Below are 57671 nucleotides of genomic sequence, written 5' to 3' on the forward strand. Positions count from 1 at the left end.
GAGTGAGCCGCACATCTTACAGCAGATTTCGTGGCCGTCAACACCTTCCCGACCACTTTTTTCATCCCGCTGCCCCCGCCGCTTCCAGTGCTTCGGTCGTTGCGGGCCGCGCATTATGCACACCCGTTAACGTTACGGGAAGAGGCAATGTGAAATTTTTTTCGGGGCGGCTGTCGGGACTTGACGCGGTCGGGTGCCTGGTCGACCTTCCTGCCTTACCCAGTCTGGATGGAGAAGGCCGATGCGTTGGTTCCCGGGCGTCATGCGAGGCACGTTGGTCGGCTGCACCCTGCTTGCAGCCGGTTGCGCCTCGGGCAGCGATCTATGGGTCGAGCTGGGCGGCTCGCGCTACACGGTCGAGATCGCCGACGACAACGCGGAGCGGGCCCGAGGCCTGATGTTCCGCGACGAGATGGCGGCGGACCACGGCATGCTGTTCATCCATGATCGCGAGGAACCGCAGGCCTACTGGATGAAGAACACCCGGATCCCGCTGGACATCCTGTACTTCGACGATGCGCGCGTACTGGTGTCGCAGCAGCGCGACGTGCCGCCGTGTTCGGCCGGCAACGCCTGCCCCTCCTATCCCAGCGACGAACCCGCCCGCTATGTACTGGAACTCAACGCCGGCGTGGCGGAGAAGCTGGGGCTGCAGGACGGGAGCGAGCTGACGCTGGGGCCCGGCATTCCTGCTCCGGCAGGCCCTTGAGGGCGCTGCGGCCTACAGCTCCATCATCTCGAAGTCGTCCTTGGTCACGCCGCAATCGGGACACGTCCACGTGTCTGGAATGTCGTCCCAACGCGTACCGGGCTCGATCCCCTCTTCCGGCAACCCCTTGGCCTCGTCATAGATGAAGCCGCAGACGACGCACATCCAGGTGCGGAACGCGGTGGTCGTGGCGGCTTCGGACATGGTCGGATAATGGGTGGCTGCGGGAACGATCCCGCATTGTCCCATCCCACCCGCATCGACGAAAGCTCCGTTATGAACCAGCCCCGCACCGCGCTGTCGCGGAAATCCTCCGGCCTGTATGCCATCACGCCCGACGAGGCCGACAGCGATCGCCTGCTCGAACGCGTGGAAGTGGTGCTGACGGCGGGTGCAACATGGTTGCAGTACCGCAACAAGTCCGCGGATGCGAGCCTGCGCGCGCGACAGGCGCGGCTGCTGCAGGCGGCTTGCGCGCGCCACGATGTGCCGCTGATCGTCAACGACGACTGGCGGCTGGCCGCGGCGGTCGGCGCCGACGGCGTGCACCTCGGCGAAGACGACGGGGAGATCGTCACGGCGCGCGCGGCGCTCGGCCCGGATGCGATCATCGGCGCCTCCTGCTACGACAGCCTGGAGTTGGCCCGCAACGCGGTCGCCGCCGGCGCCGACTATGTCGCGTTCGGCGCGCTTTTTCCTTCCCCGACCAAACCGAACGCGCGCGTCGCGAAACCCGGGCTGCTGTCCGCTGCCGCGCCGCTGGGCGTGCCGCTGGTGGCGATCGGAGGCATCACGCCGGACAATGGGGCTTCCCTCGTCGACGCTGGCGCGGACCTGCTTGCGGTGATCAGTGGCGTATTCGACGCACCCGATCCCGGCGCCGCCACCCGCGCCTATCTGTCCTGCTTCACCCCATCCCACTGACCGAGTCCCGCATGAACCACGATCGCTCCCACGCCCTGTTCGCCCGCGCTTCCGAGTTGCTTCCCGGCGGCGTCAACTCACCGGTGCGCGCGTTCAAGTCGGTCGGCGGCGAACCGTTTTTCGCCGCCCGGGCGGAGGGCGCGTTCCTGTTCGATGTCGACGGCAACCGCTACATCGACTATGTCGGCTCGTGGGGTCCGATGATCGCCGGCCACGCCCATCCGCAGGTGCTCGATGCGGTCGCCGCGACGATGCGCGACGGCCTCAGCTTCGGCGTGCCGAACGCGCTGGAAGTGACGATGGCCGAGGCGATCACCGCGATCGTACCGAGCTGCGAGATGGTGCGGATGGTCAACTCCGGCACCGAGGCGACGCTGTCGGCGATCCGGGTGGCGCGCGGCGCGACCGAGCGCTCGCGGATCGTCAAGTTCGAAGGCTGCTACCACGGCCACGGCGACAGCTTCCTGGTCAAGGCCGGCAGCGGCGCGCTGACCCTGGGCCTGCCGAATTCGCCGGGCGTGCCGGGCGCGCTGGCCGACCTGACCATGACGATCCCGTACAACGATTTCGATGCGGCCACGAAGCTGTTCGACGAGATCGGCAGCGAGATCGCCGGGCTGATCATCGAGCCGATCGTCGGCAACGCGAACTGCATCCTGCCGCGCGACGGCTACCTGCAGCACCTGCGCGATCTGTGCACGAAGCATGGCGCACTGCTGATCTTCGACGAGGTGATGACCGGCTTCCGGGTCGCGCTCGGCGGCGCGCAGCAGCGTTACGGCATCACCCCGGACCTCAGCACGTTCGGCAAGATCATCGGCGGCGGCATGCCGGTCGGTGCTTATGGCGGCCGCCGCGAGCTGATGTCGCAGGTTGCTCCGAGCGGACCGATCTACCAGGCCGGTACGCTGAGCGGCAACCCGGTGGCGATGGCGGCCGGGCTGGCGACGCTGGAACTGATCCAGGCACCGGGTTTCCACGACGCGCTGGAGGCCAGCACCCATGCGCTGTGCGACGGCCTCGAAGCCGCCGCGCGTGAGGCCGGGGTGGCGTTCCACACCACCCGCGCGCCGGGCATGTTCGGGCTGTATTTCCGCGAAGGGCCGGTCGAAAGTTTTGCCGATTCGATGGGCTCGGACGCGGCGAAGTTCGGCCGGTTCTTCCACGCGATGCTCGAGCGCGGCGTGTACCTGGCGCCGTCGGCGTTCGAAGCGGGCTTCATGTCGAGTGCGCATGGCGAGGCCGAGATCGCGCAGACCCTCGAGGCCGCTCGGGCGGCGTTCCGCGAACTGGCCTGATCGCGGCCTCGGTAGCCGTCAGCCGTCGGCAAATCCGGCGAGCGTCGCGCGCAGCCGTGCCAGGCCTTCAGCGATATCCGCATCGGTGATGTTGAGCGCCGGCACGAAGCGCAGCACGTCCGGGCCGGCCTGCAGCATCAGCAGGCCGTTCTCGATTGCACGATCGACCATCGCACCCGCTTGTCCGGCATGTTCCGGGCGCAACTGGGCACCGAGCATCAGGCCGCGGCCGCGGATTTCGCTGAACAGACGGAACTCCGCTTCGAGCGCCGCCAATCCATTGCGCAAGGCTTGCGACTGTTGCTCGACATTCGCCAGCAGCGCCGGCGACGACAGTTCACGCAGCGCCGCGCCGGCAACCGCGGTGGCGAGCGGGTTGCCGCCGAAGGTGGTGCCGTGCTGGCCGAACTGCAGCGCGTCGGCGGCGCGTGCGCCGACCAGCATCGCGCCGATCGGAAAACCACCGCCGAGCGCCTTGGCCAGCGTCACCACGTCCGGCCGCACGCCGTAGCCGTCGCAGGCGAACAACTGGCCGGTACGACCCATTCCGCACTGGATCTCGTCGAATACCAGCAGTGCATCGTGGCGATCGCACAGCGCACGCAGGCCGTGCAGGAACGCGTCATTGGCCGGCGTCACCCCGCCCTCGCCCTGCACCGGCTCGACCAGCACCGCGCAGACATCGCCCGCGGCCATCGCCGCTTCGGCGCCCGCGAGGTCGTTGAAGTCGCTGTAGCGGAAGCCCGGCGGCAGCGGCTCGAAACCGGCGTGGTACTTCGGTTGCGCCGTCGCGGTGACCGCGGCGAGGGTGCGGCCATGGAAGCTGCCGCGGAAACTCAGGATCACCCGGCGTTCCGGCTCGCGGCCGCATGAGGTCGCCCACTGCCGCGCGAGCTTGATCGCGGCCTCGTTGGCTTCGGCGCCGGAATTGCAGAAGAACGCCCGCTCGGCGAAGCCGGCCGCTTCGACCAGTGCCCGCGCCAGTTCCAACGGCGGCTCGCTGACGAACACGTTGCTGGTGTGCCACAGCTTGCCGGCCTGCGCGGTCAGTGCTTCGACCAGCGCGGGGTGGGCGTGGCCGAGTGCGTTGACCGCGATACCGGCGCCGAAATCAATATATTCCCGACCGTCGCGATCCCATAGCCGTGAACCGCGTCCGTGATCAAGCACGATCCCGCGTGGCCGGTAGACGGGCAGATAGTAGCGCTCGAGGAGGTTCTGCAAATCGCTGGCAGGCATGGGTCGCGTAACGGCGGGGGAAAGCTCTATTGTCGTCGATTCGACGCCGCTGCGATCCATCCGGATGGCCGCGGCACAATGACCGCGGAGGTCCGCAATGCGCCTGTTGTCCAGCCCGCAGCTAAATCCCGCGACCGAAACCGGCTGGCGCCGGCGCTGGTTCGAGATCATCTATCGCCACGACACTCCACCGTCGCGCAATTTCGACCTGTTGCTGATCGTGGCGATCCTCGCCAGCGTCATCGTGATCATGCTCGACAGCGATCCGTGGCTGCATGTCGACCACGCGCGGATCCTCTATGCGATCGAGTGGGGCTTCACCGCACTGTTCACCGCCGAGTACGTGATGCGCCTGCTGGTGGTACGTCGGCCACTACGCTACGCGCTGAGCCTGTGGGGCATCATCGACCTGCTGTCGATCCTGCCGACCTACCTGTCGCTGCTTTTCCCCGGCAGCCAGGCGCTGCTGGTGGTGCGGATCCTGCGCGTACTGCGGCTGTTCCGGATCCTCAAGCTGACCCAGTATGTCGAGGAAGGCGGACTGCTGATGACCGCGTTGTGGCGCAGCCGGCGCAAGATCTTCCTGTTCGTGAGCGCGCTGCTGACGATCGCGGTGATCTTTGGCGCGATCATGTTCGTGATCGAGGGCCCCGAGCATGGGTTCAGCACGATCCCGACCGGCATGTACTGGGCAATCGTGACGATGGCGACGGTCGGCTATGGCGACCTGTCGCCGGCAACGCCGCTAGGGCGGCTCATCGCCTCGGTGCTGATCCTGATCGGCTACAGCATCATCGCGGTACCGACCGGCATCTACACTGCGGAGTTGGCCAGCAGCCTGCGCGAGGCTACGCATGGCGATGGACACCACGACCACCGCGGCTGCCCCGAATGCGGGCTGGAAGGCCATGACCCCGACGCCATGCATTGCCGTGGCTGCGGCCACCAGTTGCCCAAGCGGATGGGCTAGGCGCCGTTACCAGTTCCCGCTGTTGGGCATCGACAGCCACGGCTCGGCCGGTGGCCACGCCTCGCCCTTCTGCAGCAACTCGATTGAGATCAGGTCGGGCGATCGCACGAACGCCATGCGGCCATCACGCGGCGGCCGGTTGATGGTGATGCCCTGCGCCTGCAGGTGCGCGCAGGTGGCGTAGATGTCGTCGACCTCGAACGCGAGGTGGCCGAAGTTGCGCGCCGAACCGTAGTCCTCGTCGTCGTAGTTGAAGGTCAGTTCGACCTCGGCCTCCGGGTTTTTCGGGGCGCCGAGATAGACCAGGGTGAAGCGGCTTTCGGGGTAGTCACGTCGCCGGGTTTCGACCAGGCCGAGGCCGTCGCGGAAGAACTCCAGCGAGGCGTCGAGGTCACGGACCCGGACCATGGCGTGCAGGTAGCGCATCGTTGTCTCCGTGGAAGGTGTGCGGGAGGGCGATCAGTCGAGGAACAGGTCCGGCAGCAATGGCCGGGTGGGATCGACCGCGTACTGGCTGAAGTCGACGACGCCGGCTTCGCGCAGGACCTCTTCGTCGATCAGGAATTCGCCCGTGCGCGTGGAAGCTGGCGCCACGAGGATCGCGTGGGCCGCATCGGCGACGATCCGCGGGGTCCGGCAACGCGCCGCATCGACACCGGGGATCATGTTGATCGCATCGGTGGCGATCACCGTGCGCGGCCACAGCGCGTTGATCGCGACGCCCTGCCCAGCGAACTCCGCCGCCAGCCCGAGGGTGACGAAGCTCATGCCCATCTTGGCCAGGGTGTAGCCGGTATGCGGCGCCCACCATTTCGGGTCGAGGCTGGGCGGCGGCGCGAGGGTGAGGATGTGCGGATTCGGCGCCTGCAGCAGCCACGGCAGGCAGGCCTGCGCGCAGACGAAGCTGCCGCGGGCATTGACCTGCTGCATCAGGTCGAAGCGCTTCATCGGGGTATCGAGCGCGCCGCGCAGCCAGATCGCGCTGGCGTTGTTGACCAGGATGTCGATGCCGCCGAAGGCGTCGGCGGTCGCGGCCACCGCGGCGCCGACCGCATCCTCGTCGCGGATGTCGCATTTGAGCGCCAGCGCCTGGCCGCCGGCCGCCTCGACCTCGGCGGCGACCGAATGGATGGTGCCGGGCAGCTTCGGGTTGGCGACCGAGGACTTGGAAGCGATCGCGACATTGGCACCGTCGCGGGCTGCGCGCAGGGCGATCGCGCGGCCGATGCCGCGGGACGCGCCGGTGATGAAGAGAGTCTTGCCGGAGAGGGTCGTCATCGAGGGTTCCCGACCGTGAGGGGTAGACCGCCATTGTAGGAGCGACGTGAGTCGCGAACGCGGGGAGAGTGGGCGGTCGATGCGAGTGTTGCCTCGGCGCCCTCGTTCGCGAGCCGTCGGTTGATCCGGCGGGGATCGGCGTGGATCGATTGGCTCGACTACCGGATCACTGCGCGTTCGCGACTTACGTCGCTCCTACAGTCAAGGGGAGCGGGTATGGGTGCCGCGTCAGGGTTTTGGGCCTTGGCCCTCGTTGTCTTCCCACTTCAGAAGTTTGCGGGTGACGAAGCGATAGACCGGCTTGCCGGTCGCGAACCAGGCGTCGCGCAGCCAGGAATGGCGCTTCAGTACGCGTCGCTCGACCGGAGTCAGGTGCTCGCGGCAGTACGTCCGCTTGTGCTTGAGCAGGTGGCGCAGGTCCTCGCGGGCGAGCAGGCGCATCCAGCGCGCGCGCGGGTTGCCGCGGGTGGCGAGCTGGAAGTCGATGATCGCCGGGGCGCCATCATCGAGCACCAGCCAGTTGGCTTCCTTGGCCAGGTCATTGTGCGCAAGGCCGCGCCGGTGCAGTTGCTGCAGCAGCCGGCGGGCCCGCCGGAAGTACGCGAGGTCGCCATGCGGCGGGCGCTGGTACATCGCCGCGCCTGCCATGTAGCTGCGATCGAGCCAGCGGCCGTCCCAGCGCAACAACTGCGGCGTCGCCGGCAGGCCATCGACCTGCCGCAGTGCGGCGGCTTCGCGGCGGGCCAGCCACCAGGCCGGCAGGCGCAGCCACAGCGGCACGTGGGCGAGGTCGCGGCGCACGAACAGGCCATCGACATCACGCATCAGCGCGATCCGGCCGAAGCTGTCGGACTTGAGTGCGGCGACTTCGTTCGCGGAATCGGGGATTGCGTCGGCGGACATCGGCACAGTCTACGTAACGCCGGGACGCCGAAGCGCGGATTCCGGCACGCAGAGCCAACGGAAATTCAGTCCGCGCTGCCATAATTACCCGATGAACCCGGCCTGGATCGAAAGCGCGACCTCCTGGATCAGCGCAAACCCCGTCGCGGCCGGCGCGCTGATCTTCATGGTCGCGTTCTGCGATGCGCTGGTTGTGGCCGGGATCGTGGTTCCCGCGCTGCCGTTGCTGTTCGCGGTGGGCGCGCTGGTCGGGCTGGGCCATATCGACGGCCCCTACGCGCTGGCCTGCGCCGCCCTGGGTGCGTTCGCCGGCGATTCGCTGAGTTACTGGATCGGCTACCGCTGGGGTCCGCAACTGCGCCAGCGCTGGCCGTTCGCGCGCTATCCGCAATGGCTCGACCGCGGCGAATCGCTTTTCCGCCGGCACGGCATCAAGAGCATTTTCATCGCACGCTTCGTCGGCGCGGTGCGGCCGTTCGTGCCGGCGATCGCGGGCATGTTGCGGATGCCGTTGCGGCGCTATGCGGTGCCCAGCCTGGTCGCCTGCGTGGCATGGGCGGCGCTGTTCCTGGCACCGGGCTGGGTACTCGGCGCCTCCTACGAGGCGGTGGCCTCGGTCGCCGACCGGCTGGCGCTGGCGCTGGGTGCAATGGCGGTGGCGGTGGCACTGGTCTGGGCCGGCGTGCTCTACACCTGGCGCTGGTTCGCCGAACATGCCGACGCCCTGCTCGCCCGGGCGCTGCGCTGGACGCGCATGCATCCAAGGCTGGGTCGCTACGCAGGCGCGTTGATCGACCCCAATCGGCCGGAGTCGGCCTCGCTGGCGATGCTCGCCGCCTGCCTGCTGGCGATCAGCTGGATCTGGTTCACCCTGCTGGCGATGCTGCTGGCCAGCGGCGGCCCGCTCGCGCTCGACCACCAGTTGCACGAGCTGATGTGGACGCTGCGCAACCCGCTGGCGGACCGCCTGATGGCCGGCCTGGCCAGCCTCGGCGATGCCCAGGTGCTGGGCGCGGCGGCGGCGGTGGCACTGGCCTACCTGCTGTGGCGACGGCGCTGGATGGCCGCGGCGCACTGGCTGGCGGCGCTGGTGTTCGGACTGGTGCTGACGGCGTTGCTGGAGGCGGTGATCGTGATGCCGCGGCCGCCGACCGCGCCCGCCGGCTTCGGTTTCCCGTCGGTCGCGGTGACGATGACCACGATCGTGTTCGGCTTCTTCGCGGTACTAATCGCCCGCGAACTGCCCGGGCGCAAGCGGGTCTGGCCGTACCTGCTGGCCGGCGTGGTCACCACCGTGATCGCGTTCGCGCGGCTTTACCTGGGCGCGCACTGGACCAGCGACCTGGTCGGCGGCACGCTGTTCGGACTGGCCTGGGTGCTCGTGCTCGGCATCGCCTATCGCAGCCACGTGGCCCGCTCGTTCTGGATGCGGCCGCTGGCGATCCTGTTCTATGGCACGTTCGCGCTGGCGGCGGCGTGGCATGCGCCGCGGGCCGCCGACACCCTGCTGGCGAAGTTCAGCGTGGCGCCGCCGACGGACGTGATCGCGACGGTCGACTGGTGGCAGCAGGACTGGTCGACCCTGCCGGCGCGGCGCAATGAAGGCGACGAGCGCCTGCGCTGGCCCCTGGATGTGCAGGTCGCAGGGCCGCTGGAACCGTTGCGGCAGGCGCTGCAGTCAGCCGGATGGCGCGTGCAGCCGCAAGCCGACTGGGTGGCGACCCTTGCCCTGCTCGACGACGACACCCCCGAGTACGCCCAGGTGGTCCTGCCGGCCACACTGGATGCGCACGCCGAGGCGTTGCTGATGCTCCGCGACGGCGCCCGGCCCGGTGAGCAGTACGCCCTGCGGCTATGGCCGGCCCCGGTGGCGCTGGCCGACGGCACCGCACTGTGGCTCGGCACGACCCAGACTCTGCAGGTCAGCAAGCCGTTGGGAGCCGCGGTGCTGTGGCGGCCGGTGCCGCACGACGGCGAAGCCCACGATGCCGTGCAATCGGCGACCACCGGATTCGACACGATCGAGATGCCGCATCCCCACGGCGGCGTGAGGGTCCTGCGCCTGCGCACCGCCGACTGGCGGTAGCCGCGCACGCCCGGCGGCTTCAGGCGTCCGGCAGCAACGACAGCAGCCGGTCCATCCGCTCGTGCGGATCGTCGACCTGCAGCAGCTGCTGGCGCTGCGCATCCTCCAGCGGCAGCATTTCGGCCAGGCGCCAGCCGACCCACGCGGCGTCATCGATGTGCGCGTCCATGGCCTTGGCATGTTCGCCACCGACCTGCTCGAGCACGGTCTGCAGCAGGTTCGCGAGCAGTCCGTGCTCGGGTCGCAGCGGCTCCACCGGATCGGGCTCGCACCAATCGACATCGGCCATCTGCAACCCGTTGTCGCGCACCCGCACCTGGCGCGCGTGGAAACGGCGCGCGCCGCGCACGCGCAGGGTCAGCAGGCCATCGTCGCCGGTGTCGAAATCCTCGATCAGCGCCTCGGTCCCGTAGGCCGCCGCCGCGCCGGCCTCGCCGCCGGCTTCGCCATCGATCACGAGGCAGATGCCGAAGCCGGACTGGTGGCGGCCGCATTCGCGGACCAGGTCGAGATAGCGCGGCTCGAAGATGCGCAGGCCGAGCGATGCCCCGGGCACGAGCACGGTAGGCAGCGGGAACAGCGGCAGGGGGCGGGACCGGGACGGGTTCGTCATCGACGACAGCCTAACGCAGCCCGCGCGATCGCCGGTGACGTCCTCGTCGAGGTGCACGGATCCGGCCGGGCTCAGTCCGCCTGCAACGCTGCGAGGAACCGTCGCGGCGCGCCGTCAAAGCCACCGTTGGACATGAACACCACGTGGTCGCCTTCGCCCACGCGCTCACGCAGGATCCCGATCAGCGCGTCGACATCGGTCGCTGCCACGCCTTCTCCGCGCAGGTCGGCGACGACCTTGCCGGCGTCCCACGCCAGTTCCGGGCGATGCAGGAACACCACCGTGTCGGCGCCATCCAGCGACGGCGCCAGCGCGTCGGCGTGCGCGCCCAGTCGCATCGAATTGCTGCGCGGTTCCATCGCCACCACGATTCGCGCGCCGGCAACCTTCGCGCGCAATCCGGCCAGCGTGGTCGCGATCGCGGTCGGGTGGTGGGCGAAGTCGTCGTAGACGGTGATGCCGCGAGCGCGGCCGATCACTTCCATGCGCCGCTTGACGCTGCGGAACTGCGCCAGCGACGGCAGGACAGCCGCGACGTCGCCACCAACCGCGTTGACCGCTGCCAAAGCGGCCAGCGCGTTCATGACGTTGTGGCGGCCGAGCAGCGGCCAGTGGAGTTCGCCCAGTTCCGCGCCGTCGTGGATGACGACGAACGCGCTGCCGTCCTCGGCGAGCAGCCGCGCGCTCCAGTTGAATGCCGCCGCGGGTTCACCGTCGCGCGGCTGCGCCAGCAGGCTGGCATCGAGGCCGAAGGTCTCCACCGGCGTCCAGCAACCCATCTGCAGCACTTCGGCCAGGCGCGCGTCCTCGCCGTTGACGATCAACCGCCCGCGACGGGGCACCGTGCGCACCAGGTGATGGAACTGGCGCTGGATCGCGGCGACATCCGGAAAGATGTCGGCGTGGTCGAACTCGAGGTTGTTGAGGATCGCCACCAGCGGCCGGTAGTGCACGAACTTGCTGCGCTTGTCGAAGAACGCGGTGTCGTATTCGTCGGCTTCGACTACGAACCCGCGGCCGCTGCCGATGCGCGCCGACACCCCGAAATCCTCCGCCACCCCGCCGATCAAAAACCCCGGCTCGCGCCCGGCCGCCTGCAGCAGGTAGGTCAGGATGGTGCTGGTGGTGGTCTTGCCGTGGGTGCCGGCGACCGCAAGCGTGTCGCGACCGGGCAGCACGTTCTCCGCCAGCCATTGCGCACCGGAGATGTACTTGCGGCCGTCGTCCAGCACCTGCTCGACCGCCGGGTTGCCACGCGACAGCGCGTTGCCGACCACGATCTGGTCGCAATCCGGCGAAATGTTGCCGGGCACGTAGCCCTGCTTCAGGTCGATACCCAGCGTTTCCAGCTGGGTCGACATCGGCGGATAGACCGCCTGGTCGCTGCCCTCGACTTCGTGACCGAGTTCACGCGCGAGCGCGGCAACGCCGCCCATGAAGGTGCCGGCGATGCCGAGGATGTGCAGTTTCATTCGTGCAGGTGGATTCTTTCAGCCGACCGCGGGAACCAGTGCCAGCGCCCCGACGATCCGGTTGAACACCTCGTCCAGCGAACCCACGCCATCGACCACGCTGAGCTTGCCGTGCTGGCGGAAGAAATCGACCACCGGCGCGGTCTGGTCGTTGTAGACCTGCAGGCGGGTGCGGACGGATTCCGGGCTGTCGTCGGCGCGGCCTTCGGCGGCGGCGCGGCCGGCGATGCGCTCGACCAGCAGCTCGGTCGGCACCTCGAGTTGCACCGCGGCGTCCATCGGCTGGCCGATCCGCTCCAGCAGCGCGTTGAGCGCGTCGGCCTGGGCGAGGTTGCGCGGGTAGCCGTCGAGGATGAAGCCGCCCTTCGTGTCGTCGCGCGAGAAGCGGTCCTCGAGCATGCCCAGCAGGATCGCGTCGCTGACCAGCTCGCCGCGGGCCATGATTTCCTTCGCCTCCAGTCCGAGCTTGCTGCCGGCGGCGACTTCCGCGCGCAGCAGGTCGCCGGTGGAGATGTGCGGCACCTGCAGATGCTCCTTCAGCCGCGCTGCCTGCGTGCCCTTGCCCGAGCCGGGTGCGCCAAGAAGTACCAATCGCATCGTGTCGCTCCTGGGAATGCGTTGTTGAATGCTGGAACCCGCGGCGCAACGGGCCGGCGCTACACTGCAGCGACCTGACCCCCTGCCGGGGCAAACGGGACCCAGTTTAGCGCATCCCGCCCCCCGCTCCGGCCCCCACACTGGAAAACACATGGCATCGGGAACCCTGCTCTACGCCCAGTCCGGTGGCGTCACCGCCGTCATCAACGCCACCGCATCGGCGGTGATCCAGGCCGCGCGCACCAAAAAGGTGAAAGTGCTGGCCGCCCGCAACGGCATCCTGGGCGCCTTGCGCGAGGACCTGATCGATACTTCGAAGGAGTCGATCGCGGCGATCCGGGCGCTCGCCCATACGCCCGGCGGCGCGTTCGGCTCGTGCCGGGTCAAGCTCAAGTCGCTGGACGAGGACCGGGCGAAATACGAGCGCCTGCTCGATGTGTTCAGGGCCCACGACGTGCGCTGGTTCCTCTACAACGGCGGCAACGACTCGGCCGACACCGCGTTGAAGGTCTCGAAGCTGGCCGCCGAGTTCGATTACCCGCTGACCTGCGTGGGCGTACCCAAGACGGTCGACAACGACCTCGCGGTGACCGACTGCTGCCCCGGCTTCGGCTCGGCCGCCAAGTACACCGCGGTGTCGGTACGCGAGGCGGCGCTGGACGTGGCGGCGATGGCGGACACCTCGACCAAGGTGTTCGTGTACGAGGCGATGGGCCGGCACGCCGGCTGGCTGGCGGCGTCGGCGGGACTGGCGGGCAACGGGCCGGACCAGGCGCCGCACCTGATCCTGTTCCCGGAACGGCCGTATGACGAGGCTGATTTCTTCAAGCGGGTGAAGGCGACGGTCGAACGCGTCGGCTACTGCGTGGTGGTCGCCAGCGAGGGTATCCAGACCGCCGACGGCCGCTTCGTCGCCGATGCCGGCGGCGGCAAGGATTCGTTCGGGCACACGCAGCTCGGCGGCGTCGCCTCGCACCTGGCCGGACGGGTCAAGGACGCACTTGGCTACAAGGTCCACTGGACCCTGCCCGACTACCTGCAGCGATCGGCGCGGCACATCGCCTCGAAGACCGACCTGGAACAGGCGCAGGCGGTCGGCAAGGCCGCGGTCGAGTTCGCGTTGAAGGGGATGAATTCGGTGATGCCGGTGATCGTGCGCACGTCCGACGCGCCGTATCGCTGGAAGATCGAGGCAGCAAAGCTGTCGAAGGTGGCCAACCACGAGAAGAAGATGCCCGCGGGGTTCATCCGTCGCGACGGGTATGGCATCACCGACAAGGCGCGGCGTTACCTGGAGCCGTTGATCCGTGGTGAGGCGCCGCCGCCGTATGGGCGGGATGGGTTGCCGAAGTACGTGGAGCTGGGGAACGTGGGGGTGGAGCGCAAGCTGGAGGGTTGGGAGGGGTGACCGGCTCTCCGTCGCGACTTACGTCGCTCCTACAGGAACCCCGGCCGCGGGCTGTTGTAGGAGCGACGTAAGTCGCGATGGGAAATCGGCTCAATCGCAGGACTCGCCCTCGACCGCCATCGACGCGGCGAACATCGGGATCGCCGCGAGTTTGTCGCCTTCCGCCGCCTGCCTGGCATCGCCCAGGTAGATCCGTGCGCTGCCCTGCGCGTCGAGTTCCGGCGATGTCGAGGCACCGGGTTTGCGCCAGACCTTCACCACCGCTTTCTGCGACGGACAGGCCGCGTTCGGCACGCTGATCAGGTCGTTGAACACCCAGCCATCGGCGGTCGATGGCCTGACCTTGTCGACATCGACGAAGCGCGCGCGCGGCTGGCAGTTCGGGCTGGTGCGGACGACCGCGAACCGGTACGGCTCGGCGGCCTGTCCGGTGAAGACGCCCTCGATCCGGGCGCAGGCCTCGGGGATCGAGCGCAGGGTATGGGCCACGCCGACCGTCTGCGGGGTGGATTCGGGCCGGTCGATCTCCGGCCTGGGATCGGCGGCCAGGGCAGGCATCGCCGCGACAGCGAGCATCAGTGGCAACAGCGGCGTCTGGCGCATGGGGGCGCTCCGGCTGAGGATGTCGGCGCAGGCTGGCACGGGCCGCCTGAACCGCCGGTCGACACGGAACCGCGGTGCCGACCTATGCCATAGTCGGAACACTGCGGGCCGGGCCTGTCCCGCCCGCGGTCACAACTCGAAGGTGCGTAATCCGAAATTCCATGTTGTCCACTTTCTATGGGGAGGGGTCCATGCTGGAGCAGTACGGTTTGACCTTGGCGCTCGTGTGCGCCGTCATCGCGATCCTGTACGGGATCATCTCGGCGCGCTGGATCGGCGCGCAGCCCGCCGGCAACCAGCGCATGCAGGAGATCGCCGGCGCGATCCAGGAAGGTGCACGCGCCTACCTCAACCGGCAATACACCACGATCGCGATTGCCGGCGTGGTGCTGTTGGTGGTGATCGGGCTGTTCCTCAACTGGCCGACCGCGATCGGCTTCCTGCTCGGCGCGGTGCTCTCGGGCGCGGCCGGCTACATCGGCATGAACGTCTCGGTGCGCGCCAACGTGCGCACCGCGGAAGCGGCGCGCAAGGGCATGGGCCCGGCGATGGACGTGGCGTTCCGCGGCGGCGCGATCACCGGGATGCTGGTAGTCGGGCTCGGCCTGCTCGGCGTGGCCGGGTACTGGTGGGTGCTGGGCGCGATGGGCATCACCGGCGAGCCGGCACTGCATGCGCTGGTCGGGCTGGCATTCGGCGCCTCGCTGATCTCGATCTTCGCGCGACTTGGTGGCGGCATCTTCACCAAGGGCGCGGACGTCGGCGCCGACCTGGTCGGCAAGGTCGAGGCCGGGATTCCGGAGGACGATCCGCGCAACCCGGCGGTGATCGCCGACAACGTCGGTGACAACGTCGGCGACTGCGCCGGCATGGCGGCCGACCTGTTCGAAACCTACGCGGTCACGGTGATCGCCACCATGCTGTTGGGCGGGCTGATGGTCGCCGAGGCCGGCACCAATGCGGTGCTGTATCCGCTGGTGCTGGGCGGGGTGTCGATCATCGCCTCGATCATCGGCGCGATGTTCGTCAAGGTGAAGGCTGGCGGCTCGATCATGGGCGCGCTGTACAAGGGCGTGATCGTGTCGGCGGTGCTGGCGGCGATCGCGTTCTACCCGATCACCACCGCGCTGATGGGCGACAACAGCTTCGGCGCGCTCAACCTCTACGGCTGTGCGCTGATCGGGCTGGCCCTGACCGGCATCATCGTGTGGATCACCGAGTACTACACCGGCACCCAGTTCAAGCCGGTGCGGCACATCGCGCAGGCCTCGACCACTGGCCACGGCACCAACATCATCGCCGGCCTCGGGGTATCGATGAAGTCGACCGCACTGCCGGTGATCGCGGTGTGCGCGGCGATCTGGGGCGCGTTCGAACTCGGCGGCCTGTACGGCATCGCGATCGCGGCGACCTCGATGCTGTCGATGGCCGGCATGATCGTCGCGCTCGATGCCTACGGCCCGATCACCGACAACGCCGGCGGCATCGCCGAGATGGCCGAGCTGCCGTCGGAGATCCGCGACATCACCGACCCGCTGGACGCGGTCGGCAACACCACCAAGGCGGTGACCAAGGGTTACGCGATCGGTTCGGCCGCCCTCGCCGCGCTCGTCCTGTTCGCCGACTACACCCACAACCTGCAGGCCAACAACCCGGGCGAAGTCTTCACCTTCGACCTGTCCGACCACATGGTGATCATCGGCCTGCTGATCGGCGGCCTGATCCCGTACCTGTTCGGCGCGATGGCGATGGAAGCGGTCGGTCGCGCGGCCGGTGCGGTGGTCGAGGAAGTGCGCCGGCAGTTCCGCGAGATCGCCGGCATCATGGAAGGTACCGGCAAGCCCGACTATTCGCGCGCGGTCGACATGCTGACCAGATCGGCGATCAAGGAGATGGTGGTGCCCTCGCTGCTGCCGGTCGCGGTGCCGGTGGTGGTCGGCCTGCTGCTCGGGCCGAAGGCGCTCGGCGGCCTGCTGATCGGCACCATCGTCACCGGCCTGTTCGTGGCGATCTCGATGACCACCGGCGGTGGCGCCTGGGACAACGCCAAGAAGTACATCGAGGACGGCAACCACGGCGGCAAGGGCAGCGAGGCGCACAAGGCCGCGGTCACCGGCGATACCGTCGGCGATCCGTACAAGGACACCGCCGGCCCAGCGATCAATCCGCTGATCAAGATCATCAACATCGTCGCGCTGCTGATGGTGCCGTTGCTCTGAAGCAGGCGGTTTTCGATATGAACCAGGCGGCCTCCGGGCCGCCTTTTTCGTGGGCGACCCGTCGCGTGGCCGCCGGCATGAACGTCGAGCCAACGCCATGTTCACCCTGCGTTTGGCATGTTCGACGGGTCGCCGTTGCGGCATCCACACGCCGCGTGCATGCCACCGCGGGTGCGCGCATCCCAGGGAGGGAGATGAAAATGCAAGTTGTCACTTGGCAAGATTCCGTGCAGAACTCGTTCGGCGCCTACCTGCCCGGCATCCTCGGCGGACTGGCGATCCTGCTGGTCGGCTGGATCGTCGCGCTGATCGCCAGCGCCCTGACCCGCAAGGGACTGGCAGCCGTGAACGCCAACCAGCGCCTGTCGGCGCAGACCCGCTCCAACGTCGACATCGAGCGCATCGTCTCGCGCATCGTGTTCTGGACGATCCTGCTGGTGGCGCTGATCGGCGCGCTCAGTTTCATGCACGTCGATGGCGTATCGGGCCCGTTGTCGTCGTTCGCCTCGACGATCATTCCCGCCGCCGTGCTGGCGCTGGTCGCCTGGCTGGTGGCGACCCTCGCCCGGGTGGTGGTCAACAAGGCGCTGGCGGCGAGCCAGCTCGACGAGAAGTTGTCGGAGAAGGCCAACGCCCAGCCGATGTCGCAGACCCTCGGCAACGTCGCCTACTGGCTGGTCCTGCTGCTGTTCCTGCCGGCGATCGTCGGCGTGCTGCAGATCGAAGGGTTGATGGCGCCGCTGTCGAACATGATGACCGACCTGCTCGGCATGCTGCCCAACCTGCTGGCCGCGGCGATCATCGGCGTGATCGGCTGGGTCATCGCCAAGGTGGTCCGCGGCATCGTCAGCAACCTGCTGGCGGCGACCGGCGTCGACCGTTTCGTAGAGAGCAACGAGAACACCCGCGGCATCAAACTGTCGCAACTGGGCGGCACGCTGGCCTTCATCCTGGTGATCGTACCGACCCTGATCGCGGCGCTAGACGCATTGCGGATCGAGGCGATCTCGCGGCCGCTGACGCGCATGCTCGACGTGTTCCTGCAGGCGGTGCCGAACGTGCTCGCGGCCGCCGCGATCCTGATCCTGGCGTGGTTCATCGGCCGCTTCGTCGCCGGGCTGGTGGCGCGGTTGCTAGGCAACCTCGGTTTCGACCGGCTGCCCGAGCGTATCGGCCTGGGCCACGCGTTCGCCCAAGCCCCGGCGCCGACGACCACCGGCCCCGACGCCACCATCGCGCCCGATGGCACCGTCGTCCCGACCGGCGTCGGCACCTCGCCATCCGATGGCATGCCGCTGACGCTGTCGGACCTGGCCGGCAAGGTCGCGCTGTTCTTCATCATGCTGTTCGCCACCGTCGAAGCCGCCGCCCTGCTCGGCTTCGGCGGCGTACACAGCCTGCTGGAGCAGTTCATCGCCTTCGGTGCGGACATCCTGCTGGGGCTGGTGATCTTCGTGGTCGGCTACTGGCTGGCCGACGTGGCCGCCACGGCGATCGAGCGCGCGAACCCGGAAGGCCGCGGCATGGCCCGGATCGCGCGGCTGGCGATCCTCGGCTTGGTGGTCGCGATGGGCCTGCGCGCGATGGGCGTGGCCGATGACATCGTCAACCTCGCGTTTGGACTGGTATTGGGCGCGGTGGCCGTGGCCGTCGCACTCGCCTTCGGCCTCGGCGGGCGCGACGCCGCCGGGCAGGTGGCCCAGCGCTGGGCCAACCAGTACCTCGACCGGCGACCGCCCGGCGGACAGTAGGTGCGGGAGGGCTGGAACGGCGGCGAGGCATCGCCGCCGTTTCCTTTTGGGGCACGTCTCCATTCCGGGACGGTTGCTGCAGCGCAGCAGGATGCCGGCTAAAATGGCCAGCCAACCGCGCCACCAGGCGCGCCCCCTCAGCTTTACTGGAGTACTCCCGCATGGGCCTGGACCTCGTCCCCGCCGGCAAGAACCCGCCGGATGAGATCAACGTCATCATCGAAATCCCGAAGGACGCCGAGCCCGTCAAGTACGAGGTCGACAAGGCCTCCGGCGCGATCTTCGTCGACCGCATCCTGTCGACGCCGATGCGCTACCCGTGCAACTACGGCTACATCCCCCACACCCTGTGCGGCGACGGCGACCCGGCCGACGTGCTGGTGATCCTGCCGCTGCCGCTGATCCCCGGCTCGGTAATCCGCTGCCGCCCGGTCGGCGTGCTGCGCATGAGCGACGAGGCAGGCAGCGACGAGAAGATCCTCGCCGTGCCGGTCGAGAAGGTTTTCGCCGGCTACACCCACATCGACGACATCGCCAAGGTCAGCCCGCACTGGCTCGAGCGCATCGGCCACTTCTTCGAGCACTACAAGGACCTGGAAAAGGGCAAGTGGGTCAAGCTCGACGGCTGGGGCGACGCCGCGGAAGCCAAGCAGATCCTGCTCGACTCGATGAAGCGCTACGAGGAATCCTCGGACAAGCCGAACTTCTGATCGCGCCGCGCGGATCGCCGGGCATGAAAAAGGCCGCCTTCGGGCGGCCTTTTTCATGCCCGGCGTCGGCCGGTAGCAGCATCAAAAAAAGCGGCCCCGTTTCCGGGGCCGCCTCCTGCAACTTCGATCAATGGATCGATCAGAAGCGCTGCTGGTACTTCATGTACACGAAGCGACCGACGTCGAATCCGCCGTAGTACGAGTAGCCGGAGTTCGGAGCATCGTAGTTCGGCGAAGCATAGTGCTCGAACACGTTGTTCGCACCCACGGCGATCGTGGCATTCCACGGTGCGTTCCAGCGGAGCTGCAGGTCGTGGAACGTGGTGGAACCCAGTTCGTTCATCGGCGTGATGTTGCCCTGGGTGTCCGGCGCAGCGTAGTTCGGCAGGCTGCAACGGGCCAGTTCCGGACCATCATCCTCAAGGGTGAAGGTGCAGGTTTCCTTGACGCCCGAGTAGTAGCGGGTCGACCAGGTGGCACCGAAGTCACCCATGTCCCACGACAGGCTGGCATTGGAGCGGACGCGGAAGTTGCCGCCGAAGCCGTTCTGCTGCTGTGGTGCGCCATCCAGGTTGTCGGTCTTGAGCTCGTTCTTGCTGACGTAGGTGTTCAACCAGGCCAGACCGAAGTTGCCGTAAGCAGTCTCCATACGGTAGTTGAGATCGAAATCGAAACCCTCGATCTCCTGGAAGCCCGCATTGCGCCCACCAAACGACAGCGAGGTGATCTCGCCGGTGACCGGATCACGGACGAAGGCATCCGAACCCAGCGCATCGCAACGCGACTCGATGCCACGGACGTAGCAGTCGTCGAGGATCGCGGTCGGGGAGTCATCGACGATGGTGTTCTCGATGCGGATGTTGAACCAGTCCAGCGACAGGTTCAGGTTCTGCGCGAAGCCGGGGCTCCACACCACGCCGAAGGTCGTCGACTCCGAGGTTTCGGGGGTCAGATCCGCGTTGGAGCCCGACAGGAACGGAGTCGGGGTAGCGGTACCCGGGCCATCGGCGAGGCCATCGGGATCGCTGGCCGGCTGACGGTACCCGACCGGAACATCGGCCAGACACTGGGCGCTGCCGCCCACCGAGCCGAACTTGGTATCGCACGGATCGGTGTAGGTCTCGAAGCTCTGGCCCACGCCGCCATACAAGTCGGCAACGGTCGGCGCACGGAAGCCTTCCGACCAGGTACCACGGACCAGCAGCGAGTCGACCGGCTTCCAGGTGAAGCCGAACTTGCTGTTGGTGGTGTCACCGAAGGTGTCGTAGTCGGAGTAGCGGCTGGCGAGGCTGACGCTCAGTTCCTGCGCGAACGGCAGGTCGGCCAGCAGCGGCACCAGGAACTCGACATAGGCCTCGTCCAGCGAGTAGCCGCCACCGGTCGGACCGGAGGCCAGGTCCGTGGAGGTGCCAGTCTGGGCCAAGGCGTCAGGCGAGAAGTAGCCATCTTCGTCACGGTGCTCGATGCCGACCGCAACGCCGACGTCACCGGCCGGCAGGCTGAACAGCGAGCCGGCCAGGTTGGCGTAGTACGACTTGGTGGTGGTCTCCGACAACGCTTGGCCCGGCAGGTACAGATAGGCCTGCACGGCCGCATCGGCCAGGCCGCCCTGACCGGTCACGCCGTCCGGAACCAGCGGATTCCACGGGGTGCACGCGCCCGGACCGAACCCCAGCGGGATCGGGTTGTCCGCGGTACCGCACTGGACCACGCCCTGGCTGTTGAGGAACGACGGACCCACCGCGCCCTCAACCGCAGCCAGGCTGAAGTTGCCGGTGCTGATCTGGGTGCCCTTGTTCTGGTTGTACAGATAGCCGGCATCCCAGTCCCAGTACCTGTCGGCGATCTGGAACGCGCCGGCGAACTCGCCGGTGAAGCGGAAGGTGGTCAGGTTGTTCTGCACCTGGCGCGGCACTTCCCAGCCACGGCGCCAGAAGTTGATCGCCTGTTTCTCGCCCGCGTAGTCGCTCTGGTTGCCCAGCGGGTTGTAGTAGCTGTCGATCGACATCGGGGTGCCGAACACGTTGGAGCGGTACGGATAGCCGGCGTTCTGCGCAAACGACTCGCGATCGGTGTACAGCACATCGCTTTCGAAGCGGATGTCGTCGGAGATGTCGTAGACACCGTTGAAGAACACCGACTTGCGCTTGACACCGGAATAAACGGTCGAAGCGAGGGCCGGGTTGGTGACGTCGTCGCCGCTGGTCTCATGGAAATCCGAGAAGTCGGTGGCGTCACCGCCCGGACGGTTGAGGGTGTACGAGGTGTTGTAGATCGGCTCACCGGTGTTTTTGTCGTATCCCAGCAACGAACCCTGCGGACCATCAACGATGCTGCCCCACTGGCTGATGCTGGACAGGCCGCCGGGACGCGGGGCCGAGCCCTTGCCGGTCGGGAAGGCATCGCGGCTGAACCAGCGGTCCTTGGCCCACACCGGGTCTTCCTCGGTGAACTCGACGCCAACGGTGACCGACCCGCGGTCGCCGGTGTTGCCCATCACGAAGCTGTACTGCTCGCGGGTGCCGTCGCCCTGGCCGTACTGGCCGATGTAGGCATTTGCTTCGGCGCCGTCGAAGTTCTGGCGGGTGATGATGTTGATCACACCGGCGATCGCGTCGGAACCGTAGATGGTCGACGCGCCGTCCTTCAGCACTTCGATCCGCTCGACCATCGCGGCCGGGATCGAGGCGACGTCCTGCAGGCCGCCGTTGGTAATGCCCAGGCGCTTGCCGTTGACCAGGATCAGGGTGCGGTTGGCACCGAGGTTGCGCAGGTCGATGTAGGAACCGCCGACGGCCTCACCCGAGGACAGCGGCGAGGTGCGGCTGATCGCCGGGGAACCGGCGGCGCTGATGTTCTGCAGGATGTCGGCAACGGAGTTGAAGCCCTGCTGCTCGATGTCGTCACGGCTGATCTGCAGCACCGGGGCGGCGGTTTCCAGGTCGACCTGGCGGATGCGCGAACCGGTAACCTCGATGCGATCGAGGGTGGTGGGGTTCTGCGGGGCGGGGGCGGCTTCCTGCGCGCCGGCAAGGGCCGGCACAAGGGCCACCGCGATGCCGGCCGGCAGCAGGCCGAGCCTCATCGCGGGGCGCAAATTGCGGTTACTCATGTATCTCTCTCCAGATAACGTTATGGGCGCGTTAAGCGCGTCGCCCAAACTACGGCCCGCAGGGCTACGCCGCTTTGCGTCGGGGGCCGGCTGACTTTGCCGAACCGGTCCTTGCGGCCACGCTTGACAGCGCCGGTAAAGAGGCCATTTCCAGCTTCCTGGCGGCATTGCGGTAGCCGGTGGCGGAAACCCCGTAGCGCGCGCGGAATGCGCGGGCAAAGCTGCAGCAGTTGTCGAAGCCCGAGGCGGCGGCCACTTCGCCGATCATCATCTGGCTGTTGTCCAGCAGGTCCGCCGCGCGCTCCAGCCGCATTCGCGCGGACGCCGCCTGCGGGCTTTCGCCGTACAGGGCGTGGAAGGTCTTGGAGAAATACCAGCTGGAGAAGCTGGTCAGTTCGGCCAGTTCGCTGATCCGGACCACCCGGTCGCAGTTGCCTTCCAGGTACATGTAGGCGCGTTGCAGGCGTCCGAACACCTGGCGCTTGCGTACCCCCGAACGTCCGGGGCAGCGCGCTATGCGCCCGCGCAGGTCGCCCTGGACCGCCGCCAGTTGCAACAGCAGCGGCCTCAACACGGCGATCTCGGCGGCGCCGTCGGCACCCGGCTGGAGCGAGGCGAGGCGATGGCCGGCGGCGCGCCAGAGGCGTACCAGCATCCGCGCTTCGCGCTTCTGCAGCCCGCCCCGCCCGGCGTACAGCCCGAGATCCGGAACACGGCCCGCCGCCTTCAGCGCGTCCGCGCCAAGGCTGATGCCGATGCAGACGCCGTGGCGGTCGGTCTGCAGTTGCGGGCGGGAATCGCGCTCGAGCGCCATCCACTCGCCACGACGCAGCCGGAACCGGCCTTCGCGTGCCTCGACCCAGGAACTGCCACGCAGTTGCACCCAGATGGTGAACACCTGTGGCGACAACTGCGCGCTGCCGAGCCGGGAGATGCCGATACAGGTGGCCGGGACGTTGCCCGCAAGAGCCCCGCCATCCGCCGGGTCGAGTTGCAGCAGTTGGCCCCGATCGGCCCAGAGTGTCTTGTCCATCGCCTACCCATTTGCCAGGAGTGGCCCATGGGTTTGCCGCATCGGCTGGCCGGCTTCAGGAAAGTTCGCGGAGAGTTGGCCGAAATCGTGCCGAAGGACCAGACGAAAAAATCACGAAAGGACTTTTCCCAATCGGGTCAATTACTTGCCCACGCCCGGCCAGAGCGTTTCGGGCGGCGGGTCGTAGTCCGCAAAGCCAATGTCGCTGGCGTCGTACTCCACCAATGTGACGTACAGCCGGTTCGAGCGCGGGTCCAGGCTGAGTCCGTAGGTCGCTGCGCGGCGGTTGGCGTCCAGGCAGCGCGGCACCGTGCCGCCCGCTCCCCCGTGCACGTCGAGCAGGGCCGAACAGCCGGCGGTGCGCTCGATGCCGTAGACCCCGCCCGCGGTCGCCGCGGTCCACGACCGGTAACGCGCAGGGGTCGGCCAGATGGCGTCGACCTGGCGCACGCTGTCGGGCCGGAGTTGAAGGTCGGCCTGCCAGAGCCCGGATTCGGCCGGGCGCGCGAACAGGATCCGGCCGCTGGATGCGTCCAGCTCGACCCGGGACACGTCGTCGAGCCGGCCCACCCGTTTCCAGCCGTCGCGCAGGCGGTCCAGCAGGTCGGCGTGCAGCCGCCCGCGGCGGTCGGCCGACACCACCAGCACACGCTCCCCGGTGCCGGTCGGGTCCGGCATGTAGATCGCCTGCAACGGCTCCTCCACCGGCAGCGCGAGCCGGGTCATGCGACCGCTGGCGGGCTCCACCTCGTACACGCCGGGCGACGCCGTGCCGGCGGAATCGATTTCGCGGCCGACCACGAGCAGGTGGCGGCTGTCGGCCGACCAGCGCGGGAGGTAGCGGGACTCGGGCCGCAGGCCGTCCAGCAGGCGCAGCGAGTCCGGCTGGTCAACGTCGGCCCACCACAGCCGGTATTCACCGGAACGGTCGGAAACGAACGCCAGTTGCCGCCCATCCGGGGCGATGGCGGGCAGACGGTCGCGGCCCGATGAGCGGAACAGGCGCTCGCCGGGGCCGTCCTCGTCCAGGTCGAACCGGTAGATACCGAACCAGGTGGTGCGCTGCACGTAGGCCAGCGCGGGGGCGTCGGCGGCGATCACCGGATCCTCGCCGTCCCTGATCCCCAGCTCGACGTGGGCGCCGGTGTCGAGATCCAGCCGGTACAGCCGGCTCTCGCTGTCGTGGTGGCGGGAATACACCAGCGCCTTCCCGTTGCGGTCCCAGTCCCAGCCACGGACCTGGGCGTTCAGGTGGGTCAGCCGCTCCGCGGTCCCGCCGGTGGCGGGCAGGCGCCAGAAATCGCCCAGGGGGGTGTTGCGGACGAAGACGATCCAGCGCCCGTCGGGCGAGTAGCGCGGGGCGAAGTCATGGTTCAGCGGACTGGCGCCGTCCTCCAGCGTGGTCAGCCGGCCCGTGTCCAGGTCGAGCCGCTGCAGGCCGGGACGGTCGTGGGAGATGCCATGGCTGCCGAACACCAGCCCCTTGCCATCGGGGGTCCAGTCGAAACTCGGCATGTGGTGTTCATCGCACTGGCCCACGACGCGGGCGGCACCGCCGCTGGCGGACACCACGCGGATCTCGCAGCGTTCGCCCTGCACCACCCGCAGGAATGCGATCTCGCGGCCATCCGGGGACCAGGCCGGGCTGAGGTCGTCGGCCTGCCCGTCCGGCCGGGTCAGCTGGCGCGACGGCGTCGGGGTCGTGGTCTGGACCATGATCGCGATGTTGCGCTGGCCCTGCGGCACGGCCATATACGCGACCATCGACGCATCCGGACTGAGGCTGGGACTCCATTCGAAGCCCGGCGAAGACGTGATGAGCCGCGGCGCGGAAACATAGGTCACGGCCGCCGGTACCGGTACCGGCGTGGCGAGCGGCGGGGCCGGCGCGCCGTGCCACACCGACCACCCGTAAAGGAGTCCGGCCAGCACGAGCGCGACCAGCGTCGCCCCGAGCATCGCGCCCCAGCCGGCACGTTGCTGTCGCGCGACGGCCGGGCTGTCGATGTCGCGTCCGGGCGGAACCACCCCGGCCCCGGCAGGTCCATCGGACCCTGGCGACACCGCTATCGCGGGCTCCGCGGCGACTCCGACCGGCGACAGCCACTCGACCTCGGCAAGAAGCCGGTAGCCGCCCTTGGCGATGGTCTCTATATAAGGAGTCGCACTGTCCGCCGGCCCGAACGCCTTGCGCAGCTGGGTCACGGCCTGGGTGACGACGTCATTGGTCGGCAGGGTGTCGGGCCAGACCTCGGCCAGCAACGTATCGCGACTGACCACCTTCCCGGCGTTGCCGACCAGCACCCGCAACACGCCCATCGACTTGGGCGTGATCCGCACCGGCCGGCGTGCACCCGGCGCGTGGACTTCGCGCAGCGGCACGTCCACCTCGCATTGGCCCACGCGCAGGCGATCGGATGGCAGGAGTTCAAGGTAGCTCGACATCTATCCGTTCAATTCTGACGCACACCGAACGTGCGGTCATGTGCCTGAAGGACAAGCGAACCGCCCGATGTCGCAAAACGGGACTGTTCCAGACGCCCGCAACTAGTCTGCGTCGCGCGTCCGTCCCAGTGTCAGGCCGATCAGCCGCGACACCACCAGCGCGAGGTAGCCGACCCCCGCGAACTGCTCCAGCATCACCAGCACCCGCGCCATCGGCGTCACCGGCACCACGTCCCCCAGGCCGGTGGCCGACAGGTTGGTGGCACTGAGGAACAGCAGCTCGATCCACGGCCGGTTCGGCGCGGGGTCCAGCATGTTGACGAAGCTGCCCGGATCCACCATCTGGCACACCAGGTAGGCGAACGCGAACGCCCAGACCAGCAGGGTGAACGTCGCGCCGGCGGCGAACAGTTCGTCGGCGCTGACGACGTGGTCGCTCAACATGTAGCGGATCAGGCCGCTCGCGGCGTAGAAATACAGCGCCGATTCCAGCGTCGACGACACGATCATCAGGGTGTCGCTGGCCAGCAGGATCGAGAGTATCGACGCCAGGATGGCCGGCGCCGCGACCAGCCAGGCCACCCACTTGACCGCCGGGCTGCGCGAGACCACCCACACCGCCAGCAGCGGGAACAGGATGCCGAACGCGCCGAACAGCGCGCGGCCGCTGTGGCGGCCGTCGAACACCGGGTACAGCAGCAGGCTCAGCAACTGCGCCGCCAGCAGCACCGCCGAGGGATGCCGGCTGGCGAGGAAACGCCAGCGGCGGTAGAGGAAACCGTGGTTGCTCATGGGCATGGCCGCGAGTTTGCCGCAGAACCGCCGCCGGCGCGCGTGCTCAGACCTTGCGGTAGACCTCGGCCCCGGCGGCGCGGAACTCCGAGGCCTTCTCCGCCATGCCCTCGGCCAGCGCGGCCTGCTCGTCGACGCCGTGCTCGGCGGCGTAGTCGCGCACGTCCTGGGTGATCTTCATCGAGCAGAAGTGCGGGCCGCACATCGAGCAGAAATGCGCGCTCTTGTGGGCGTCCTTGGGCAGGGTCTCGTCGTGGTATTCGGCGGCGCGCTCGGGGTCGAGGCCGAGGTTGAACTGGTCCTCCCAGCGGAACTCGAAACGCGCCTTGGAAAGTGCGTTGTCGCGCGCTTGCGCGCCGGGGTGGCCCTTGGCGAGGTCGGCGGCGTGGGCGGCGATCTTGTAGGCCATCAGGCCTTCGCGCACGTCGTGCTTGTTGGGCAGGCCGAGGTGCTCCTTCGGAGTGACGTAGCAGAGCATCGCGCAGCCGTACCAGCCGATCATCGCCGCTCCTATTGCGGACGTGATGTGGTCGTAGCCGGGCGCGATGTCGGTGGTCAGCGGGCCGAGGGTGTAGAACGGCGCCTCGCCGCATTCGACCAGTTGCTTGTCCATGTTCTCCTTGATCAGCTGCATCGGCACGTGGCCCGGGCCTTCGATCATGGTCTGGACGTCGTGCTTCCAGGCGATCTTGGTCAGCTCGCCAAGCGTCTCGAGCTCGCCGAACTGGGCGGCGTCGTTGGCGTCGGCGATCGAGCCCGGGCGCAGGCCGTCGCCGAGGCTGAAGGCGACGTCGTAGGCCTTCATGATTTCGCAGATGTCCTCGAAGTGTTCGTAGAGGAAGCTTTCCCTGTGGTGGGCCAGGCACCACTTGGCCATGATCGAGCCGCCGCGCGAAACGATGCCGGTGACGCGTTTGGCGGTCAGCGGCACGTAGCGCAGCAGCACGCCGGCGTGGATGGTGAAGTAGTCCACACCCTGCTCGGCCTGTTCGATCAGCGTGTCGCGGAAGATCTCCCAGGTCAGTTCCTCGGCGCGGCCGTCGACCTTCTCCAGCGCCTGGTAGATCGGCACCGTGCCGATCGGGACCGGCGAGTTGCGGATGATCCACTCGCGGGTCTCGTGGATGTGCTTGCCGGTCGACAGGTCCATCACCGTGTCGGCGCCCCAGCGCATCGACCAGACCAGTTTCTCGACTTCCTCGGCGATGCCCGAACTCACGGCGCTGTTGCCGATGTTCGCGTTGACCTTGGTCAGGAAGTTGCGGCCGATGATCATCGGCTCGCTCTCGGGGTGGTTGATGTTGCTGGGGATGATCGCGCGGCCGCGGGCGACCTCGTCGCGGACGAACTCGGGGGTGATGATCTTCTGGATGCTGGCGCCGAACGACTCGCCCGGGTGTTGCTTCAGCAGGTGCGCCTCGCGGATCGCGTCGATGCGCTGGTTCTCGCGGATCGCGATGAACTCCATCTCCGGGGTGACGATGCCGCGACGGGCGTAGTGCATCTGGGTGACGTTGGCGCCGGCCAAGGCGCGGCGCGGCAGCGGGCGGTTGCCGAAACGCACCGCATCGAGCTTCGGGTCGTGCTCGCGCTGGCGACCGAAGTCCGACGACAGCCCGGGCAGCGCCTCGGTGTCGCCGCGCTCGGCGATCCATTGCGCGCGCAGCGGGCTCAGGCCGCGGGCCAGGTCGATCGTCGCGGCCGGATCGGTGTAGGCACCGGAGCAGTCGTAGACCGCCAGCGGCGCGTTGTCCTCGCCGCCGAACAGGGTCGAGGTCGGCGCCAGGGTGATCTCGCGCATCGGCACCCGGATGTCCGGGCGTGAGCCCTCGACATGGATCTTGCGCGAGCCGGGGATCGGGCGGATGACGTCGGCCGACAACTGCTCGGCCTGCTGCTGCAACTGGGAGGGCACCGCGTTCATGCGTTTCGTCCTGTGGAGCGCCAAGGCGGGACGAAGCGGCGGTGCGCAGGCGCAATACGCCTGTCGCGAAAGCTTCCCTACGGCGGCATCACCCGCATCAGGTTCGAAGGGTCTGTCTCAACCGGCAGCCGCCGGTACCCCCGCTTCACCGCTATTTCACCACGGGACGGGTGCCGGTTCCAATGCCGTGTGTTCCGGGACGGGTGTGCCGCGACGACCGGAAAAAAAAGTCCCCCGGCTCGCGCCGGGGGAAAGGACAACACTATGGGAAAACGCCTTGGAGACGCGAAATCAGAACGTGATGCTCCAGTTGTCGATGTAGCCGGAGTCGTTCCAGTCGGTGTCGGTCACCCGCAGGCGCCACATGCCGTTGAGGGCCTCGTTCGACAGGTTCACGCTGTAGGTCGCGTTGATGTTGTCGCCGCTGTCGTTGCTGGTGTCCTTGAGCCGGTAGGAGGAGCCGTCCGGCGCGATCAGGTCGATGCGCACCTCACCGCGGTAGGTGTGCTTGATGTCGACGTTCACCGAGGCGTTGGAAGGCGCATTGCCGCTGCGACCCCACACGTTGACCACGCTATCCACCCAGGTCCGGTCGAAGATCCAGACATTGTTGCCATTGCTGTAGGTCTGCCGGTCGCCATCGTCATCGTCGTCGCCGCCGCCATCGGTGTTGTAGCTGCCGGTGAGGCTCACGCCATTGATCGCCGACCAGGCGTGGACGAGCACGTGGTAGGTGCCGGCCTGGACGTTGTTGATGGTGCAGCTTTCGTTGGTGCCGGGTGTGGTGGAGCGGCAGTTGTAGCTCGATGTCGTCGGCTCGGAGCCGAACTTCACGTACAGGTCGGGGTCGCCGCTGCCGCCGGAGGTCACGAACTTCAGGTCGGTGGCGCCGGCCGGGACTTCCAGGGTGTAACGGAGCAACGCGTTCTTGGCGCCGGCCAGGCCGGTGACGGGCACGCCATTCTCGAGCGTGCCGCCACCGGGAACGTCGGCACTGACGCTGACCGTCTTGGTTTCGTCATCGCTGCCGCCGTCGTTGTCGGTGACGGTCAGTTTGACGGTATAGCTACCGGCGGCAGCGTAGGTCTTGGTCGGATTGGCCTGGGTCGAACCCGTGCCGTCGCCGAAGTCCCAGCTGTACGAGGCGATGGTGCCGTCACTGTCGCTGGAGGTGCTGGTGAAGCTGACGCTCAGCCCGTCCTTGCTGTAGTCGAACCCGGCGGTCGGCGTCTGGGGATCCGGATCCGGATCCGGATCCGGGTCCGGGTCGCCACCGCCGGCCACCGCATCCACCGCTGCCTTGGCATCGACGATACCGGCGCCACAGCCGCCCGAGCAGCTACCCGGCAACGGGCGCGCGGTGTCCTTTAGCAGTTGCTCGATCTCGGCCGGGCTCAACGGCTGGGCGGCTGCCGATTGCACCAGTGCAACGGTGCCCGCCACGTGCGGGGTGGCCATCGACGTACCGTCCCAGAACGCGTAGCCGTTGTTGTTGACGGTCGAAAGGACGCCCTCTTCGGGATGGCTGATCGAGCCACAGCCGCTGTAGTCCGAATTGGGCTCGCAGATTTCGCCGCCGGGCGCGGTGACGTCGATTTTCGCACCGTAGTTCGAGTACCAGGCGCGGTCGCCGTGGATGTCGTTGGCCGCCACCGCCACTACATTGTTGCAGTTGGCCGGATTTTCGTTGGACACGTTGGTATGGCCATTGCCCGCCGCGACCACTACGGTGGCACCGAGCTGCACCGCCTGGTTGATTGCGTTCTGGTAGACGTTCGGGCACGAGCCACCACCGCCCAGGCTGAGATTGATCACTTCGGCCGGGTTCTGATTCGAAGGCACGCCGGGCACGCTGCCGCCGGCAGCCCATACGATCGCGTCGGCGATATCCGAAGTCGATCCCCAGCCACTGTTGCCGAGTACGCGCGCCTGCACGATCTTGGCGCCGTAGGCCACGCCGGCGACGCCGCGGTTGTTGTTGGTTACCGCGGCGACGGTACCGGCGACGTGGGTGCCGTGCCGGACATTCGATGCGTCGGTGTAGTTGCTGTCGCGGCCGTTGCCGTCGCTGGAACCGCCGTTGCCGCCGGTGGTGCTGCTGACGAAGTCGTACCCGCCGACCACGTTGTCGTCGAGGTCGCTGTGCGAGAGGTGGCCGCTGTCGACCACTGCAACGACGATGCCCTGGCCGGTGGACTTGTCCCAGGCCTGCGGCAGGTTGAGGCCGCCGGTCGGCTCGCGATAGTGCCACTGCTTGCTGCCGTAGTCGGGGTCGTTCGGGTTGCCCGCGTGGTGCTGGAGGGCATCGACTTCGACGAACTCCACATTCGGGTCCGCCGCGAACTGCCGCATCAGCAACTCGGCTTCGACGCGGTCGAGCGCCCGACCGGTACTGACAAGCTGGGCGCCGAGCGCCAGTTCGCGGACCGGCTGCAGCGAGAGCGTGCGGCCGCGTACCGCGGGCAAGGCGCGCGCCGTGGCATTGAGCGACCTCGTCAATGAGGTGGCACTCGCCTGCGCCGCGCTGCCATCGCGGTACTTGACGATAAATCGGTCATGGGTCGGTGCGGTCTGGAGACCGCTGAGATTGAGCCGGGCCTGCTGCGCGAAGGCCGCCGGCGCCGCAAGTGCTGTCGCGGTGGCCACCGCCAGCAACGAGAGGCGCAAGGATGCATTTTTGTTCATTTGATCTGCTACCTGGGTTGAGTGACATTGGACGGACACCGACCGCCAATAGCGGCGCCCGGCACGCCGATTGGGTGCAGGTTCGATGAAATGTGCTTCTTCGTCGTTCTCAAATTTTTCTCAAATCGTTCTCCCATGGGCGTTTCCGGACGCCGGAACACGCGCGCGGAGCTTGCGTTGGCAATGGAAAGCTGGAGTAAGGTGATCCGCATCCGGCAGGGGGGCCGGTGCATCGACACAGACGCAGGCACCTGGCCGATCGCGGTCCGCCGGCGTCGATTGCTGCAGCGCGCCATGCGTAATTCAATGCCAGGGAAGCAATGAATGAGATGAACCAGCCGCCGCCGTCACCCCTCTGGCCGCTGCAGACGCGGGAGCTGCGGATCGATTCGTTGCGGATCGATCTGCACTACCGGCGGGTGCAGCGTCCGGACGGCGATGCCGAGTTGCCGCCGCGCATGTTCGAGCTGCTGTTGCTGCTGGCGGCCGAACCGCATCGGCTGCACCCGCGCGTGGAACTGCTGCAACGCATCTGGCCCGACGTGGTTGTCGAGGACGCCAACCTGTCGCAGAGCATCTGGATGCTGCGCAAGGCGCTCGGCGAGCACAAAGGCTGGATCCGCACGGTCGCCAAGAAGGGATACGTATTCGACCCACCGGCACCTGTCGAGGCGATCGAACAGCAACCGGTGGCCGCGACCTGCGTGCAGGAAGACGCACCGGCGGCGGCCGGGCCGGCGCCCGTCCCGCGCCGACGCCGGACCTGGATGACGCCCGTACTCGCATTGGCACTGGCCGCGGTCGCGGTCGCGGCCGGCGCCTGGCAGGTGGCCGTGCGGCCGGCCCTGACGCCACCCGCTGCGCCCCCGTCGGTCACCCTGGTCCATACGCAGGACCCGGCGGTCCCGGCCGAGGCGCAACTTCCCGCCGAGATGCTGTACGCCTGGCTGGAGTGGAAGCTCTCGGCGCTGCCGCAGCTGACCCTGCTCACGCCCACGCAGCTCGCGGCCGACCCCTCGGCGCAAGCCAGCAACGTGGTGGTCCTGCTGTTTTCCGGCCACGACGCGCAGGACCCGTCGAAGATCTATCTGCGTGCACAGTTCGAGGGCACCTCCGGCCCGAAGCGGATCCAGCACGAAGGCCCGCCCGCACAGTGGACGAAGATGGTCGATGCGGTGTCGCGGGAGGTGCTCGCCGAACTGGCACCGGCTGCGGCCCGGCAACCGTGGCCCTCGCTGCGACTCGACCGTGCGACCGCGCGCCAGTACCTCGCGTTGCGGCAGGCCCGGCGTGCGCATCACTGGGTCGAGGCGGTGCAGCTGGGGCGCGATTTGACCGAACACGCGCCGGGGTTTGCTCTCGGCCACCTGCAGCACGCGGAGAGCCTCGCCACCCTGCGGCAACTGCCCGCGGCGCGGCAGCACCTGCAAACCGGACGCTCATTGATGAAGCGGCTGCCCGCCGAGGCCGGGGCGGTGATCGACGCGGAACTGCTGGCGCTGTCGCCCGACCACGCCGCCGCGGCCGAGGCCTATGCCGAGCTGGCCCGACGCCATCCGGCGCAGACCGCATTTTCGCTGCAGCACGCGAACGCACTCGGACGCATGGGCCGCTTTGCCGATGCAATGACGGTGCTGTCCGAACCGCCGTGGACACAACCGCAGCCGGTTGCGATGCAGGTCGCGCGACTCAACACCCTGTCGTGGTTGCAGCTCAGGCTGGCCGACCCGACCAGCGCGCGCGTCAGCGCGGACGAGGCCGACCGCCTGGTCGAGGTCGCCGGCGAAGGCTGGGAGTACGAGCGCGGGCAGACGCTGCTGGCCCTCGCGCGCGTGGACTCCTATGCCGCCGGTGCGACGCGCGGCTCGCCCTATTTCGAGCAGGCCGCAAAGCAGTTCACCGTGGCCGGCGACAAGTTTTCGGCGCTGCGCTCGCTGTTCATGGGCGAGATGGCCGCGCCGGGCGCGGGCACGTCCGAGTACCTGGACGCGTGGCTGGCGCAGACGCGCGCCGCCGGCCAGCAACAGATGGAGCTGGATGCGCTGCGCGACGTCGCGTTCAAGCACTACCGTGCGGGCGACTTCAAACGCTATCGCGAGCATCTCGCGCAGGCGGCGGCGGTCGCCGAGGCAATGGATGACGACTGGGGGCTCGCGGCGCTCGAAGGCGATCTTCTGAACGAGGCCTTCCTGCGCGGCGACTTCGACGAAGTCGAGATGCGCGTCAAGCGGATCGAGGACGCCGGCATGCAGGGCGACATGGCCATGTGGGCCCACTTCTACCAGGGACTGCTGGCCTACGAACACGGTCGCTTCGAGGAAGCGATGGTCGCCTGGGAGCGTGGCGAGCGTTATGCGCATGCCGGAACGCAACCGTCGCCGCGAGCGACGATGTTCACCTGCGTGCGCGGCCTGGTCCTGCTGACCCGCGGGCAGCCGATGGACGCGCGCAGCGAGCAGGCGCGCTGCGGCACGATCAGCCGGTACTCGCGCTGGCAGTCGCGCATCGGAATGGCCGAGATCGACCTCGCCAGCGGCGACCGCGCCTCGGCGCTGGCAAGCCTGGAAACCATCCCCGGAAGCCTGGACGAGATCGGCACCCAGACCGGCCGCTGGGGCGTGGGCATCGACACCGCATTGCTGCTGACCCGCGCGGGCGACCCCGACACCGCCGCGCAACTGCTGGACGCGCTGCTGCCCGGGCTCGAACGGTCCGGCTACCACCTGCTCGAAGGCAGTGCCCGTGTCGCCGCGGCCGAAACTGCGCTGGCCCGCGGCCGGTTCTCGGTCGCACGCAAACAGGCCAAGGCGGCGGTGGAACTGGTGGAGCCGCAACGCTGGGGCCTTCGCTACCGCCTGCGGCTGATCGACATCGCGCTGTTGCGCCATGGCGGACGCATCGCCGATGCCACCCGCATGCTGGCCGAACTCGACCGCGACGCCCACCGCCACGGCGACGTGCTCGCACAGGTGGAACTGCACGGCTGGATGACACCCGATACCCCGGGCACCGTCTGCACGGCCGACGAACGCTTCGCCCTGCTTGCCCGGACCGGCCTGCGCGGCACGACCCATCGCTGGCTGACGCAGGAATGGCTGGCGAGCGAATAATCCGCGTTACCGGAAAAGATTATCCGCACCATTCCCAATGGTTATTTGACACTGTCCCGAGCCGCGTGATCTTCTCGCATCCATGACGCAGCGCAATACATCGCCGCAGACGCCCTCGCCCACGCAGATCCGCGTGGCCGGCGACGCGCGCATGACGCTGCTGCCCGTACTCGTACTCGTACTTACCCTTATTACCCTTATTACCGTCCTAACCGGCGCGGGGAACGGGTTTGCGTAGCTAGTCCACACAAACCCAGGTCGAAGAAACCAGACCCCGCGCCCGAAACGGCGCGGGGTTTTTGTTTGTTCGGTCCCGGGTTCCCCAAAGGAACGCGTGATCATGAGAAGCAACGCCATCAAGCAAGGCCCCGCCCGCGCAGCAGCGCGCGCGATGCTGCGCGCCACCGGACTCGACGACGCGGCGATCGCCAAACCGCTGGTCGGCGTCGTCCATACCTGGACCAACGTCTCGCCGTGCAACCTGACCCTGCGCGAGTTGGCCGGTCACGTGCAGACGGGCGTGCACGCCAGCGGCGGCACCGCGGTGGAGTTCAACACGATCGCGGTCACCGACGGCATCGCGATGGGCAGCGACGGCATGCGCGCATCGTTGCCGTCGCGCGAGACGATCGCCGATTCGATCGAGCTGGCGGTCAGTGGCCATTGCCTGGACGCCATGGTGCTGCTGGTCGGCTGCGACAAGACCCTGCCGGCCGCCGCGATGGCGGCCGCGCGCCTGGACATCCCCACGGTGGTGCTCTACGGCGGCACCATCATGCCGGGGCAGTGCCCGCGCGCCGGCGGCGGCGATGCGGCGATCACGGTGCAGGAAGTGTTCGAAGCGGTGGGCGCGCATTCGGCCGGCCGCATCGACGACGCGCAGCTGCACCGCGTCGAGTCGCATTCCTGTCCGGGTGCGGGCGCCTGCGGTGGCCAGTTCACCGCCAACACCATGGCAATGGTGCTGGGCTTCCTCGGCCTGTCGCCGTTGCAGCTCAACGACATCCCGGCGATCCATCCGGACAAGCCCGCCGCCGCGCACGCCTGCGGCGAACTGGTCATGCAGCGCCTGCGCGATGGCGGACCGCTGCCGCGCGAACTGCTCGGCATCGACGCGCTGCGCAATGCCGCGCGCGCGGTGTCGGCGACCGCCGGATCCACCAATGCGGTGCTGCATTTGCTCGCGATCGCGCACGAAGCCGGTGTCGCGTTCGGACTGGAGGAGTTCGAGATCGCCGCCGCGGCCACGCCGGTAATCGCCGACCTCAAGCCCGGCGGCCGTTACACCGCGGCGGAGCTGTTCGTCGCCGGTGGCACCGCGCTGGTCGCACGCGAGCTGCGCACGGCCGGCCTGCTGCAGGACACGCCGACGGTCACCGGCCGCTCGCTTTTCCAGATGCTCGACGCGCTGCCCGCCGCCGGCCCGCAGGACGTGGTCCGCGCCATCGCCGATCCGATCAAGCCGCGCGGCGGCTACTCGATCCTCTACGGCGACGTCGCGCCCGACGGCTGCATCGTCAAGCTCGCCGGCCACGGCCGCGACCACTTCGAAGGACCCGCGCGCGTATTCGATTCCGAGGAAGCCGCGTTCGCCGCCGTACAGGCCTGCCACGTCCGGGCCGGCGATGTGGTGGTGATCCGCTTCGAGGGTCCCGCTGGCGGACCGGGCATGCGCGAGATGCTCGCGGTCACCGCGGCGCTGGTCGGCCAGGGGCTCGGCAACGATGTCGCGCTGATCACCGACGGCCGGTTCAGCGGTGCCACCCACGGCTTCATGGTCGGCCACGTCGCTCCCGAGGCCGCGCGCGGCGGGCCGATCGCGAAGCTACGCGACGGCGACCGGGTTCGCATCGACGTCGCCACGCGCCGGATCGACGTCGACGCCGACCTCTCCGTTCGCAATCCGGCCTCCCTCGCCCCGCGCGTGGCCACCGGCGCGCTCGCCCGATACGCGCTCGTCGTCGGTTCCGCCTCGCACGGCGCGGTGACCACGCCCGGACCGCTGGATGTCGCGGTCGCCGAACAGACGCTCGCCGGCGCGGCCTGAGCCACGACGCGCCAACCACCTCCACCCCGCAACCCACTCCACCTCCAGGAAAACACGCACATGAGCAACAGCAAGAATCCGCGCATCGCCGTCATCGGTTACGGCAGCCAGGGCCGCGCGCACGCCCTCAACCTGCGCGACTCCGGGTTCGACGTGACCGTCGGCCTGCGCCCCGGCGGGCCGACCTCGCTGAAGGCGCAGGCCGACGGCTTCACTGTCGTCACTCCGGCCGAGGCCGTCGCCGCGGCCGAACTGGTCGCCGTGCTGACCCCCGACATGGTCCAGCCGCAGCTCTACACCGAGGTGCTGGAACCCAATCTCGCACCGGGCGCGTGCCTGCTGTTCGCGCACGGTTTCAACGTCCACTACGGCCAGATCACGCCGCGCGCGGACATCGATGTGGTTCTGGTCGCGCCCAAGGGACCGGGCGCGCTGGTGCGGCGCGAGTACGAGATCGGCCGCGGCGTGCCGTCGGTGTACGCCGCGCACCAGGACCGCAGCGGCAACGCCGAGGCGTTGGCGCTGGCCTACTGCGCCGGCATCGGCGGCGCGCGCCAGAACGCGATCCGCACGACCTTCCAGGAGGAGACCGAAACCGATCTGTTCGGCGAGCAGGCGGTCCTGTGCGGCGGCGCGGTGCGTCTGGTGCAGGCCGGCTGGGAAACCCTGGTCGAGGCCGGCTACCAGCCCGAGGTCGCGTACTACGAGTGCCTGCACGAGCTGAAGCTGATCGTCGACCTGTTCTACGAAGGCGGCATCACCCGCATGCACGAGTTCATCAGCGAGACCGCGCAGTTCGGCGCGGTGACGCGCGGCGACTACGTGGTCGACGACAACACCCGCGCGCAGATGCGCAAGGTGCTGGCGGAAATCCGCGACGGCACCTTCGCCCGCGAGTGGATCGCCGAGCACCAGGCCGGTGGCGAGCGTTACCGCGCCCTGCGCCAGGCCGACCTCGACCACCCGATCGAAGCCACCGGCCGCAAGCTGCGCGCGGCGATGCCGTGGCTGTCGGCACCTGCGCCGGCGCAGGCAGCCGCGGCGCCGCAGGCGGCGGGTCCGACCCGCACAGCCGAGAAGGCCATCGCATGAACGCTTCACAGTGGCTGGTGCGCGCACTGGCCGCCGAAGGCTTGGACACCCTGTTCGGTTATCCGGGCGGGGCGATCATGCCCTTCTACGACGCGCTCTACGGGTCGGACCTGAAGCACATCCTGGTCCGTCACGAGCAGGGCGCGGTGTTCGCCGCCAACGGCTACGCGCGCGCCAGTGGCCGTGCCGGCGTGTGCGTGGCGACCTCAGGCCCGGGCGCGACCAACCTGGTCACCGGGATCGCCGATGCGCTGCTCGATTCGGTGCCGATGGTGGTGATCACCGGCCAGGTGCCCACGTCGCTGATGGGGACGGATGCGTTCCAGGAAGTGGACGTGTTCGGCATGACCCTGCCGCTGGTCAAGCACAGCTTCCTGGTCCGCCACGTCGACGAGCTGCCCGCGGCCGTCGGCGAGGCGTTCCGGCTTGCGCGCTCGGGCCGGCCGGGTCCGGTCCTGGTCGACCTGCCGAAGAACGTGCAGACCACCGACGCATCGCACCTGCCGCCGCACCGGCCACTGCCGGTGGATGCGACCGGCGTGGCGGCCCAGGTCGAGATCGCACGCGCGACCTGGCTGCTTGCGCAGGCGCGCCGTCCGGTGATCTATGCCGGCGGCGGCATCGCCCTGGGCGATGCGCTGGAAGCGTTCCGCGAGTTCGTGGATGCCGCCGGCGTACCGACCGTGTCGACCCTGCGCGGACTGGGCGCCCTGCCGGACGCGCACCCGCTCAACCTCGGCATGCTCGGCATGCACGGCACCCGCACCGCCAACATGGCGGTGCAGGAGGCCGACCTGCTGGTGGTCGTCGGCGCGCGTTTCGACGACCGCGCCACCGGCAAGCTGGAGGAGTTCGCGCCAGACGCCCAGGTGATCCACCTCGACATCGACGCGGCCGAGATCGGCAAGTTGCGGAAGGTGGCGGCCGGTTTGCGGGGCGACCTGCGCGACAGCCTCGGCGCCCTCACCGCCGCGGCGCATGACCATGGCCGACCCGACTGCGTGGCCTGGCGGACTGCCTGCCAGGAGCGGAAACGGCAGCACGCATTCCGCTACGACGCGCCCGGCCCCGGCGTCTATGCCCCGGCCCTGCTGCGGCGGCTGTCGGAACTGGCGCCATCGGCCATCGTCAGCTGCGACGTCGGCCAGCACCAGATGTGGGTGGCGCAGCACTGGCGCTTCGACCACCCGCGCCGGCACCTCACCAGCGGCGCGCTCGGCGCGATGGGCTTCGGCCTGCCGGCCGCGCTCGGTGCGCAGCTGGCCTGCCCGCGCGCGCAGGTCGTCTGCGTCAGCGGCGACGGTTCGTTCCTGATGAACGTGCAGGAGCTGGCCACGCTGGGCCGCTACCGGTTGCCGGTGAAGATCGTCCTGCTCGACAACCAGCGCCTCGGCATGGTCCGGCAGTGGCAGGAGCTGTTCTTCCAGCAGCGCTATTCGGAAACCGACCTGTCGGACAACCCCGATTTCGTTGCCCTCGCCGCCTCGTTCGGCATCGAAAGCTTCCACCTCGACCGCGCCGCCGATGCCGATGCCGCGCTCGAGCGGCTGCTCGCCGCGCCGGGACCGGCGCTGCTGCATGTCGCCATCGACGCCATGGCCAACGTCTGGCCACTGGTCCCGCCCAACCGCAACAACGCGCAGATGCTCCACGACCCGGAGGTCGCCAATGCAGCGCTATCGAGTTGAACTGACCCTGCGAAAGGCCGAGGGCGCGCTGATGCGGGCGCTCGGCACGACCGAGCGCCGCGGCTTCCGGCCGATCGCGGTGGACGCCGAGAGCGGCGCCGTGAGTGGCACCGGGACCGCCGACTGCTGGCACCTGCGCCTGTCGGTCGAGAGCGAGCGACCGGCCGCGCTGCTGCAGACGCAACTGGAAAAGCTCTACGACTGTCTCACGGTGGAGGTGCAGCCATGTCGGTGATCACTCCTTCGCGCGCGGATGCCGACGCGGGCACCACGTCGCCACCGGTGGCGACCGGCACCCCGCAGCTGTGGATCGATGGCGCGTTCCTTCCCGCCGATGCGTCGTGCCTGCCCGCCACCACCCACGCCCTGCATTACGGCAGCGGCGTGTTCGAGGGCATCCGCAGCTATGCCACCGACGACGGCGGTACCGCCGTGTTCCGCCTGCCCGAACACCTGGAGCGCATGCAGCGCGGCGCGCGGCTGCTCGGCATCTCGCTGGATGTCGACCACGTATCGGACATCGTGTTGCAGGTCCTGCGGCGCAACCGCCATCGCGATGCCTACATCCGCCCGCTGGCATGGCTCGGCGTGGGCTCGATGGGACTGGACGTGACCGCGCTGAGCCAGCACCTGATGGTGGCGACGATGACGCCGGCCGTGCACCTGGGTGGCGCGAGCATCCGGCTGGGCGTATCCGGCTGGCGACGCAATCCGGCGACGTCGCTGCCACCGCTGAAGCTGTGCGGGGCCTACGTTAACTCGCTGCTGGCCAAGCACGAGGTTGCTGCGCGGGGGTTCGAGGAAGCCCTGTTCGTGGACGCGTCCGGACACGTGGTGGAGTGCACCGGCGCCAACGTCTTCATGGTGCAGGGCGACCGCATCACCGCGGTAGAGCATCCCGATGCGCTTGCCGGTATCACCGCGGCGACGCTGCTGGAGGTCACGGGTGCGCAGTCGCGCGCGGTGACGCTGGACGAGCTGCGCGATGCCGACGAGGTGTTCGTGTGTGGCACCGCCGCCGAAGTCGCACCGGTGTCGCGGCTGGAAGATCGCGCCTACGCGGGCAGCAAGGTCGGCAACGAAGTGGCCAGCCTGTACCGCCGCATCGTGCGCGGCAACGCGCCCGCCTACCGTCATTGGCTGACCCATGCCTGAGGTCGGCCACGGCAATCCGCAAGTGATGGTGGGCGCGGCCGACGTGCTCGCCGCGCAGGCGCGGCTGCGTCCGCACCTGCCGGCCACGCCGCTGCACCATGCGGAGCGGTTCGGCTGCTGGCTGAAGCTGGAGAACTTCCAGCGCACCGGTTCCTACAAGGTGCGCGGTGCGATGAACGCCCTGCTGGCCGGGCGCGAACGCGGCGACCTGCGTCCGGTGATCGCCGCGTCGGCCGGCAACCACGCGCAGGGCCTGGCCTGGGCCGGGTATCGCCTGGGCGTGCCGGTGATTACCGTGATGCCGTGCAACGCGCCGCAGACCAAGATCGCCGGCGTCACCCACTGGGGCGCGACGGTACGACTGCACGGCCAGCATTACGAAGACGCGCGACGCTTCGCCACCGAGCTGGCCGACCGCCACGGATACCGGCTGCTGTCGGCGTTCGACGACCCCGACGTGATCGCCGGCCAGGGCACGGTCGGCCTGGAAATCGCCTCGCTGGTGCCCGACGTGGTGATGGTGCCGATCGGCGGCGGCGGGCTGGCCGCCGGGGTGTGCCTGGCGTTGAAACCGGCCTGCCTCGCCGCGATCAAGCAGACACGCGGCATCCGCATCGTCGGCGCGCAGGTCGAAGGCGTCGACGCGATGGCGCGTGCGCTGCGTGGCGACCGCTCTCCGGTCGCGCAGGTCACGACGCTGGCCGACGGCGTCAACGTGCGCGCGCCCGGACGCATCACCGAACAGGTGCTGCACGACCTGCTGGACGACATCGTCATCGTCCGCGAAGCCGAGTTGCGCGAAACGCTGGTGCGGCTCGCGCTCGAGGAGCACGTCATCGCCGAGGGTGCCGGTGCCCTGGCGCTGGCGGCCGGCCGGCGCGTACCCGGACGCCGCAAGTGCGCGGTGGTCTCGGGCGGCAACATCGATGCCGCGGTGCTCGCGGACCTGCTGTCGCGGGTCCGCCCGCGTGCGCCGCGGCGACCGCGCCGACGCCGCCGCGTGGAGCCTTCGACCGCAACACCGGTTGTGTCGAAAGCCACGCAAAAACCCGGTCTCCACGCCGTCGAGGTCCCTGCCCCATCCCGCCCATCCACGAAAGCGCCCAAGGCGCGAGTCCCGGAGATCGTCTGATGAATGCATCGCCGCCAGAACCGACCGCCGTATCGCCGCACGACGTCCGCATTTTCGACACCAGCCTCAGGGACGGCGAGCAGTCGCCCGGCTGCAGCATGACCGCTACGCAGAAGCTCCGCTTCGCGCATGCGCTGGCCGAGCTGGGCGTGGACATCGTCGAGGCCGGATTCCCGGCCAGTTCCAGCGCCGACATGGACGCCACCCGCGCCATCGCGCGCGAGTTGCGGAACACCACGGTGGCGACCCTCGCGCGCTGCCATGCCGGCGACATCGAGGCCTGCGCCGCCGCGCTGGAGCAAGCGCAGGCGCCACGCATCCATGTGTTCGTGTCGACCAGCCCGCTGCACCGCGAGCACAAGCTGGGGTTGAGCCGCGAGGAAGTGCTGGAGCGCGCGGTCATGGGCGTGCAACTCGCCCGCCGGCATGTCGACGACGTGGAGTTTTCCGCCGAGGATGCCTTGCGCACCGAGCGCGACTTCCTGGCCGAGGTCTGCGCTGCGGCGATCGCCGCCGGTGCGCGCACCATCAACATTCCCGACACCGTCGGCTACACCACCCCCGGCGAGATCCGCGAGCTGTTCGAGTACCTGCGCGCGAACGTGCGCGACGCCGGGCGCGCGGTGTTCAGCACGCATTGCCACAACGACCTCGGCCTCGCAGTGGCCAACAGCCTGGCCGCGATCGAGGGCGGTGCGCGCCAGGTCGAATGCACCATCAACGGGATCGGCGAACGCGCCGGCAACTGTGCGCTGGAGGAAGTGGTGATGGCGCTCAACGTGCGCCGCGCGCACTTCGGCGTCGGCACCCGCATCGACACCCGCCGGCTGGTACCGACCTCGCGGCTGCTGGCGCGGATCACCGGCATGAGCGTGCAGCGCAACAAGGCGATCGTCGGCCAGAACGCGTTCGCCCACGAAGCCGGCATCCACCAGCACGGCATGCTCAAGCACCGTGGCACCTACGAGATCATGCGACCCGAGGACGTCGGCTGGTCGCGCTCGCAGATGGTGCTGGGCCGCCACAGCGGCCGCGCCGCACTGCAGGACCGACTGGCTGCGCTCGGAATGGCGGTGGATGAGGCCGCCCTGAATGCCGTGTTCGCCCGCTTCAAGGCGCTCGCCGAGAAGAAGCGCGAGGTGTTCGACGCCGACCTGGAGGCATTGGTGCTCGGCGCCGATGCGAACGTCGCCCGCGCGTATCGGCTGCTGCGCGTGCAGGTCGGCACCGGCGTCGGCGACGGCAACCTGCCGACCGCGAGCGTGCAGCTGCTCGATCCGGACGGCACCACCCTCAGCGAAGCCGCCATCGGCGATGGCCCCGTGCACGCGTTGTTCGAAGCGCTCGGCCGTGCCACCGGCATCGAGCTGCAGATCGACAGCTACCACGTGTCCAGCGTCACCACCGGCGACGACGCCCAGGGCCAGGCCAGCCTGACCGCGCGCCACGACGGCGTGGAGCTGACCGGCTCGGGCACCAGCACCGACATCCTCGAAGCCAGCGCCCACGCCTGGCTGGACATCGCCAACCGCCTGGCCCGCACCGGCCACGTCCGACGCCCGCGACAGACCGCCTCCCCCACTGCCACTGCCATTGCCTGAGATGACCATGTCGAAACCAAGAACCCTGCTGGACAAGTTGTGGGACGCGCACGCGGTAACGCCGGAGACCGACGCGTCGCCCGCGGTGCTGTACATCGACCTGCACCTCATCCACGAAGTGACCTCGCCGCAGGCCTTCGCCGAACTGGAGGCACGCGGCATCGGCGTGCGTCGCCCGGACCTGACCAAGGGCACGCTCGACCACTCCACCCCGACCCTGCCCGACCTGGCGACGGGCGAGCGCGCCTACGTCAACACACAGGCACGCGACCAGGTCGATGCCCTGCGCGGCAACGCCGCCCGCCACGGCATCGAACTGTTCGACTACGACAGCGAGCACCGCGGCATCGTCCACGTCACCGCTCCGGAGCTCGGGCTCACCCAGCCCGGCATGACCGTGGTCTGCGGCGACAGCCACACCGCCACCCACGGCGCGTTCGGTGCGCTCGCGTTCGGCATCGGCACCAGCGAGGTCGGCCACGTGATGGCGACCCAATGCCTGCTGCAGCGCAAGCCGAAGACGCTGGCCATCACCATCGACGGCCAGCTGGCGCCGGGCGTCACCGCCAAGGACCTGATCCTGCACGTGATCGGGATGGTCGGGGTCAACGGCGGCACCGGCCACGTCATCGAGTACCGCGGCCCGGCCATCCGCGCGCTGTCGATGGACGAGCGGATGACCATCTGCAACATGTCGATCGAGGCCGGCGCGCGTGCCGGTTTGATCGCGCCCGACCAAGTGACGTTCGACTACCTCGCGCGCACCCCGCGCGCACCCGGTGTCGCCACCGGCAACCGCGCCGCATTCGCCGCGGCGGTGTCGCAATGGAAACGGTTCCGCAGTGACGTCGGTGCGCGTTTCGACCGCGAGGTGGTGATCTACGCCGGCGATGTCCGCCCCACGCTCACCTGGGGCACCCATCCCGGGCAGGTGGTCGCCATCGACCAGCCCCTGCCCGACGGCAGTGATGCCGACGCGGCCAGGGCGCTGTCCTACATGGGTTTCACCGCCGGCCGGCCGCTGTCGGGGCAGCCGGTCGACGTGGTGTTCGTCGGCAGTTGCACCAACTCGCGGCTCGACGACCTGCGCCAGGCCGCCAGCGTCCTGCGCGGCCGGAAGGTGCATCCACGCGTGCGGATGCTGGTGGTGCCCGGCTCGAACCGGATCAAGCGCGACGCCGAGGCCGAGGGCCTGGACCGGATCTTCCGCGAGGCCGGCGCGGAATGGCGCGAGCCGGGCTGCTCGATGTGCATCGCCATGAACGGCGACCTGGTCGAACCGGGACAACTGGCCGTGTCGACCTCGAACCGAAACTTCGAGGGCCGCCAAGGGCCGGGCGCGCGCACGGTGCTGGCCTCGCCACCGGTGGCCGCCGCCTGCGCGGTCGCCGGCGAGATTGCCGATCCCCGCCGGCTCACCCCCACGGCCAGCCGGTCCGCGCCGGTTGCAGCACCGATCGCGGACGCTCCGGCGTCCCCGCCCTCCACCCCAGCCATGGAATCCGCCTGATGTCTCCCTTCACCGAACTGCGGTCGCGCACGGTCGTGCTGCGCGACCGCAACATCGACACCGACCGCATCATCCCGGCCCGCTTCCTCACCACCACCGGGCGCACCGGCCTGGGCCGGCACGCGTTCAACGACTGGCGGGTGCGCGCCGACGGAAGCATCGACCCGTCGTTCGCCTTCAACGACCCGGCCAACGACGGCGCCCGGATCCTCGTCGCCGGACGCAACTTCGGCTGCGGCTCCTCGCGCGAGCATGCGGCGTGGGCGCTGGTCGACCTGGGCCTGCGGGTGGTGATCAGCGCCGAGATCGCCGACATCTTCCGCAGCAATGCATTGAAGAACGGCCTGTTTCCGGTGGTGCTGGAGGAGGCGGTGGTGGACGAGCTGCTGGACCACCCCGGCATCGAGCTGCGGGTCGATGTCGAGCAGTGCCGGGTGACGCTGCCGGATTCGCGCAGCTTCGCGTTCCCGCTGGACGCCTTCGCCCGTACCTGCCTGCTGGAAGGCGTGGACCAGTTGGGCTACCTGCTCAGGCAGTCGCCCGCGATCGATCATTACGAGGCCTCGCGACAGCGCCTCGCCGACACCCCCGCACTGCCACAGCACGAGGTGCGCCATGCGTGCTGACATCGTGGTGCTGCCGGGCGACGGCATCGGCCCGGAAGTCACCCGGGCGGCGACACGGGTGCTGCAGGCGGTCGCGGACCGCTACGGTCACCACTTCACCCTGTCCACCCACCTGATCGGCGGTGCGGCGATCGACGCGACCGGCGATCCGCTGCCACCGGCGACGCTGGCGGCCTGCCGCGCGGCCGACGCGGTGCTGCTCGGTGCCGTGGGCGGCCCGCGCTGGTCCGACCCGCAGGCGAAGGTCCGTCCCGAGCAGGGCCTGCTGGCGCTGCGCAAGGGGCTCAACCTCTACGCCAACCTGCGACCGGTGCAGCCCCACCCGGTCGCGCTGCGTGCCTCACCGATAAAGCCGCACCTGCTCGCCGGGGTGGACCTGATGGTGGTGCGCGAACTCACCGGCGGCATCTACTTCGGCGACAAGCAGCGCAGCGCCGATGGCGCCAGCGACCTGTGCGGGTACACCGTGGTCGAGATCGAGCGGGTCATGCGCCGCGCCTGCGAACTGGCACGCAAGCGCCGCAGGCACGTGGTGTCGGTCGACAAGGCCAACGTGCTGGAGACATCGCGGCTGTGGCGCGAAGTGGCCACCCGCGTCGTCGCCGAGGAGTTCCCCGACATCGAGCTGGAACACCAGCTGGTGGACTCGATGGCGATGCACCTGCTGGCGCGCCCGCGCGACTACGACGTCATCGTCACCGAGAACATGTTCGGCGACATCCTCACCGACGAGGCGTCGATGCTCGCCGGCTCGCTCGGCCTGCTGCCCTCGGCATCGATCGGCGAAGGACGCAACGGCGTGTACGAACCGATCCATGGTTCGGCGCCGGACATCGCCGGCCGCGACATCGCCAACCCGTGCGGCGCGATCCTCAGCGTCGCCCTGTTGCTGCGCCACTCGCTGCAGCTGGAAGAGGAGGCGGTCGCGGTCGAGCAGGCCGTGGCGCAGGCCCTGGACGAGGGCGCGTTGACCGCGGACCTGGCCGGCGCCGGGCTGTCCGGCCAGCCCGCCATCGGCACCGATGCGACGGCCCGGGCCGTTCTCGACCGGCTGTGCGCGCCGTTGTGCGCGGTGCAACTGCGCGACTGATCCCGTGCCGCCACGACAATGAATCCCTACCGACATCCCACCCACACCGGCACGATTACCACTCGCACCACCACCTGGTGGCGGGAGCGGATGCGCGTGTCGGACTGAACCCGGACCACGCTCCGCACCCGACCCGGGTGCGGAGTGTCCGCAGCCGGTGGGGCGGGGCTCAACAGGAGCCTTGCAATGTCATTCCCTCTTTCTCCCGTTCCACTCGACCAGCCCATGCCTGCATCGGGTTGTCCCGCCCACAAGTTCGGCGGCAGCAGCCTCGCTGACGCGAAGCACTTCCGCCGGGCGATCGGGTTGCTGGACCCGATTGGCCCGCAGATCGTCGTGGTGTCCGCAATGCAGGGCGTGACCGATGCACTGGTCGCGCTGGCCGGGTGCGCCGTCAGTGATTCCGTCCATCCCGGCAGGGACTGGATACCCGGCTGGGACGCGCTGCGCGAGCGCCACCTGCGGACCGCCGAGGCGCTTGCCGCCACCAACCGGGACCTGCACGACTGGCTGGCCTCGCAGTTCGACGCCCTGCGACTGGAGTTGGAGCACGCGTGCAGGCAGGCGCACTTCGACAGCGCGCTCGCCTCGCGCATACACGGCCTGGGCGAAGTCTGGTCCGCCCGCATCATGCACGCCGCCCTGGGTGCCGAGCCGGCCGGCTGGCACTGCCTGGACGCGCGCGAAGTGCTGGTGGTGCACCAGGGCGAACCGGGCATCCTCGTCGACTGGAACGGGACCCGCGACCACCTCGCAGCCTGGCAGGCCCGCCAACCGTCGCCGGCTTCCGCACAAGGCGTGGTGATCACCGGCTTCGTCGCCCGCGACGCACAGGGCCGCGCGACCACGCTCGGTCGCAATGGCAGCGATCATTCCGCCGCGATCTTCGCCCGGCTGTTCGAGTCCAGCGAACTGACGATCTGGACCGATGTCGACGGCGTGCTCAGCGCCGACCCGCGGCGCGTGCCCGATGCCGTGTCGCTGCCGCGGCTGTCCTATGCCGAAGCCTGCGAACTGGCCTACTTCGGCGCCAAGGTGCTGCACCCGCAGACGCTGGTACCGGTCATGCAGCTCGGCATGCCGGTCCGCATCCGCAACTCGCGGGATCCACACGCCGTCGGCACCTGGATCACCGCTGCGCAGGAGGTCGCGACAGGGCCCGGCGATGACACGAGGGCGACTTGCGCTACATCGCCGGTCAAGGGCCTCAGCCTGGCCGAAGGCTGCGCGATCCTGGAGCTGGCCGGCACCGGCCTGGCCGGGGTACCCGGCACCGCGGAACGGCTGTTCGCCGCCCTGCGCGATGCCGCCATTTCGGTGACGATGATTTCGCAGGGTTCATCGGAGCACTCGATCTGCTGCGTGGTGCCGGACTGCGAGGTCGAGCGCGCACGCACGGTTGCGGCGGCGGCATTTGCCGGCGCGATCGCCGAGGGCCAGGTCGAAGGCGTGACCGCCACCACCGGCATCGCGATACTCGCCGCGGTCGGCGACGGCATGGTCGGCACCCGGGGCGTGGCCGCGCGCCTGTTCGCGGGGCTGGCGCGCGCACGGATCAATATCCGCGCCATCGCGCAGGGCGCGAGCGAACGCAACATCTCCGTGGCGATCGCCGCCGACGATGCGACGCGTGCGTTGCGGGCGGCGCACACGGCGTTCTGGCTGTCGCCACGGACCCTGTCGATCGGACTGGTCGGGCCGGGCAACGTCGGTCGCGCGCTGCTCGCGCAACTGGCCGCCGCGGCGCCGCGTTTCGCCAGTGACCCGCAGCTGGAGAAACGCCTCGACCTGCGGTTGCGCGCGGTGTGCAACAGCCGCGGCATGGTGCTGGCCGAGCGCCAGCTCGATCCGTCGCAGGCGGCCGGCATGGCCGGGGCCGAACCGCTCGATCTCGATCGCTTCACCGCCCACGTGCGCGCCGAACACCTGCCCCACGCGGTGATCATCGACTGCAGCGGCAGCGATGCGGTCGCCGCGCATTATCCGCAGTGGCTGGCGGCGGGCATCCACGTGGTGACGCCGGGCAAGCACGCGGGCAGCGGCGACATGCAACGTTACCGGGCGATCCGCGCGGCATCGCGCGATGGCGGCCAGTTCCGTTACGAGGCCAGCGTCGGCGCCGGCCTGCCGGTGATCCAGACGCTGCGATCGCTGCTCGACACCGGCGACGAACTGCTGTCGATGGAAGGCGTGCTGTCGGGCACCCTGGCCTGGCTGTTCAACCGCTTCGACGGCAGCGTGCCGTTCTCCGACCTGCTGCGCGAAGCCCACGCGCTGGGTTACACCGAACCGGACCCGCGCGAGGACCTGTCGGGCATCGACGTGGCGCGCAAGCTGGTGATCCTCGCCCGCGAAGCCGGCGGCGACCTGTCGCTGGAGGATGTCGAGATCGACAACCTGGTGCCGCCGGATCTGCGCGAGGTGGGGCTGGACGAATTCCTCGCGCGGCTGCACGAACTCGACGCGCCGTTGCTGCAACGGCTGCAGGCGGCGCGGGCGGAGGGCCGGTCGTTGCGGCATCTCGCCAGCCTCGACTGCGATGGTACCGGCCGCGCGCGGGTCGGCGTGGTCGCACCTGCGCCCGGCCACGCCAGCATGCACAGTCGCCTGACCGACAACCTCACCCAGTTCCGTACCCGCCGCTACGCGGATAATCCGCTGGTGGTGCAGGGTCCCGGTGCGGGGCCCGAGGTCACCGCCGCCGGCGTGTTCGGCGACGTACTTGCGATCGCGCAATCACTGGGAGGCAGGTTTTGAACGACATCGATACGGACATCACGCGCAACCGTGCCGCTGGCGCGGCCGTCACCGCATTCGCGCCGGCCAGCGTCGGCAACATCGGGGTCGGTTTCGACCTGCTCGGCCACACCATCGAAGGCCCGGGCGACCGCGCCACGGTGCGCCGCATCGACACGCCCGAGGTGCGCATCGTCGCGATCGAGGGCGAGGTCGCCGGCGCCAAGCAGTTGCCGTTGCAGGCCGAACGCAATACCGCCGGACGCGCGTTGATCGAGTTGCGGCAACGCCACGGCATCGCCCACGGGTTCGAGTTGCGGTTGCACAAGGGCATCGCGCTCGGTTCCGGGCTGGGCGGTTCGGCGGCGTCGTGCGTGGCGGCGCTGGTGGCGGCCAACGCGGTCCTGGATGCGCCGCTCACGCGTGATGAGCTGTACCCGTTGGCGCTGGTCGGCGAGGCGGTCGCCAGCGGCAGCGTGCACGGCGACAACGTCGCGCCGATGCTGCTCGGCGGCGTGGTACTGGCGACACCGACGCGAATGATCGCGCTGGCCGCACCCCCGCTGTTCTGCGCGGTGGTGCATCCGGCGTTCGTGCTCGAAACCCGGCGCGCGCGCGAGGCCTTGGCGGCGCCGTATCCGCTGGCCGACTTCGTGCGGCAGAGCGAGCACCTCGCGCTGTTCCTGAGCGGCCTGGCCCGCGGCGACCAGGCGCTGATCGGCGAAGGCCTGCGCGACGTGCTGGTCGAGCCGCGCCGGGCCGCACTGATTCCCGGCTTTGCCGCGGTGCGCGATGCCGCGCTGTCGCACGGCGCCCTCGGTGCGAGCATCTCCGGCGCCGGGCCGACGGTGTTCGGCTGGTTCGCCGAGCGCGAACGCGCCGAGGCCGCGTCGCGGGACATGCAGGCGGCGTTCGCGCAGGCGGACCTGCACAGCACGGCCTGGGTGTCGCCGGTCAACGGGCCGCGCGCGGAGGTGGTCGGATGAACTACGTCAGCACCCGCGGCGGCATCGCGCCGGTGTCGCTGGAGGTCGCGATGGCCGCCGGCCTCGCCCCCGATGGAGGGCTGTACGTGCCCCAACGCGTCCCGGTCGTCGAGCTGGCGCGCCCGCAGGCGACCCTGGCGCAGACCGCGCAGCAGGTGCTGGCGCCGTACTTCGCCGGCTCGGACCTGCTCGGGCATCTGCCGCAACTGTGCGAGGCGGCGTTCGACTTCCCCGCGCCGCTGCGCGCACTGGACGGAACCGACGACTACCTGCTGGAGTTGTTCCACGGTCCGACCGCGGCGTTCAAGGATTACGCCGCGCGCTTCCTCGCCGGAACACTGGCGCGGCTGCGCAGGCCCGCGGATCCGACCACCACCGTCCTGGTCGCCACCTCCGGCGATACCGGCGCCGCGGTCGCCGCCGCGTTCCACCGCCGCCCCGGTTTCCGCGTGCTCGTGCTGTACCCCGACGGCCGCGTGTCGCCGCGGCAGGCGCACGTGCTCGGCAGCTTTGGCGACAACGTGCAGGCGATGCGGGTGGATGGCAGCTTCGACGATTGCCAGCGGCTGGTGAAGCAGGCGCTGGTCGATGCGTCCTTGCGCGAGCGGCTGGCGCTGACCTCGGCCAACAGCATCAGCCTGGGGCGGCTGCTGCCGCAGATCGCGTACTACGCGCATGCGGCGCTCGACTTCCACACCCGTCGCGGCATGCCGCTGGACTTCATCGTGCCGACCGGCAACCTCGGCAACGCCCTCGCCTGCTGGCTGGCGCGACGCATGGGCCTGCCGATCGGCGCGATCGTGCTGGCCTGCAACGCCAACGACGCGCTGCCGCGCTACCTGGACGGTGGGGACTACGCGCCGCGCGCTACCGAAGCGACGCTCGCCAACGCGATGGATGTCGGCGCGCCGAGCAACTTCGAACGGCTGCGCTGGTGGCACCCGGACGATGCCGGACTGCGCGCCGGGTTGCGCGCGTTCCGGGTCGACGACGCCGCGATCCGCGACACCATTGCCGGCGCACCGCAGCGACACGGCGTGGTTCCGTGCCCGCACACCGCGGTCGGCCTGCGGGTGCTGGAGCGATTGCGCGCCGGCGGTGACGCCGGCAACTGGGCCGTGGTCGCCACCGCGCACCCGGCCAAGTTCGAGGGCGTCGTCGAGCCGCTGGTCGGGCATGCGGTCGAGCCGCCGGCGGCATTGGCCACCGCGCTGGCGCAGCCAGCCCATGCGCAGGCGCTGGCGGCGGACTACGCGGCGCTCCGCGAGCATCTGTTGCGGGGCGTCGACGCATGATTGCCCGGCCCGCCGCGGGCGGCTACGGTGCGCGGATGAACAATCACCTGCGCCTGCCAGTCCTCGTCCCCGCTGTCCTCGCCGCCGTTGTCCTCGCGGTTGCCGCTTGTGACAGCGGCTCGCGCGCACCGGTCGAGACCGCCATCGACACCGCCACAACCCCGACCGTGGCCAGCAGCATCCCGGCCGATGCCTTCATGGCCGACATCGCGACATTGTGTGGCCAGGCCTTCGCCGGCACGGTGGTCGCCGACACGCCGGCGCCGACCGGCGCCGATCCGTTCGCCGGCAAGCCGCTGGTGATGCACGTGCGCGAATGCGACGCCAATGAAATCCGCATTCCGTTCCACGTCGGCGACGACCGCTCGCGCACCTGGGTGCTGACCCGCACCGACGCCGGCCTGCGGCTCAAGCACGACCACCGCCACGCCGACGGCAGCGACGACGCGGTCACGATGTACGGCGGCGACACGACTGGCGCCGGCACCGCGACGCGGCAGGAGTTCCCGGTCGATGCGGAGTCCGTCGCGATGTTCACCACGGCCGACATGACAGCGTCCAACACCAACACCTGGGCAATGGAGATCGAGCCGGGCGAGGCCTTCGTCTACGAACTGTCGCGGCCCGGCGGCCGGCTGTTCCGGGTGCGGTTCGACCTGGCCCGGCCGGTTGCGCCACCGCCGGCGCCGTGGGGCGCCGACGACTAGCCCGGGCGACTACGTCCCGGCCGGCACCCGGACCCGGAACCACGCCGCGTACAGCGCCGGCAGGAAGAACAGGGTCAGCACGGTCGCCACCAGCAGACCACCCATGATCGCCACCGCCATCGGCCCGAAGAACGCGCTGCGCGACAGCGGGATCATCGCCAGGATCGCCGCCAGCGCGGTCAGCAGGATCGGCCGGAAGCGACGCACGGTCGCTTCGACGATGGCCTCCCAGGTCTCGCGCCCATCGTTGCGGTCCTGCTCGATCTGGTCGACCAGGATCACCGAGTTGCGCATGATCATGCCGGCCAGTGCGATCGTGCCGAGCATCGCCACGAAGCCGAACGGCACCCGGAACACCAGCAGGAACAGGGTCACGCCGATCAGCCCCAGCGGCGCGGTCAGCAGCACCATGATGCTGCGCGAGAAACTGCGCAGTTGCAGCATCAGCAGGGTGAACACCACCAGCAGGAACAGCGGCACGCCGGCGGCGATCGAAGCCTGGCCGCGACTGGAATCCTCGACGCTGCCGCCGATCTCGACCGAGTAGCCGAACGGCAGCCCGGCGCGGATGTCATCGAGTGTCGGCGAGATCTGCGCCATCACCGTCGCCGGCTGGGTGCCGTCGTAGATGTCGGCGCGCACGGTCATCGTCGGCTTGCGGTCGCGGTGCCAGATGATGCCTTCCTCGAAGCCGTACTCCAGCGTCGCGATCTGCCCCAGCGGCACGCTTTGGCCGCTGGCGGTCGGGACCATCAGGCTGCCGAGCTGGTCGAGCCGCGCGCGCTCGTCGTCGGCGCCGCGCAGCATCATCTCGATCAGCTCGTCGCCTTCGCGATAGACGCTGACCTGGTTGCCCGACAGCGAGCCGCCGAGCACCTGCGCCAGTTGCGCCGAACTGATCCCGAGCGCCCGCGCGCGGGTCTGGTCGAGCTGCAGGCGCACGACCTTGCCCGGCTCATCCCAGTCGAGATTTACATTGGCGACGTGGCCGTTCCCGCGGATCTTTTCCCGGACCTGATAGGCGATTTCGCGGACCTGGTCGATGTGCTCGCCCGACACCCGGAACTGCACCGGGTAGCCGACCGGCGGGCCGTTCTCGAGCCGGGTCACGCGCAGCTGCAGTTCGGGGAACTGCGGCACGATCTCCTCGATCATCCAGCTGCGCACTTCTTCGCGCGCCTCGATGTCCTCGGGCATCAGCACGAACTGGGCGAAGTTGGCCGCCGGCAGCTGCTGGTCCAGCGGCAGGTAGAAGCGCGGCGAGCCGGTGCCGACGTAGGCGGTGTAGTTGACCAGGTCGTCGCGTTGTTCCAGCAGCTTCTCCAGCCGCTCGACCTGGGCCTGGGTCGCCTTCAGCGAGCTGCCTTCGGCCAGTTCCATGTCGACCATGAGTTCCGGCCGCACCGAGTCGGGGAAGAACTGCTGCGGCACGAACCGGAACAGCATCAGGGAGGCGACGAAGCCGGCGATGGTCAGGCCGATCACCAGCCAGCGCCGACGCACGCACCACACCAGCCACGCCCGGAAGCGCTGGTAGAAGCGGGTGCCGTACGGATCGTGGGCATGGCCGTCGTGCGGCGCCGGGGCGATGAAGTCGGCGAATGCGGGGAAGCGGTCGGCCCAGCGCAACCGCTGCGCATGCCAGCGCGCGGCGATTGAACCTGGCTTGAGCGCGGCCGAATGACCGTGGTCGGGCAGCAGCTTGTCGCCGAGGTACGGGATGAACACCACCGCCGCGACCCACGACACCAGCAACGCGATCGTCACCACCTGGAACAGCGACCGGGTGTACTCGCCGGTGCTCGACGCCGCGGTCGCGATCGGCAGGAAGCCGGCAGCGGTGATCAGGGTGCCGGTCAGCATCGGGAACGCGGTGGAATCCCAGGCGAACGCCGCCGCGCGCAGGCGGTCGAAACCCTGCTCCATCTTGATCACCATCATCTCGACCGCGATGATCGCGTCGTCGACCAGCAGCCCCAGCGACAGCACCAGTGCGCCCAGCGAAATCTTGTGCAGGCCGACCCCGAACAGCTGCATCACGGTGAAGGTCATCGCCAGCACCAGCGGGATCGACAGCGCCACCACCAGCCCGGTGCGCAGGCCCAGCGACAGGAAGCTGACCAGCAGCACGATCACCACCGCCTCGGTCAGCACCTTGACGAACTCGTTGACCGATTCCTCGACCGCGGCCGGCTGGTCGGACACCTTGCCGAGGGTCATCCCGGCCGGCAGGGTCTGCTGCAATTCGGCGAACTTCGCCTCCAGCGTCTCGCCCAGTTCGAGGATGTCGCCACCGTCGCGCATCGACACGCCGATGCCGATCGCGTTGTCGCCCATGAAGCGCATGCCCGGCCCCGGCGGGTCGGCGAAGCCGCGATGGACCTGGGCAACGTCGCCGAGCCGGAACGTACGGTCGCCGACCCGGATCGGGAAGTCGCGGATCTGCTCGACCGTCCTGAACTGGCCGCTGATCCGCAGCGGCACCCGGCTGCTCGGGGTCTCGAAGAAGCCCGCCGGCACCATCGCGTTCTGCTGGTCGAGCGCGTCCTTCACCGCCGACGCCGGCACCCCGAGGGTCGCCAGCTTGGTGTTGGACAGCTCGATCCAGATCTTCTCGTCCTGCACCCCGAACAGCTCGATCTTGCCGACATCGGGCACCTGTTGCAGGGCGAGTTGCACGCGCTCGGCGTAGTCCTTCAGCACCGCGTAGTCGAAGCCCTCGCCGGTCAGCGCGTAGATGTTGCCGAAGGTGTCGCCGAACTCGTCGTTGAAGAACGGCCCGACGATGTCGCGCGGCAACTCCGGCCGCAGGTCGCCGACCTTCTTGCGCACCTGGTAGAACAGCTCGGGAATCTCGTCGGAGCGCATCGCGTCGTTCGCGGCGAAGATCACCTGCGACTCGCCCGGCCGCGAGTACGAGCGGATGAAGTCGTACTCGCCGGTCTCCATGAGCTTCTGCTCGATCCGGTCGGTGACCTGGCGGCCGACCTGCTCGGCGGTCGCACCCGGCCACAGGGTGTGGATCACCATCACCTTGAAGGTGAACTCCGGGTCCTCGCTGCGGCCGAGCTTGAAGTACGACATCGCACCGGCGATCGCCAGCACCAGCATCGCGTAGACTACCAGGCTGCGGTGGCGCAACGCGGCTTCGGAAAGATTGAAGCGCATGGCTCAGCCTTCGTCGGCAGTGGTCGCCGGCGCGGCGACGGGCTCGGCGGGCTTGCCCCGTTCGGCGGTGACGCGGCGGTTGTCGCGATCGACCGGGGTGACCTGCTGGCCTTCGCGCAGCAGGTGGCCGCCGGCGCCCACCACCCAGGCGTCGGAGGCGAGGCCATCGATCACCGGCGCGCGCTCGCTGCCGTAGGGACCGATCCGGATCGGCTGCAGTTCCAGGGTCGAGGTCTCGGGATCGACCACGAATACCGCGACGCCGTCCTCGCCGGTGCGCTGCAGCGCCGACAGCGGCACGCTGAGCGCGGCGTCGTTGGCGCTGGCGAAATAGACCCGCGCGCTCTGGCCGAGGTCGAGCGCGCCGGCCGGCGCCTCGACCGTGGCCCGCGCGGCGAACGTGCGCGACGCCGCGTCGGCCAGCGGCGCGATCTCGCGCACGATGCCGGGCCAGCGCTTGCCGGGATCGGACCAGAGCTCGACGCGCACCGCCTGGCCCGGCTTGACCGCATCGATCGCGCCCTCGGGCACCGCGAACCCGACCTCGCGGCGACCGTCGGCGGCCAGCGTGAAAACCGGCTGGCCGGCGCCGACCACCTGTCCGGCCTCGGCCTGGCGCGCGGCGATCACCCCATCGGCCGGCGCCCGCAACTCGCTGTAGCCGGCCTGGTTGCCGGCGACCTCGAGTTCGGCGCGGGCGGCCTTGACCTGGCCTTCGGCGGCAACCGTGGCGGCGTTTTGCGCGTCCATCGTCGAGCGGCTGACCAGTTGCTGCTCGGCGAGGGTCGCGAACCGGGCGCGGTCGGCGCGGGCGCGGCCGAGTTCGGCTTCGGCCGCGGCCAGTTGCGCGCGGGCGGCGCGGGCGCGGGCCTGCAGGTCGCCGGCATCGAGCGTTGCCAGCACGTCGCCCTGCTTGACGTGGTCGCCGACGTCGACCCGCCGCTCGACCAGCTTGCCGCCGACCCGGAACGACAACGGGCTTTCCTCGCGGGCGCGGATCTCGCCGGCCAATGAACTGAAGCCGTCGACCGCCGCCTGCGGCCGGGTCACCAGCACCGGACGGGCGGACTCGACCGTGGCCTCGTCGCCGGCACAGGCCGCGAGCAGCAGGCTGGCAACGATCATCAACGCCGGCATCAGCCGGGGCGCGGAGCGGGCATTGCGGACACGACTGCGCATGGTCGGACGTCTCTGGGGGAGGTTGGCAGGGCGACCGCAACCGATCGATTGCGGCTCAATTAATGGACCAGGCGGTACTGTATAAATAACAAACCGATTAGTCTAGTATTGAATGATGACCGCCCGACCCTCTCGCGACCGTCCCGCCGCCAAGCCGGCCGCCCCCGCCAAGCCGGCCCCGGCCCAGTCGACCCCAGCCCGGGCCGCCGGACCCGGGCGGCCGAAGGACCTGGGCAAGCGCGCGGCGATCCTCGAAGCGGCCAAGCGGATGTTCACCCGGCTCGGCTTCGACGGCGCCAGCATGGACCAGATCGCGGCCGAGGCCGGGGTCTCCAAGCTCACCGTCTACAGCCACTTCGGCGACAAGGAAACGCTGTTCGGCGCCGCGGTGAAGTCCCACTGCGAAACCGGCCTGCCGCCGTCGCTGTTCGAGGCCCGCCCGGACATCCCGTTGCGCGAACGCCTGCTGGCCGTCGCCCGGGCGTTCTACGGCATGATCACCAGCCCCGAGGCGATTGCCGGCCACCGCATGCTGTGCACGCCGCAACTGGCCGGCACGCCACTGTCGCGGCTGTTCTGGGAGGCCGGGCCGGATCGCGTACAGAACGCGTTCGCCACGCTGCTGGAACGGCGCATCGCGTCCGGCGAACTGGATATCGAGCCCCGCCCCGAGGCGATCCATCGCGCCGCCACCCAGTTCTGCGTGCTGCTCAAGGGCGAGCCGCACGCGATGCTGGTGTTCGGCTGCGGCGACGTCGACCCGGCCGACATCGAGGCGCACCTGGCCGCTTCGGTCGACATGTTCCTGCGCGCCTACGCCACCGATCGGAACGGAGCCCCGCGGAGCTCGCGATGACCCCTGACCGCGGTCGCGGTTACTTCTGGCACTCAGGGCCGCGCGACCCGAACGGCGATCCTGTCGCGGCCGCATCAAGCGGCCAGCGGCGCCCGGCGCCGGTACAATTGGCGGTCCACCGCGAGACTGAGACCCTGCAATGAGCACGATCGATTACGCCAACGCCCGTGAACTGATGGTCGAACAACAGGTTCGGCCCTGGGACGTACTCGACCCCCGGGTGCTCGACGTGATCGCCACGCTGCCGCGCGAGGAGTTCGTGCCCGCCGCCCACCGCGCGCTGGCCTACACCGACATGGCACTGCCGCTGCCGCACGGCGAGCGCATGATGAAGCCGGTGGTCGAGGGCCGCACCCTGCAGGCGCTGGCGCTCGATGCCGGCGACGACGTGCTCGAGATCGGCACCGGCAGCGGCTACCTGACCGCCTGCCTGGCGCGGCTGGCGCGCGACGTGGTCAGCCTGGAGCAGCACGCCGACCTGGCCGACGCCGCCCGCCACCAGCTCGACGCCCAGCACCTGGGCAACGTCAACGTGATCCATGCCGACGCGTTTGCCTACGACACCGATCGCCGCTTCAGCGCGATCTGCGTGACCGCTGCGGTCGACAGCATCCCGGCGAAGTTCGTCGAATGGCTGCAACCGGGCGGACGCATGTTCGTCATCCGTGGCCGCTCGCCGGCAATGGAAGCGGTACTGCTGCACAACGATGCCGGCCAGCCGCGCATCGAATCACTGTTCGAGACCGACCTCCCCTATCTCGCCGGCGCGGCGCCCCAGCCCGTCTTCGAGTTCTGAGAAACCCCCAAAGGACACAGCATGATTCGCCGCCGCCTCGTTCTCGCCCTCGCCTTCGTCCTGCTGCCGGCCACCGCCGCCGCGGAAGACCTGTTGCAGACCTACGAGCTGGCCCGCGCCGGCGAC

The 57671-nt window shown here is 69.2% G+C and carries 43 protein-coding genes, 1 pseudogene and 1 riboswitch (1 of these 45 running past the window's edge); of the genes and pseudogenes, 27 read left to right on the forward strand and 17 right to left on the reverse strand.

The genetic code is table 11. The features are described 5' to 3' along the window. Positions 1-241: 241 nt before the first annotated feature. Positions 242-709, forward strand: a complete 468-nt coding sequence (locus ACT9AS_RS14020) for a DUF192 domain-containing protein (protein ID WP_445100780.1) — start codon at positions 242-244, stop codon at positions 707-709. A gap of 12 nt (positions 710-721) precedes the next feature. Here the strand turns inward: ACT9AS_RS14020 and ACT9AS_RS14025 are convergent, their stop codons facing one another. After that, complete coding sequence (locus tag ACT9AS_RS14025; protein ID WP_445100781.1) at positions 722-913, reverse strand: rubredoxin; 192 nt, start codon at positions 911-913, stop codon at positions 722-724. 72 nt (positions 914-985) lie between these two features. Here ACT9AS_RS14025 and thiE point away from each other — a divergent pair, with 72 nt between their 5' ends. Both thiE and hemL read left to right on the forward strand, forming a co-directional pair. Further along, entirely contained in the window at positions 986-1633 is a 648-nt protein-coding gene (gene thiE, locus ACT9AS_RS14030; protein WP_445100782.1) for a thiamine phosphate synthase, read from the forward strand. A gap of 11 nt (positions 1634-1644) precedes the next feature. After that, positions 1645-2931 carry a glutamate-1-semialdehyde 2,1-aminomutase gene (gene hemL / locus ACT9AS_RS14035; protein ID WP_445100783.1) on the forward strand — a complete coding sequence of 429 codons (1287 nt, stop codon included), beginning with the start codon at positions 1645-1647 and terminating at the stop codon, positions 2929-2931. Positions 2932-2949: 18 nt separating this feature from the next. On the opposite strand, the gene ACT9AS_RS14040 is transcribed toward hemL, so the two are convergent. Beyond that, positions 2950-4170 carry an acetylornithine/succinyldiaminopimelate transaminase gene (locus tag ACT9AS_RS14040; RefSeq protein ID WP_445100784.1) on the reverse strand — a complete coding sequence of 407 codons (1221 nt, stop codon included), beginning with the start codon at positions 4168-4170 and terminating at the stop codon, positions 2950-2952. Positions 4171-4267: 97 nt separating this feature from the next. Between ACT9AS_RS14040 and ACT9AS_RS14045 the strand changes: the two genes are divergently transcribed. Next, positions 4268-5140, forward strand: a complete 873-nt coding sequence (locus ACT9AS_RS14045) for an ion transporter (protein ID WP_445100785.1) — start codon at positions 4268-4270, stop codon at positions 5138-5140. Between the two features lie 6 nt (positions 5141-5146). On the opposite strand, the gene ACT9AS_RS14050 is transcribed toward ACT9AS_RS14045, so the two are convergent. From ACT9AS_RS14050 to ACT9AS_RS14060, 3 genes are all read right to left on the reverse strand, one after another. Beyond that, on the reverse strand, positions 5147-5566 hold the full coding sequence (locus ACT9AS_RS14050) for a VOC family protein (RefSeq protein ID WP_445100786.1): 420 nt from the start codon (positions 5564-5566) through the stop codon (positions 5147-5149). A 33-nt stretch (positions 5567-5599) separates the two neighbouring features. Next, a complete protein-coding gene (locus tag ACT9AS_RS14055) occupies positions 5600-6418 on the reverse strand; it encodes an SDR family oxidoreductase (protein ID WP_445100787.1) in 819 nt (272 codons plus the stop codon). A gap of 228 nt (positions 6419-6646) precedes the next feature. Next, positions 6647-7321, reverse strand: coding sequence for a serine/threonine protein kinase (locus ACT9AS_RS14060; RefSeq protein WP_445100788.1), 675 nt, complete (start codon positions 7319-7321; stop codon positions 6647-6649). A 91-nt stretch (positions 7322-7412) separates the two neighbouring features. On the opposite strand from ACT9AS_RS14060, the gene ACT9AS_RS14065 reads away from it, so the two are divergent. Then, positions 7413-9407: a VTT domain-containing protein gene (locus tag ACT9AS_RS14065; protein WP_445100789.1), complete on the forward strand. Its 1995-nt coding sequence runs from the start codon at positions 7413-7415 to the stop codon at positions 9405-9407. A gap of 19 nt (positions 9408-9426) precedes the next feature. Here the strand turns inward: ACT9AS_RS14065 and ACT9AS_RS14070 are convergent, their stop codons facing one another. The 3 genes from ACT9AS_RS14070 to ACT9AS_RS14080 all read right to left on the reverse strand — a co-directional run bounded on the left by ACT9AS_RS14070 (position 9427) and on the right by ACT9AS_RS14080 (position 12089). Continuing rightward, positions 9427-10020 (reverse strand): LON peptidase substrate-binding domain-containing protein, encoded by a 594-nt coding sequence (locus ACT9AS_RS14070; RefSeq protein ID WP_445100790.1) that lies wholly within the window; start codon positions 10018-10020, stop codon positions 9427-9429. 71 nt (positions 10021-10091) lie between these two features. After that, entirely contained in the window at positions 10092-11492 is a 1401-nt protein-coding gene (mpl, locus tag ACT9AS_RS14075; RefSeq protein ID WP_445100791.1) for a UDP-N-acetylmuramate:L-alanyl-gamma-D-glutamyl-meso-diaminopimelate ligase, read from the reverse strand. An 18-nt stretch (positions 11493-11510) separates the two neighbouring features. Next, positions 11511-12089, reverse strand: a complete 579-nt coding sequence (locus tag ACT9AS_RS14080) for an adenylate kinase (RefSeq protein ID WP_445100792.1) — start codon at positions 12087-12089, stop codon at positions 11511-11513. Positions 12090-12240: 151 nt separating this feature from the next. Between ACT9AS_RS14080 and ACT9AS_RS14085 the strand changes: the two genes are divergently transcribed. Further along, on the forward strand, positions 12241-13497 hold the full coding sequence (locus ACT9AS_RS14085) for a diphosphate--fructose-6-phosphate 1-phosphotransferase (protein ID WP_445100793.1): 1257 nt from the start codon (positions 12241-12243) through the stop codon (positions 13495-13497). Positions 13498-13587: 90 nt separating this feature from the next. On the opposite strand, the gene ACT9AS_RS14090 is transcribed toward ACT9AS_RS14085, so the two are convergent. Beyond that, positions 13588-14100: a hypothetical protein gene (locus ACT9AS_RS14090; protein ID WP_445100794.1), complete on the reverse strand. Its 513-nt coding sequence runs from the start codon at positions 14098-14100 to the stop codon at positions 13588-13590. Positions 14101-14291: 191 nt separating this feature from the next. On the opposite strand from ACT9AS_RS14090, the gene ACT9AS_RS14095 reads away from it, so the two are divergent. From ACT9AS_RS14095 to ppa, 3 genes are all read left to right on the forward strand, one after another. Then, entirely contained in the window at positions 14292-16319 is a 2028-nt protein-coding gene (locus ACT9AS_RS14095) for a sodium-translocating pyrophosphatase (RefSeq protein WP_445100795.1), read from the forward strand. 200 nt (positions 16320-16519) lie between these two features. Continuing rightward, a complete protein-coding gene (locus ACT9AS_RS14100; protein ID WP_445100796.1) occupies positions 16520-18070 on the forward strand; it encodes a mechanosensitive ion channel in 1551 nt (516 codons plus the stop codon). A gap of 161 nt (positions 18071-18231) precedes the next feature. Continuing rightward, entirely contained in the window at positions 18232-18780 is a 549-nt protein-coding gene (gene ppa, locus ACT9AS_RS14105) for an inorganic diphosphatase (protein ID WP_445100797.1), read from the forward strand. Positions 18781-18919: 139 nt separating this feature from the next. Here the strand turns inward: ppa and ACT9AS_RS14110 are convergent, their stop codons facing one another. The 6 genes from ACT9AS_RS14110 to ACT9AS_RS14135 all read right to left on the reverse strand — a co-directional run bounded on the left by ACT9AS_RS14110 (position 18920) and on the right by ACT9AS_RS14135 (position 30771). After that, on the reverse strand, positions 18920-21892 hold the full coding sequence (locus ACT9AS_RS14110) for a TonB-dependent receptor domain-containing protein (protein ID WP_445100798.1): 2973 nt from the start codon (positions 21890-21892) through the stop codon (positions 18920-18922). 64 nt (positions 21893-21956) lie between these two features. After that, positions 21957-22925 carry a helix-turn-helix domain-containing protein gene (locus tag ACT9AS_RS14115; RefSeq protein WP_445100799.1) on the reverse strand — a complete coding sequence of 323 codons (969 nt, stop codon included), beginning with the start codon at positions 22923-22925 and terminating at the stop codon, positions 21957-21959. 141 nt (positions 22926-23066) lie between these two features. Next, the gene (locus tag ACT9AS_RS14120) at positions 23067-25370 is read right to left on the reverse strand and encodes a winged helix-turn-helix domain-containing protein (protein ID WP_445100800.1); all 2304 of its coding nucleotides are present in this window, start codon (positions 25368-25370) and stop codon (positions 23067-23069) included. A gap of 102 nt (positions 25371-25472) precedes the next feature. Further along, entirely contained in the window at positions 25473-26162 is a 690-nt protein-coding gene (locus ACT9AS_RS14125) for an ion channel (RefSeq protein ID WP_445100801.1), read from the reverse strand. Between the two features lie 46 nt (positions 26163-26208). Beyond that, a complete protein-coding gene (gene thiC, locus ACT9AS_RS14130; RefSeq protein ID WP_445100802.1) occupies positions 26209-28086 on the reverse strand; it encodes a phosphomethylpyrimidine synthase ThiC in 1878 nt (625 codons plus the stop codon). 56 nt (positions 28087-28142) lie between these two features. Continuing rightward, positions 28143-28238: riboswitch (TPP riboswitch) on the reverse strand. Positions 28239-28377: 139 nt separating this feature from the next. After that, positions 28378-30771: a S8 family serine peptidase gene (locus tag ACT9AS_RS14135; protein ID WP_445100803.1), complete on the reverse strand. Its 2394-nt coding sequence runs from the start codon at positions 30769-30771 to the stop codon at positions 28378-28380. Positions 30772-31091: 320 nt separating this feature from the next. Here ACT9AS_RS14135 and ACT9AS_RS14140 point away from each other — a divergent pair, with 320 nt between their 5' ends. The 15 genes and pseudogenes from ACT9AS_RS14140 to ACT9AS_RS14210 all read left to right on the forward strand — a co-directional run bounded on the left by ACT9AS_RS14140 (position 31092) and on the right by ACT9AS_RS14210 (position 51546). Beyond that, positions 31092-33881: a winged helix-turn-helix domain-containing protein gene (locus ACT9AS_RS14140; RefSeq protein ID WP_445100804.1), complete on the forward strand. Its 2790-nt coding sequence runs from the start codon at positions 31092-31094 to the stop codon at positions 33879-33881. A 340-nt stretch (positions 33882-34221) separates the two neighbouring features. Then, positions 34222-35928 carry a dihydroxy-acid dehydratase gene (ilvD, locus tag ACT9AS_RS14145; protein ID WP_445100805.1) on the forward strand — a complete coding sequence of 569 codons (1707 nt, stop codon included), beginning with the start codon at positions 34222-34224 and terminating at the stop codon, positions 35926-35928. Positions 35929-35985: 57 nt separating this feature from the next. Continuing rightward, positions 35986-37020 (forward strand): annotated as a pseudogene (gene ilvC, locus ACT9AS_RS14150) (ketol-acid reductoisomerase); the annotation flags it as partial. Next, positions 37017-38708 (forward strand): acetolactate synthase 2 catalytic subunit, encoded by a 1692-nt coding sequence (ilvG, locus tag ACT9AS_RS14155; RefSeq protein WP_445100806.1) that lies wholly within the window; start codon positions 37017-37019, stop codon positions 38706-38708. The pseudogene ilvC and the gene ilvG, both read left to right, overlap by 4 nt. Then, positions 38689-38943 (forward strand): ACT domain-containing protein, encoded by a 255-nt coding sequence (locus ACT9AS_RS14160; RefSeq protein WP_445100807.1) that lies wholly within the window; start codon positions 38689-38691, stop codon positions 38941-38943. Before ilvG ends, ACT9AS_RS14160 begins: the two co-directional genes overlap by 20 nt. After that, entirely contained in the window at positions 38934-39863 is a 930-nt protein-coding gene (locus tag ACT9AS_RS14165) for an aminotransferase class IV (protein WP_445100808.1), read from the forward strand. Before ACT9AS_RS14160 ends, ACT9AS_RS14165 begins: the two co-directional genes overlap by 10 nt. A gap of 22 nt (positions 39864-39885) precedes the next feature. After that, positions 39886-40995, forward strand: coding sequence for a threonine dehydratase (locus ACT9AS_RS14170; protein WP_445100851.1), 1110 nt, complete (start codon positions 39886-39888; stop codon positions 40993-40995). Then, positions 40995-42596 carry a 2-isopropylmalate synthase gene (locus ACT9AS_RS14175; RefSeq protein ID WP_445100809.1) on the forward strand — a complete coding sequence of 534 codons (1602 nt, stop codon included), beginning with the start codon at positions 40995-40997 and terminating at the stop codon, positions 42594-42596. Before ACT9AS_RS14170 ends, ACT9AS_RS14175 begins: the two co-directional genes overlap by 1 nt. Positions 42597-42603: 7 nt before the next feature. Next, the gene (leuC, locus tag ACT9AS_RS14180; RefSeq protein ID WP_445100810.1) at positions 42604-44106 is read left to right on the forward strand and encodes a 3-isopropylmalate dehydratase large subunit; all 1503 of its coding nucleotides are present in this window, start codon (positions 42604-42606) and stop codon (positions 44104-44106) included. After that, positions 44106-44732: a 3-isopropylmalate dehydratase small subunit gene (gene leuD / locus ACT9AS_RS14185; RefSeq protein ID WP_445100811.1), complete on the forward strand. Its 627-nt coding sequence runs from the start codon at positions 44106-44108 to the stop codon at positions 44730-44732. Before leuC ends, leuD begins: the two co-directional genes overlap by 1 nt. Then, positions 44722-45822 carry a 3-isopropylmalate dehydrogenase gene (gene leuB / locus ACT9AS_RS14190; protein ID WP_445100812.1) on the forward strand — a complete coding sequence of 367 codons (1101 nt, stop codon included), beginning with the start codon at positions 44722-44724 and terminating at the stop codon, positions 45820-45822. Before leuD ends, leuB begins: the two co-directional genes overlap by 11 nt. A 186-nt stretch (positions 45823-46008) precedes the next feature. Continuing rightward, positions 46009-48579 (forward strand): bifunctional aspartate kinase/homoserine dehydrogenase I, encoded by a 2571-nt coding sequence (gene thrA, locus ACT9AS_RS14195; RefSeq protein ID WP_445100813.1) that lies wholly within the window; start codon positions 46009-46011, stop codon positions 48577-48579. Continuing rightward, positions 48576-49544, forward strand: a complete 969-nt coding sequence (locus ACT9AS_RS14200) for a homoserine kinase (protein WP_445100814.1) — start codon at positions 48576-48578, stop codon at positions 49542-49544. The genes thrA and ACT9AS_RS14200 overlap by 4 nt, the downstream gene beginning before the upstream one ends. After that, positions 49541-50839, forward strand: coding sequence for a threonine synthase (thrC, locus tag ACT9AS_RS14205; RefSeq protein ID WP_445100815.1), 1299 nt, complete (start codon positions 49541-49543; stop codon positions 50837-50839). Before ACT9AS_RS14200 ends, thrC begins: the two co-directional genes overlap by 4 nt. A gap of 35 nt (positions 50840-50874) precedes the next feature. Further along, positions 50875-51546, forward strand: a complete 672-nt coding sequence (locus ACT9AS_RS14210) for a hypothetical protein (protein WP_445100816.1) — start codon at positions 50875-50877, stop codon at positions 51544-51546. A gap of 9 nt (positions 51547-51555) precedes the next feature. Here the strand turns inward: ACT9AS_RS14210 and ACT9AS_RS14215 are convergent, their stop codons facing one another. Then, positions 51556-54714: an efflux RND transporter permease subunit gene (locus ACT9AS_RS14215; RefSeq protein ID WP_445100817.1), complete on the reverse strand. Its 3159-nt coding sequence runs from the start codon at positions 54712-54714 to the stop codon at positions 51556-51558. A gap of 3 nt (positions 54715-54717) precedes the next feature. Continuing rightward, a complete protein-coding gene (locus ACT9AS_RS14220; protein WP_445100818.1) occupies positions 54718-55893 on the reverse strand; it encodes an efflux RND transporter periplasmic adaptor subunit in 1176 nt (391 codons plus the stop codon). 115 nt (positions 55894-56008) lie between these two features. On the opposite strand from ACT9AS_RS14220, the gene ACT9AS_RS14225 reads away from it, so the two are divergent. The 3 genes from ACT9AS_RS14225 to ACT9AS_RS14235 form a co-directional block, all read left to right on the forward strand. Continuing rightward, positions 56009-56749 (forward strand): TetR/AcrR family transcriptional regulator C-terminal domain-containing protein, encoded by a 741-nt coding sequence (locus ACT9AS_RS14225; protein WP_445100819.1) that lies wholly within the window; start codon positions 56009-56011, stop codon positions 56747-56749. Between the two features lie 139 nt (positions 56750-56888). Beyond that, a complete protein-coding gene (locus tag ACT9AS_RS14230; RefSeq protein ID WP_445100820.1) occupies positions 56889-57545 on the forward strand; it encodes an rRNA adenine N-6-methyltransferase family protein in 657 nt (218 codons plus the stop codon). A gap of 21 nt (positions 57546-57566) precedes the next feature. Continuing rightward, on the forward strand, positions 57567-57671 hold the 5' end (the start) of the coding sequence (locus ACT9AS_RS14235) for a TolC family outer membrane protein (protein WP_445100821.1). Its footprint extends 1326 nt past the window's final position; the window shows 105 of its 1431 coding nt (coding positions 1-105); the start codon lies at positions 57567-57569; its stop codon lies beyond the right edge, outside the window.

The organism is Lysobacter sp. F60174L2, from assembly GCF_052547135.1.

What these genes read in the sequence shown, in the direction of transcription:
- ACT9AS_RS14020 (WP_445100780.1), top strand. Translation starts at nt 242, where the DNA reads ATGCGTTGGTTCCCGGGCGTCATGCGAGGCACGTTGGTCGGCTGCACC.
- ACT9AS_RS14025 (WP_445100781.1), bottom strand. Translation starts at nt 913, where the DNA reads ATGTCCGAAGCCGCCACGACCACCGCGTTCCGCACCTGGATGTGCGTC.
- thiE (WP_445100782.1), top strand. Translation starts at nt 986, where the DNA reads ATGAACCAGCCCCGCACCGCGCTGTCGCGGAAATCCTCCGGCCTGTAT.
- hemL (WP_445100783.1), top strand. Translation starts at nt 1,645, where the DNA reads ATGAACCACGATCGCTCCCACGCCCTGTTCGCCCGCGCTTCCGAGTTG.
- ACT9AS_RS14040 (WP_445100784.1), bottom strand. Translation starts at nt 4,170, where the DNA reads ATGCCTGCCAGCGATTTGCAGAACCTCCTCGAGCGCTACTATCTGCCC.
- ACT9AS_RS14045 (WP_445100785.1), top strand. Translation starts at nt 4,268, where the DNA reads ATGCGCCTGTTGTCCAGCCCGCAGCTAAATCCCGCGACCGAAACCGGC.
- ACT9AS_RS14050 (WP_445100786.1), bottom strand. Translation starts at nt 5,566, where the DNA reads ATGCGCTACCTGCACGCCATGGTCCGGGTCCGTGACCTCGACGCCTCG.
- ACT9AS_RS14055 (WP_445100787.1), bottom strand. Translation starts at nt 6,418, where the DNA reads ATGACGACCCTCTCCGGCAAGACTCTCTTCATCACCGGCGCGTCCCGC.
- ACT9AS_RS14060 (WP_445100788.1), bottom strand. Translation starts at nt 7,321, where the DNA reads ATGTCCGCCGACGCAATCCCCGATTCCGCGAACGAAGTCGCCGCACTC.
- ACT9AS_RS14065 (WP_445100789.1), top strand. Translation starts at nt 7,413, where the DNA reads ATGAACCCGGCCTGGATCGAAAGCGCGACCTCCTGGATCAGCGCAAAC.
- ACT9AS_RS14070 (WP_445100790.1), bottom strand. Translation starts at nt 10,020, where the DNA reads ATGACGAACCCGTCCCGGTCCCGCCCCCTGCCGCTGTTCCCGCTGCCT.
- mpl (WP_445100791.1), bottom strand. Translation starts at nt 11,492, where the DNA reads ATGAAACTGCACATCCTCGGCATCGCCGGCACCTTCATGGGCGGCGTT.
- ACT9AS_RS14080 (WP_445100792.1), bottom strand. Translation starts at nt 12,089, where the DNA reads ATGCGATTGGTACTTCTTGGCGCACCCGGCTCGGGCAAGGGCACGCAG.
- ACT9AS_RS14085 (WP_445100793.1), top strand. Translation starts at nt 12,241, where the DNA reads ATGGCATCGGGAACCCTGCTCTACGCCCAGTCCGGTGGCGTCACCGCC.
- ACT9AS_RS14090 (WP_445100794.1), bottom strand. Translation starts at nt 14,100, where the DNA reads ATGCGCCAGACGCCGCTGTTGCCACTGATGCTCGCTGTCGCGGCGATG.
- ACT9AS_RS14095 (WP_445100795.1), top strand. Translation starts at nt 14,292, where the DNA reads ATGCTGGAGCAGTACGGTTTGACCTTGGCGCTCGTGTGCGCCGTCATC.
- ACT9AS_RS14100 (WP_445100796.1), top strand. Translation starts at nt 16,520, where the DNA reads ATGCAAGTTGTCACTTGGCAAGATTCCGTGCAGAACTCGTTCGGCGCC.
- ppa (WP_445100797.1), top strand. Translation starts at nt 18,232, where the DNA reads ATGGGCCTGGACCTCGTCCCCGCCGGCAAGAACCCGCCGGATGAGATC.
- ACT9AS_RS14110 (WP_445100798.1), bottom strand. Translation starts at nt 21,892, where the DNA reads ATGAGTAACCGCAATTTGCGCCCCGCGATGAGGCTCGGCCTGCTGCCG.
- ACT9AS_RS14115 (WP_445100799.1), bottom strand. Translation starts at nt 22,925, where the DNA reads ATGGACAAGACACTCTGGGCCGATCGGGGCCAACTGCTGCAACTCGAC.
- ACT9AS_RS14120 (WP_445100800.1), bottom strand. Translation starts at nt 25,370, where the DNA reads ATGTCGAGCTACCTTGAACTCCTGCCATCCGATCGCCTGCGCGTGGGC.
- ACT9AS_RS14125 (WP_445100801.1), bottom strand. Translation starts at nt 26,162, where the DNA reads ATGAGCAACCACGGTTTCCTCTACCGCCGCTGGCGTTTCCTCGCCAGC.
- thiC (WP_445100802.1), bottom strand. Translation starts at nt 28,086, where the DNA reads ATGAACGCGGTGCCCTCCCAGTTGCAGCAGCAGGCCGAGCAGTTGTCG.
- ACT9AS_RS14135 (WP_445100803.1), bottom strand. Translation starts at nt 30,771, where the DNA reads ATGAACAAAAATGCATCCTTGCGCCTCTCGTTGCTGGCGGTGGCCACC.
- ACT9AS_RS14140 (WP_445100804.1), top strand. Translation starts at nt 31,092, where the DNA reads ATGAATGAGATGAACCAGCCGCCGCCGTCACCCCTCTGGCCGCTGCAG.
- ilvD (WP_445100805.1), top strand. Translation starts at nt 34,222, where the DNA reads ATGAGAAGCAACGCCATCAAGCAAGGCCCCGCCCGCGCAGCAGCGCGC.
- ilvG (WP_445100806.1), top strand. Translation starts at nt 37,017, where the DNA reads ATGAACGCTTCACAGTGGCTGGTGCGCGCACTGGCCGCCGAAGGCTTG.
- ACT9AS_RS14160 (WP_445100807.1), top strand. Translation starts at nt 38,689, where the DNA reads ATGCAGCGCTATCGAGTTGAACTGACCCTGCGAAAGGCCGAGGGCGCG.
- ACT9AS_RS14165 (WP_445100808.1), top strand. Translation starts at nt 38,934, where the DNA reads ATGTCGGTGATCACTCCTTCGCGCGCGGATGCCGACGCGGGCACCACG.
- ACT9AS_RS14175 (WP_445100809.1), top strand. Translation starts at nt 40,995, where the DNA reads ATGAATGCATCGCCGCCAGAACCGACCGCCGTATCGCCGCACGACGTC.
- leuC (WP_445100810.1), top strand. Translation starts at nt 42,604, where the DNA reads ATGTCGAAACCAAGAACCCTGCTGGACAAGTTGTGGGACGCGCACGCG.
- leuD (WP_445100811.1), top strand. Translation starts at nt 44,106, where the DNA reads ATGTCTCCCTTCACCGAACTGCGGTCGCGCACGGTCGTGCTGCGCGAC.
- leuB (WP_445100812.1), top strand. Translation starts at nt 44,722, where the DNA reads ATGCGTGCTGACATCGTGGTGCTGCCGGGCGACGGCATCGGCCCGGAA.
- thrA (WP_445100813.1), top strand. Translation starts at nt 46,009, where the DNA reads ATGTCATTCCCTCTTTCTCCCGTTCCACTCGACCAGCCCATGCCTGCA.
- thrC (WP_445100815.1), top strand. Translation starts at nt 49,541, where the DNA reads ATGAACTACGTCAGCACCCGCGGCGGCATCGCGCCGGTGTCGCTGGAG.
- ACT9AS_RS14210 (WP_445100816.1), top strand. Translation starts at nt 50,875, where the DNA reads ATGAACAATCACCTGCGCCTGCCAGTCCTCGTCCCCGCTGTCCTCGCC.
- ACT9AS_RS14215 (WP_445100817.1), bottom strand. Translation starts at nt 54,714, where the DNA reads ATGCGCTTCAATCTTTCCGAAGCCGCGTTGCGCCACCGCAGCCTGGTA.
- ACT9AS_RS14220 (WP_445100818.1), bottom strand. Translation starts at nt 55,893, where the DNA reads ATGCGCAGTCGTGTCCGCAATGCCCGCTCCGCGCCCCGGCTGATGCCG.
- ACT9AS_RS14225 (WP_445100819.1), top strand. Translation starts at nt 56,009, where the DNA reads ATGACCGCCCGACCCTCTCGCGACCGTCCCGCCGCCAAGCCGGCCGCC.
- ACT9AS_RS14230 (WP_445100820.1), top strand. Translation starts at nt 56,889, where the DNA reads ATGAGCACGATCGATTACGCCAACGCCCGTGAACTGATGGTCGAACAA.